This window comes from Nitrosovibrio tenuis, assembly GCF_900109785.1.
GTDB classification, from domain to species: domain Bacteria; phylum Pseudomonadota; class Gammaproteobacteria; order Burkholderiales; family Nitrosomonadaceae; genus Nitrosospira; species Nitrosospira tenuis_A.
On record NZ_FOBH01000004.1, the window covers coordinates 114,766 to 172,436 of the forward strand.

The 57,671-nt window shown below is 55.4% G+C and carries 41 protein-coding genes, 1 pseudogene and 1 riboswitch (1 of these 43 running past the window's edge); of the genes and pseudogenes, 32 read left to right on the forward strand and 10 right to left on the reverse strand.

Annotated features, from left to right (window positions below; genetic code table 11):
* Window positions 1–298: 298 nt before the first annotated feature.
* A pseudogene (locus BMX00_RS14325) lies at window positions 299–470 on the forward strand (IS3 family transposase); the annotation flags it as partial.
* Window positions 471–545: 75 nt separating this feature from the next.
* Window positions 546–881: a hypothetical protein gene (locus BMX00_RS07195; protein WP_090828345.1), complete on the forward strand. Its 336-nt coding sequence runs from the start codon at window positions 546–548 to the stop codon at window positions 879–881.
* Here BMX00_RS07195 and BMX00_RS15095 read toward each other — a convergent pair.
* Window positions 768–1,181 carry an integrase core domain-containing protein gene (locus BMX00_RS15095; protein WP_143053057.1) on the reverse strand — a complete coding sequence of 138 codons (414 nt, stop codon included), beginning with the start codon at window positions 1,179–1,181 and terminating at the stop codon, window positions 768–770. The genes BMX00_RS07195 and BMX00_RS15095 overlap by 114 nt on opposite strands.
* Before the next feature lie 26 nt (window positions 1,182–1,207).
* Here BMX00_RS15095 and BMX00_RS07200 point away from each other — a divergent pair, with 26 nt between their 5' ends.
* Genes BMX00_RS07200 through ubiD form a run of 3 tightly spaced genes read left to right on the forward strand, consistent with a single transcriptional unit; the run spans window position 1,208 to window position 4,107 of the window.
* Window positions 1,208–1,753 carry a chorismate--pyruvate lyase family protein gene (locus BMX00_RS07200; protein ID WP_090828346.1) on the forward strand — a complete coding sequence of 182 codons (546 nt, stop codon included), beginning with the start codon at window positions 1,208–1,210 and terminating at the stop codon, window positions 1,751–1,753.
* 11 nt (window positions 1,754–1,764) lie between these two features.
* The gene (gene ubiA, locus BMX00_RS07205; RefSeq protein ID WP_090828457.1) at window positions 1,765–2,634 is read left to right on the forward strand and encodes a 4-hydroxybenzoate octaprenyltransferase; all 870 of its coding nucleotides are present in this window, start codon (window positions 1,765–1,767) and stop codon (window positions 2,632–2,634) included.
* A 9-nt stretch (window positions 2,635–2,643) separates the two neighbouring features.
* Window positions 2,644–4,107: a 4-hydroxy-3-polyprenylbenzoate decarboxylase gene (gene ubiD / locus BMX00_RS07210; protein WP_090828347.1), complete on the forward strand. Its 1,464-nt coding sequence runs from the start codon at window positions 2,644–2,646 to the stop codon at window positions 4,105–4,107.
* 384 nt (window positions 4,108–4,491) lie between these two features.
* Here the strand turns inward: ubiD and cls are convergent, their stop codons facing one another.
* Window positions 4,492–5,850: a cardiolipin synthase gene (cls, locus tag BMX00_RS07215; protein WP_090828348.1), complete on the reverse strand. Its 1,359-nt coding sequence runs from the start codon at window positions 5,848–5,850 to the stop codon at window positions 4,492–4,494.
* A 561-nt stretch (window positions 5,851–6,411) separates the two neighbouring features.
* On the opposite strand from cls, the gene BMX00_RS07225 reads away from it, so the two are divergent.
* A complete protein-coding gene (locus tag BMX00_RS07225; protein ID WP_090828350.1) occupies window positions 6,412–6,720 on the forward strand; it encodes a hypothetical protein in 309 nt (102 codons plus the stop codon).
* Window positions 6,721–7,378: 658 nt separating this feature from the next.
* Here the strand turns inward: BMX00_RS07225 and BMX00_RS07230 are convergent.
* The 7 genes from BMX00_RS07230 to BMX00_RS07260 all read right to left on the reverse strand — a co-directional run bounded on the left by BMX00_RS07230 (window position 7,379) and on the right by BMX00_RS07260 (window position 18,744).
* Window positions 7,379–10,528, reverse strand: coding sequence for an error-prone DNA polymerase (locus BMX00_RS07230; RefSeq protein ID WP_090828351.1), 3,150 nt, complete (start codon window positions 10,526–10,528; stop codon window positions 7,379–7,381).
* 14 nt (window positions 10,529–10,542) lie between these two features.
* Window positions 10,543–12,129: a Y-family DNA polymerase gene (locus tag BMX00_RS07235; RefSeq protein ID WP_090828352.1), complete on the reverse strand. Its 1,587-nt coding sequence runs from the start codon at window positions 12,127–12,129 to the stop codon at window positions 10,543–10,545.
* Window positions 12,089–12,871, reverse strand: coding sequence for a translesion DNA synthesis-associated protein ImuA (imuA, locus tag BMX00_RS07240; RefSeq protein ID WP_245727890.1), 783 nt, complete (start codon window positions 12,869–12,871; stop codon window positions 12,089–12,091). Before imuA ends, BMX00_RS07235 begins: the two co-directional genes overlap by 41 nt.
* A 16-nt stretch (window positions 12,872–12,887) precedes the next feature.
* A complete protein-coding gene (locus BMX00_RS07245; protein WP_090828353.1) occupies window positions 12,888–13,523 on the reverse strand; it encodes a LexA family protein in 636 nt (211 codons plus the stop codon).
* A gap of 202 nt (window positions 13,524–13,725) precedes the next feature.
* On the reverse strand, window positions 13,726–16,557 hold the full coding sequence (locus tag BMX00_RS07250) for a beta-propeller fold lactonase family protein (RefSeq protein ID WP_090828354.1): 2,832 nt from the start codon (window positions 16,555–16,557) through the stop codon (window positions 13,726–13,728).
* Between the two features lie 42 nt (window positions 16,558–16,599).
* Complete coding sequence (locus BMX00_RS07255) at window positions 16,600–17,619, reverse strand: multicopper oxidase domain-containing protein (RefSeq protein ID WP_245727899.1); 1,020 nt, start codon at window positions 17,617–17,619, stop codon at window positions 16,600–16,602.
* Window positions 17,620–18,006: 387 nt separating this feature from the next.
* Window positions 18,007–18,744, reverse strand: a complete 738-nt coding sequence (locus BMX00_RS07260; protein WP_090828355.1) for a response regulator transcription factor — start codon at window positions 18,742–18,744, stop codon at window positions 18,007–18,009.
* A gap of 484 nt (window positions 18,745–19,228) precedes the next feature.
* Here BMX00_RS07260 and gspG point away from each other — a divergent pair, with 484 nt between their 5' ends.
* The 16 genes from gspG (at window position 19,229) to BMX00_RS07340 (ending at window position 45,420) form a co-directional block, all read left to right on the forward strand.
* Entirely contained in the window at window positions 19,229–19,684 is a 456-nt protein-coding gene (gspG, locus tag BMX00_RS07265; protein ID WP_090828356.1) for a type II secretion system major pseudopilin GspG, read from the forward strand.
* A 6-nt stretch (window positions 19,685–19,690) separates the two neighbouring features.
* Window positions 19,691–20,875 carry a type II secretion system F family protein gene (locus tag BMX00_RS07270; protein ID WP_090828357.1) on the forward strand — a complete coding sequence of 395 codons (1,185 nt, stop codon included), beginning with the start codon at window positions 19,691–19,693 and terminating at the stop codon, window positions 20,873–20,875.
* A gap of 20 nt (window positions 20,876–20,895) precedes the next feature.
* Window positions 20,896–22,740, forward strand: a complete 1,845-nt coding sequence (locus BMX00_RS07275) for a GspE/PulE family protein (protein ID WP_245727901.1) — start codon at window positions 20,896–20,898, stop codon at window positions 22,738–22,740.
* Window positions 22,721–23,563 carry a hypothetical protein gene (locus tag BMX00_RS07280; protein ID WP_143053058.1) on the forward strand — a complete coding sequence of 281 codons (843 nt, stop codon included), beginning with the start codon at window positions 22,721–22,723 and terminating at the stop codon, window positions 23,561–23,563. The genes BMX00_RS07275 and BMX00_RS07280 overlap by 20 nt, the downstream gene beginning before the upstream one ends.
* Window positions 23,545–24,072 (forward strand): fimbrial assembly protein, encoded by a 528-nt coding sequence (locus BMX00_RS07285; RefSeq protein WP_090828359.1) that lies wholly within the window; start codon window positions 23,545–23,547, stop codon window positions 24,070–24,072. The genes BMX00_RS07280 and BMX00_RS07285 overlap by 19 nt, the downstream gene beginning before the upstream one ends.
* On the forward strand, window positions 24,063–24,641 hold the full coding sequence (locus BMX00_RS07290) for a zinc-binding metallopeptidase family protein (protein WP_090828360.1): 579 nt from the start codon (window positions 24,063–24,065) through the stop codon (window positions 24,639–24,641). The genes BMX00_RS07285 and BMX00_RS07290 overlap by 10 nt, the downstream gene beginning before the upstream one ends.
* Window positions 24,638–25,186 carry a secretion system X translation initiation factor gene (locus BMX00_RS07295; protein ID WP_090828361.1) on the forward strand — a complete coding sequence of 183 codons (549 nt, stop codon included), beginning with the start codon at window positions 24,638–24,640 and terminating at the stop codon, window positions 25,184–25,186. The genes BMX00_RS07290 and BMX00_RS07295 overlap by 4 nt, the downstream gene beginning before the upstream one ends.
* Window positions 25,183–27,432, forward strand: a complete 2,250-nt coding sequence (locus tag BMX00_RS07300) for a secretin N-terminal domain-containing protein (RefSeq protein ID WP_090828362.1) — start codon at window positions 25,183–25,185, stop codon at window positions 27,430–27,432. The genes BMX00_RS07295 and BMX00_RS07300 overlap by 4 nt, the downstream gene beginning before the upstream one ends.
* 5 nt (window positions 27,433–27,437) lie before the next feature.
* Complete coding sequence (locus BMX00_RS07305) at window positions 27,438–27,941, forward strand: type II secretion system protein (RefSeq protein WP_090828363.1); 504 nt, start codon at window positions 27,438–27,440, stop codon at window positions 27,939–27,941.
* Window positions 27,928–28,389: a type II secretion system protein gene (locus tag BMX00_RS07310; RefSeq protein ID WP_245727903.1), complete on the forward strand. Its 462-nt coding sequence runs from the start codon at window positions 27,928–27,930 to the stop codon at window positions 28,387–28,389. The genes BMX00_RS07305 and BMX00_RS07310 overlap by 14 nt, the downstream gene beginning before the upstream one ends.
* Window positions 28,390–28,400: 11 nt before the next feature.
* Window positions 28,401–29,120: a type II secretion system protein gene (locus BMX00_RS07315; RefSeq protein ID WP_177171795.1), complete on the forward strand. Its 720-nt coding sequence runs from the start codon at window positions 28,401–28,403 to the stop codon at window positions 29,118–29,120.
* Window positions 29,121–29,551: 431 nt separating this feature from the next.
* A complete protein-coding gene (epsA, locus tag BMX00_RS07320) occupies window positions 29,552–30,319 on the forward strand; it encodes an XrtB/PEP-CTERM-associated transcriptional regulator EpsA (RefSeq protein WP_281245897.1) in 768 nt (255 codons plus the stop codon).
* Window positions 30,320–30,683: 364 nt separating this feature from the next.
* Window positions 30,684–30,772, forward strand: a riboswitch (cyclic di-GMP riboswitch).
* 100 nt (window positions 30,773–30,872) lie between these two features.
* Entirely contained in the window at window positions 30,873–31,760 is an 888-nt protein-coding gene (locus BMX00_RS07325; protein WP_090828364.1) for a PEP-CTERM sorting domain-containing protein, read from the forward strand.
* Between the two features lie 92 nt (window positions 31,761–31,852).
* Window positions 31,853–33,352, forward strand: a complete 1,500-nt coding sequence (locus BMX00_RS07330) for a hypothetical protein (RefSeq protein ID WP_090828365.1) — start codon at window positions 31,853–31,855, stop codon at window positions 33,350–33,352.
* A gap of 134 nt (window positions 33,353–33,486) precedes the next feature.
* Window positions 33,487–35,043, forward strand: coding sequence for a ShlB/FhaC/HecB family hemolysin secretion/activation protein (locus BMX00_RS07335; protein ID WP_090828462.1), 1,557 nt, complete (start codon window positions 33,487–33,489; stop codon window positions 35,041–35,043).
* 171 nt (window positions 35,044–35,214) lie between these two features.
* Complete coding sequence (locus BMX00_RS07340; protein ID WP_090828366.1) at window positions 35,215–45,420, forward strand: filamentous haemagglutinin family protein; 10,206 nt, start codon at window positions 35,215–35,217, stop codon at window positions 45,418–45,420.
* 264 nt (window positions 45,421–45,684) lie between these two features.
* Here the strand turns inward: BMX00_RS07340 and BMX00_RS07345 are convergent, their stop codons facing one another.
* Window positions 45,685–47,004, reverse strand: a complete 1,320-nt coding sequence (locus tag BMX00_RS07345) for a glycerophosphodiester phosphodiesterase family protein (protein WP_090828367.1) — start codon at window positions 47,002–47,004, stop codon at window positions 45,685–45,687.
* Between the two features lie 341 nt (window positions 47,005–47,345).
* On the opposite strand from BMX00_RS07345, the gene BMX00_RS07350 reads away from it, so the two are divergent.
* The 10 genes from BMX00_RS07350 to hpnH all read left to right on the forward strand — a co-directional run.
* Complete coding sequence (locus BMX00_RS07350) at window positions 47,346–48,998, forward strand: DUF2341 domain-containing protein (RefSeq protein ID WP_090828463.1); 1,653 nt, start codon at window positions 47,346–47,348, stop codon at window positions 48,996–48,998.
* 11 nt (window positions 48,999–49,009) lie between these two features.
* Complete coding sequence (locus BMX00_RS07355; RefSeq protein ID WP_090828368.1) at window positions 49,010–49,414, forward strand: ExbD/TolR family protein; 405 nt, start codon at window positions 49,010–49,012, stop codon at window positions 49,412–49,414.
* A gap of 15 nt (window positions 49,415–49,429) precedes the next feature.
* Complete coding sequence (locus tag BMX00_RS07360; RefSeq protein WP_245727905.1) at window positions 49,430–50,095, forward strand: TonB C-terminal domain-containing protein; 666 nt, start codon at window positions 49,430–49,432, stop codon at window positions 50,093–50,095.
* Window positions 50,096–50,126: 31 nt separating this feature from the next.
* Window positions 50,127–51,827 carry a putative porin gene (locus BMX00_RS07365; protein WP_245727907.1) on the forward strand — a complete coding sequence of 567 codons (1,701 nt, stop codon included), beginning with the start codon at window positions 50,127–50,129 and terminating at the stop codon, window positions 51,825–51,827.
* A 71-nt stretch (window positions 51,828–51,898) separates the two neighbouring features.
* Window positions 51,899–52,540 carry a DNA repair protein gene (locus BMX00_RS07370; protein WP_090828371.1) on the forward strand — a complete coding sequence of 214 codons (642 nt, stop codon included), beginning with the start codon at window positions 51,899–51,901 and terminating at the stop codon, window positions 52,538–52,540.
* A 345-nt stretch (window positions 52,541–52,885) separates the two neighbouring features.
* Window positions 52,886–53,485, forward strand: coding sequence for an anthranilate synthase component II (locus BMX00_RS07375; protein WP_090828372.1), 600 nt, complete (start codon window positions 52,886–52,888; stop codon window positions 53,483–53,485).
* A gap of 26 nt (window positions 53,486–53,511) precedes the next feature.
* A complete protein-coding gene (gene trpD / locus BMX00_RS07380) occupies window positions 53,512–54,564 on the forward strand; it encodes an anthranilate phosphoribosyltransferase (RefSeq protein WP_090828464.1) in 1,053 nt (350 codons plus the stop codon).
* Window positions 54,557–55,438 carry an indole-3-glycerol phosphate synthase TrpC gene (trpC, locus tag BMX00_RS07385; RefSeq protein ID WP_090828373.1) on the forward strand — a complete coding sequence of 294 codons (882 nt, stop codon included), beginning with the start codon at window positions 54,557–54,559 and terminating at the stop codon, window positions 55,436–55,438. Before trpD ends, trpC begins: the two co-directional genes overlap by 8 nt.
* 220 nt (window positions 55,439–55,658) lie before the next feature.
* Entirely contained in the window at window positions 55,659–56,972 is a 1,314-nt protein-coding gene (locus tag BMX00_RS07390; RefSeq protein ID WP_090828374.1) for a porin, read from the forward strand.
* Between the two features lie 480 nt (window positions 56,973–57,452).
* Window positions 57,453–57,671 carry the 5' end (the start) of an adenosyl-hopene transferase HpnH gene (gene hpnH / locus BMX00_RS07395; protein WP_090828375.1) on the forward strand. It continues 891 nt past the right edge of the window, so 219 of the gene's 1,110 nt are visible here — the first part of the coding sequence; it begins with the start codon at window positions 57,453–57,455; its stop codon lies beyond the right edge, outside the window.

Below are 57,671 nucleotides of genomic sequence, written 5' to 3' on the forward strand. Positions count from 1 at the left end.
TCTGCGACGCTCGCGAGTACATCGGTAAAGTCGAAATTCCTGAGAGCGTACAGGCGATCAAGCCAATATAACGCTGCCCTGGTGTTTGCTTTTGTGCACTCATTGAAAGCACTCAAGGTGCTCATTGTTCTTGTGCTCATCCCATCTTCGAAAAAAACCCGACCGTGCTTTTGTGACATAACTTTGTACGGGATAGCCTCCATCTTTTGTTTTTAGCCGTGCGATTCGCTTTTGTAGTAGCCCCAATTGAACCGGACACGCATGCACAGATGATAGGAAATGGCATACGCCTGATACTATGCATAGTGCTTCTGGATTTGAACGTATTGAAGCCGTCACCGGAGGTCGAGCGCCGCAGGCGCTGAAGCCTTAATGAGAAATTGAAAGCTGTCGAGGAATCTCGCTTGCCGGGCATGACGGTCTCGTATGTGCGTAAGCGTACGGAAAAAGCCGCCCGTTTAAAATATAAAAAAGCCTCAAAGATATAGCTGGGGCAATAACACCAAGGCTGAGCTCGAACTTCTCATTGATTCGCGGAGCATGAAATGACAATTATGAAAACTGTATTGGCGGCAATCAGCATAGTTGCAATGTTCAGTATGATGCCCCCGGCTTTTGCGCAACACCCAGGATTGGTTAGCGTAGATATTCGAAACGTTGCGGATAATATTGCCAAGAACATCAATGTTGATGTCAGTCAGGTTCCTGCGATGGTTGAGGTCAAGGCTAACGTAGCTGCACATGTATGTGAGGTGGCGGAAAGTGTTTTAGCAGCCCATCAAAAAAGTGCGAGCGCGAGCTGCATAGCTAAAATCACTTCCCCAGCCCTCGACCTGATTGTGGAGCAACAAGTAAAGGGTATTACCAAACCGCGTCCCTAAGGCCGCGTCGAAGCACGACTTTTCATTAACCCTTCCCACCCCTTGTGCGATAGTGGGATACGTGCGGTGATAAAACTGCCGCCATTTCGCGATTAATATTTTAGCGTCGTGCGGCGTTACGAACCGTTCGCGATTGAGGTATTCATCGCGTAACTTACCGTTGAAGCTTCCACAAATCCATTTCGCCAGGGCTGCCCGGCTCGATATGAGTGAGCCCGACGTTCTGATCTCGGAGCTTGTCATCACGGCTGTAGCAGTAAAATCCGCCCCGTTGTTCAGCCGCGGCGGATTATGCGGCATAATTCATCCTTTTCAGTTTCGCTGTGATGAATGTTGCCCGGTCGTCTGGATGGTATCCCGCCCTATCTTCGCTATCCCCCCGCGCTCGCGGCTGGCTGGAGAATCGCGGCTCCCTTACTCAGCTCATCCAGCAGCGTTGCCACGGCGATTTTCGGGTTAAACCGGTGTTCCAGTCCCTTGCCAGGGCGTTTCATGATGAGCTTGCCGTGATGAACCTGCGCCGGGACGAACTGGCGCTGGTGCGCGAAGTGTATTTGTATTGCGGCGATACGCCGGTGGTCTTTGCCCACTCGGTGGTGGCGAGAGAGAATCTCCTCGGCGCATGGCGCGGGTTGAGCGGCCTTGGCAACCGGTCGCTGGGTACCGTTTTGTTTACCAATCCTGTGGTGAAGCGTACGCCGCTTCGGTTCAAAAAATTGACTCCAGCGCATCCGCTTTTCAGCCGAGCCTGCCAAAAACTTCAGGCAAAGCCTTCCAGTCTATGGGCCCGCCGTTCTCGGTTCAGTCTGCACGGTCAATCCATATTGGTTACCGAGGTATTTCTTCCTTCCATTCTTGAGTTGGCCTTATGACGCTGACACCGATGACACTGACTCAGCGCCTCGGCTATTACGAAAAACTGATGCGGCTCGACAAGCCTATCGGTATTCTGTTGCTGCTATGGCCCACACTCTGGGGTTTATGGCTGGCTGCGAATGGATTTCCGAGCATGAACGTCCTGGCAATATTCATACTGGGCACGATCCTGATGCGTTCCGCCGGCTGCGTCGTCAACGATTATGCCGATCGCAATTTCGATGGGCATGTCGAGCGTACCAAAAATCGTCCATTGGCGGTCCGGGCGGTGAGCACAAAGGAAGCGCTGCTGCTCGCGGCTGGGTTGAGCCTGGTGGCGTTTCTGCTGATCCAGCCGCTCAACCGGCTGACCATCGAACTCTCATTCGTCGCCCTGTTCCTTGCGGCCAGCTATCCCTTCACCAAGCGCTTTTTTGCCATGCCGCAAGCGTACCTCGGCATTGCGTTCAGCTTTGGAATTCCCATGGCTTTTGCCGCGCAGACGGGCGAGGTGCCGTTTCTGGCATGGTTCATGATGGCGGCCAACCTGCTGTGGGTGATCGCCTACGATACGGAATATGCCATGGTGGATAAGGTGGATGATCTCAAGATCGGCATCAAGACTTCCGCCATTACCTTCGGCCGTTATGATGTAGCGGGCGTGATGCTGTGTCATGGCGCTTTCCTGAGTGCCATGGTTTTCATCGGGCTGATCCAGAAACTGGGCGTTATTTATTATGCGGGCCTTGCGGTTGCGCTGGGGCTGATACTGTATCAATACCGGCTGATTCACGATCGCGACCGGGGGCACTGCTTCAAAGCCTTTCTGCATAACAACTGGGTAGGCGCAACGATATTTGCCGGCATTGCGCTGGACTACATGATAAAAAACAATTAAGCGTGCCGCATGAAGTATAAGGATCTACGCGATTTTATTGCCCAGCTGGAGAGTCAGGGCGAGCTCAAGCGCATCACCGCCGAGATCGATCCCCATCTGGAAATGACCGAAATCTGCGATCGCGTGTTGAAAGCGGGCGGACCTGCCATCCTGTTCGAGAAACCCAAGGGTCATGCGATTCCCGTGCTGGGCAATCTATTCGGCACACCTCGGCGCGTAGCGATGGGCATGGGGCAGGATTCGGTCGAGGCATTGCGGGAGGTCGGCAAGCTCCTCGCCTATTTGAAAGAACCTGATCCGCCGAAGGGCATGAAGGACGCATGGGAAAAACTGCCCGTGCTGAAACAGGTGCTCAACATGGCGCCGAAGGAGCTTTCGCGGGCGCCTTGCCAGGATATCGTATGGGAAGGGAAAGACGTGGATCTCGGCAGGCTGCCGATCCAGACGTGCTGGCCCGGCGATGTAGGGCCGCTGATCACCTGGGGATTGACCGTCACCAAAGGGCCGCACAAGACGCGGCAGAACCTGGGCATTTATCGCCAGCAGGTGATCGGCCCCAACAAGGTCATCATGCGCTGGCTCGCCCATCGCGGCGGGGCGCTGGATTATCGCGAGTTCTGCCAAGTCAATCCAGGCCAGCCTTATCCCATCGCGGTGGCGCTCGGGGCCGATCCGGCGACGATACTCGGCGCGGTGACGCCGGTGCCGGACAGCTTGAGCGAATATCAATTCGCCGGACTGCTGCGCGGAGCGAAAACCGAGATTGTCAAATGCCTGAGCCACGGCTTGCAGGTTCCCGCCAGCGCGGAGATCGTACTGGAAGGTTACATTTATCCGAATGAAACGGCCGTCGAAGGCCCGTACGGCGACCACACGGGCTACTACAACGAACAGGAGACCTTCCCCGTATTTACAATAGAGCGGATCACCATGCGGCGCGACCCGATCTATCACTCCACCTATACCGGTAAACCGCCGGACGAACCCGCCATACTCGGCGTGGCGCTCAATGAAGTGTTCGTGCCGCTGCTTCAAAAGCAGTTTACCGAGATCGTCGATTTCTACCTGCCGCCTGAGGGCTGCTCCTATCGCATGGCGGTGGTGAGCATGAAAAAGCAGTATGCGGGCCACGCCAAGCGCGTCATGTTCGGCGTATGGAGCTTTCTGCGCCAGTTCATGTACACCAAATTCATTATTGTGACCGATGATGACGTTAATATCCGTGACTGGAAGGAAGTCATCTGGGCCATTACCACGCGCGTCGATCCCGCGCGAGATACGCTGATTGTGGAAAACACTCCGATTGATTACCTTGACTTCGCCAGCCCGGTATCCGGCCTGGGCGGAAAAATGGGGCTGGACGCCACCAACAAGTGGCCGGGCGAGACCAGCCGCGAATGGGGTAAGCCGATTGCGATGGACAAGGCAGTAAAGACGAAAGTGGATGGGATTTGGAACGAGTTGGGGTTGTGAATGGCTTTCAGCCTCTACCTGCTGCTAGCGGTAATATCAGGGCGTACTATTTATTAGGTTCAAACCTAATTTAATAAATTCTGTTCGGTTGAGTATACTTTCTTAACGGTTGAGTGCCTCGCGTCAGGATGATGAGGATCACTCGCCAACACTATTCTTTGCGCATGAACGACGACAGCAAGGTTAGGCTTACGTTTCACGCCCTCCAGCCTGCCGATGCTATGCAAAGTGAGTGCTCTGGCCTACCTGATGCTGTTCGCTCTAATATGCTAAAACTCTAAAGGGGTCTTAGACGTAAGTCCGCATCTGGAGCGCCTGCAACGATAGCCATCGGTAGCTAACCCGTCTGCCTGAGAAGGTTTGATAAACTTTCCGGTGGACCGATCATATCCATCGCGCCCACAATCTCGCTCCAAGCTCTTTCAGGCGCATGCTAATCGAACGCTGGCGCCACTTCTCAAGCGTCACAAGGCTGGAAGATTCGATATCCTTGTCGAACATCGCTTTCATTTGGACACCAAACTCTTGCCCAAGGACCACCGCGTTGATCTCTTGGTTAAGTTCTGCACTGAGCCAGTCGAGATTGGTTGAGCCTACAGTGGACCAGACGCCATCGATAAGCGCGGTCTTCGCGTGCAACACAGCGTCCTCCCGCTCATAAATCTTCACTCCCGCGCTCAGCAGTTCGTCATAATAGGAACGTGAAGCGTAAAAAACCATAACCGAATCGGTCTTGCTGGGCAACAGCAAGCGCACGTCAACATTGCGGCGGGCAGCGTGCTGCAGGGCAGCCAGTATCCGTGGGTCAGGCACGAAGTATGCATTAGTGATATACGCGTAAGTTTCGGCATTATTGATGGCCGACAGCAGCGTAATGTAGATGGGGTTGAAGGGCTCATCAGGCGAACTGCTGAGGGCACGCACTACTTCATTCCCTTTATGGCCAATCGCCGGGAAAAAGGTTTTCGGTGCCAGTGGTTCTCCGTTCTGTTTTTCCCAGGTCGCCAGGAACAATCGTTGAAATTCGCTGACGATGGGCCCTTCCAATCGCAGATGTGTGTCGCGCCAGGGTTGATTATCTTTGGTGGGTGGTTTCGACCTGAATGACCCGCTGGAATACACGCTGCTGATATTCACGCCTCCAACGAAAGCGATCTGGCCATCCACTACCAGCAGCTTGCGATGATCACGCCCCACCTCCCATTTCTTACGAGGCGTCAAGGGGTTAAGAGGGTTGAATTCCAGCACGTTGATGCCGCTGTCTCTCATTGACTCGAAAAATTCCGTGGGCGTATCGCTCGAGCCAATACTGTCGTAAATGAAATTCACCTGTACGCCTGTCTTTTGCTTGGCGATCAACACAGCTGCGAAGCGGCGGCCCACCTCGTCGTCTTCAATGCTGTAGGTTTCCATGTTGATGTGATCTTTTGCGTCCCGTATCGCCGCATACATCGATTTATAGGTAGTAGGGCCATCAATCAGCAGTGTTACATCGTTACCCGTTACCAACGGGCTTCCCGAAATCTCCTCAACCTGCGAAAGATGCCTATCAAAGATATTGGTTTTCGGGCTACCGTTTTTGAGTCTGCCTAGTATTTTTTTGCTTACCTGAACTGAAAGCGTACCGCGCGCGCCATCGATCTGCACGGGGCGGTTTGCATGCGCGGTTTTATCCGGCAATGGCAGCGAACTACAACCGGCCAACAATACTACGCACACTGTCACTGCAAATTTCGGGGCCATCAGCTTCCTTTTATAATTTGATATTGCTGATCAGGTTGATTGGAACAAGCCCTTGATGAAGCTTCTCACAGGGAAGGGTTAATCCCCACATTTATTACGTGGAATTAATGCTTCAGAGATCGTAATGCAAAAATCGTTCCAGCCCTTGCACATCAAATAGTTATGAATATGAATCACTGACAAGTGTGAAAATTTTCGACAGGCCTACTCCTCCTTGCGACCGTTGGGAACCCACCTACAAGAGGCACAAGAGCTGCAAAACGCGGCCATTAGTGCTGCCTGCGCGGGCGGCTTTTGCCGTAGCGTTCCTTCACATTTGCCCGCGTATGTTCCCTCCGTGTCATACATTCTTGTGATGCCACCCGTAACCATGCTCAGGTTTAACGCTGTAATAAACTTGGCAAAAGTCTTACCCTTGTCTAACCTCATAATTCCACCGCTTGCCTTCCTCCATAGCATTCCGCCCGATAAGGGGATGTGAGGGCTATATCAGCATATCGCTTCGGGGACCGGCGTGAAGGGCCGTCTTTGCTAAATAATCCATGAGATGGAAATCAAATCATGAATACAAAGCATCTGAGCCATACTTATATAGCGGGTCTGTTCGTGATTGCATTTGCCCCCGTGACAATTGCTCAGTCAGAACAAACCCGCGAACAGGTTAAACAACAGGTCGAGCGGCAGCAACGGGAGCAGACTCAAGGCAGTGAAGAGGCGACCGACCTTAAAGCTCAACAAAGCGAGCAGACTGAAAACCCTACCATAACGATGGAAGAAGAAAAAAGGTTACGTCGGCAGCAGCAAATTCAACAACAGCGATTACAGCAGCAGGAAATCGAGGACCGTGCTCAGCGAGACATGTTGCAATAGGACGACAAGGAATAGGCTTGCATGGCTGCCGGGTAGGCTAAAGCATGTAAGGATGTGTCGACCGGAGGGGCTGGTAGAAAACTTTTCAGTTGCTGCGATCGGGTCCGGTCATTGACGGATTATTTCAGTTGGCTGATGGGTTGCGCTTCATAACCGCTTTGAAGTGAAGAAGGGCAGATTGATCTGCCCATCTCTCATCAATACATTTGCTGGCGAACCTATAAAAGGTAGATAAATAACAGAACAATTGCGGGCACGCCTAAAAGCCACGCGATAAGATATTTTCCCATGAAACTCTCCTATTCGTTATTGAGGTTAACAACACCGATGAAGGTCTGTATGGAACATGATTGACATGATCAATATACATGAGCGGTTGAACTAACTCCGTACGCAATCCCACTTATGCTGGATTACAACGTGCAGCTGAATTAAGCAGTTCGAATCAGCCTTAACGATTTAAAACATTTCGATTCAAAATATTTCGATTCAAATATTTGATTCGATTTTTTCCCGGCTGACTAATGCGCAGCTCGATATCCGCTTTGCAAGTGGACCGGATGCCGTGAAGTAGCTCCGCCAATCGGCTTGCAGGTGCGGTTGGGAGATAAAGGGAGATAAAGCTGGGCTACCTCTTCCGTGTGATATTGCTTCCAGGTCAAACAAAATCCCGGCTATCCACCGTGAGGCTGCCCAATAGATGACTATGGTCCACCAGCCGCTTGGCGATCACGTGTTTGACGCCGCTTTCGGATTGCCATACGCCGTGCACCGTCAAGAGCCTTGAACCTAGAGCTTCACGGCGCTGCTTCAGGATGATGGGGTTCCATAATATGACATTGATGATCCCGGTCTCGTCCTCAAGCGTGACGAACATGACGCCGTTGGCGCTTCCGGGCCGCTGCCGGCACGTCACGATGCCAGTCGTTCGCACCAGTCGCCCTGCTGGGCAGTTATCCAGCTCCACGGCCGAGCGCAGATTCATCCGGGCCAGTTTGGGACGCAGCAGCACAAGAGGGTGTCTGCGCAGGGTAAGCCCCGTGCTGGCGTAATCGGCCAGGATTTCCTCTCCTTCGGGCGCGGCGGGAATGGTGGGCAGCATCTCTCTCACCGGAGCATTTCGCATCATGTCTGATTGTTTAATATGCGAAGCGACCGCCCATAGCGTCTGGCGCCGGTGGCCTGATAAAGTATTCAGTGCATCGGAGCTGGCAAGGGCACGCATTTCCGCGGCATTGAGTAATGCCCGGTTTGCCAGATCGCCGGCATTTTCAAAAGGCGAAAGCTTTCGCGCCTCGACAATGCGTTGGGCGGCTTCCAGGCCCATCCCTTTTATCCGGTTCAGGCCCAACCGTACAATGGACTGGGCGGGCTGTGCGGATTGCATAGATTGAACAGGCTCGCCCGCTTCTTCCAGCGTGCATTCGTAATTGCTGATGGTTACGTCCACCGGCTTGACTTCAACGCCATGTCGCTTGGCATCCTGGATTAATTGCGACGCATTATAAAAACCCATGGGCAGGCTGTTGAGCATGGCGCACAGGAATGCGGTGGGCTCATGGCATTTAAGCCAGGCCGATACATATACCAGGAGCGCGAAACTGGCGGAATGGGATTCTGGGAATCCATATTCCCCAAAACCCTGGATTTGCCGGAATATTTGCTCGGCAAATTCGGCCTTGTAACCTCGACTGACCATTCCCGCGATGAGCTTCGCATGAAAGGATGCCAATTCCCCCTTTTTTTTCCAGGCGGCCATGGAACGTCGCAGCTGGTCCGCTTCACCCGGGGTAAAACCGGCGGCCTGCACTGCCAGTTGCATCACCTGTTCCTGGAAAATCGGCACACCGAGCGTGCGCTCCAAGGCCTCTCTCACCCCTTCGCCGGGATAACTCACGGGCTCCAGTCCCTGGCGGCGGCGCAAATAAGGGTGCACCATGCCTCCCTGGATGGGCCCCGGACGGACTATGCCGACTTCTATTACCAGATCGTAGAATTCGCGTGGTTTCAAACGCGGCAGCATGGACATCTGCGCGCGCGATTCGATCTGGAAGACGCCGACGGTGTCGGCTGCGCAAATCATGTCGTAGGTCGCTTTATCTTCCGCGGGGATATCCTGCATCCGGAAGGGGACGCCGCGCCGGGCGGAAACCAGATCCAGCGTACGGCGGATCGCCGACAGCATGCCGAGCGCGAGCACGTCGATTTTCATGAGCCCTACCGCCTCGAGATCGTCCTTATCCCATTGGATGATGCGGCGCTCCGGCATGGCGGCGTTTTCAATGGGAACGATACGGCACAGCTTGTCGCGCGTGATGACAAAGCCGCCCACATGCTGCGACAAATGACGTGGAAAACCGTAGAGAAGGGAAGTCAGCGAAATCAGCTTGCGGATGACTGAACTATCGGGGTCGAAGCCGTTCTCCGTCAGGCGCTGATGGATATCGGAGGCACTGTCCCACCAGGCAAACGAGCCGGACAGCTGCCTGACGCGTTCGAGATCCAGACCCAGCGCTTTGCCGATGTCCTGCACCGCCGAGCGCGTGCGATAGGTAATCACAGTCGCCGCGATGGCGGCGCGATCCCGGCCATATTTACCGTAGATATGCTGGATCACTTCTTCCCGACGCTGATGCTCGAAATCGACATCGATATCGGGAACCTCGTTTCGCTCCCTGGAAATAAACCGCTCAAACAGCAAATTGCTGCGCTCCGGATCGATTTCGGTAATGCCCAGGCAATAGCAGACTGCAGAATTGGCCGCCGAGCCGCGTCCCTGACAGAGAATGTCCTGCGAGCGGGCGAACCTTACGATATCGAATACTGTTAAAAAATAAGGCTCATAGTTGAGCTCCGCAATCAGCTTTAATTCATGTTCGATTTGTCCCCTGACCTTGGCTGAAACGCCATTCGGAAAACGCCGGGTGATGCCCTCTTCAACCATGCGCCGGAGATAACCCGCATAGGTCTCGTCTGTTCCGGTTAATTCGTCAGGATATTGGTAGCGCAGCTCATTCAGCGAAAAAGTACAGCGGGCGGCAATGTTTATGGTCTCGCGCAGGAGTTCCGGCGGATAAAGCTGCCCCAGTCGCGGTCTGGCGCGCAAATACTGTTCCGCATTAGGCTCCAGCGCATAGCCGCATTCAGCCAGCGGTTTACCCACGCGAATGGCGGTCATCGTATCCTGCAGAGGCTTGCGGGAAGCATCATGCATGACGACATCCCCCGCAGCCACGAGTGGCATGCCTGTGATATCCGCCGCCAGTTGTATCCGCTCGAACAATTGATCTTCGCCACCGTGAAGCAACAGCTCGACAGCGGTCCAGCAGCGACCAGGAAAGAGCGACAGCGCCCAGCGCATGTCATCCATCAAAGTGCTGTCCGCCTGGGTGAGACCGGGAATCAATAAGACGAGACAGTCTTGTAGCAGCGCGAGATGAGGCGCATCCGGGCAGTTTTCAAAATCCTCACGGCTGATGCGATAAGCGCCTTTCTCGGCGCGTTGCCGTGCCAGTGTGATGAGTTCGCACAGGTTGCCGTAGCCATTCAGGTTCATGGCCAGGCATACCAGCCGCAATCCATCCTCCAGCATGAATTCGCTGCCAATGAGAAGATGCAGGCCGACTTTTTTGGCTTCGGAATGGGCTCTTACAACCCCGGCCATAGAGCATTCATCGGTAATGGCAAGAGCTGAATAGCCCAGGCTTGCGGCACGTTCGACCAGCTCTTCCGGCATGGAAGCGCCTTTCAGGAAGCTGAAACTGGAGCGGCAATGAAGCTCGGCGTATGAGCAAATGGCGGAATACATGAGTAGAAGCTGCCTTATCCAAACAATCCCTGCAAATACCAGCTCGCATCTTTGTTCCCTTTATCCCCGTCCTTTTTATCCTTGCTCTCTTTATCCTCGCCTTCCTTATCCTTTTTTATCGGATCATATTCACGGTAAATCCAGAGCAATTGGCCCAGTGCATTCTCGGCAATGAAATAATCGCGCGCGATCAACGCATCATCCCACCAACCGGCTTCGATCCGCTCCGGCCCCGCGAGCAGTTTCAATGGCGAACCATAAACCGGCTGGTGGCGTTGCAGCTTCAGTTCCAGCGGGGTTTCGATTAGCCAGGCGGGACGAGGTAACTCGGCTGGAATGATTTCATGGCGTGAAATTCTGTCCTTTTCCTTCGTTCTTCTCGTTTTTCCTCTCCCTGCTGCCTCTGTTTCCAAAGGCTCGAATCTCTGGCTGCACTCCGGCCGATGGTCGGGGACAGCTTTCAAGCCTGTGATGGCCTGGGGCCCCAGGCGGGCAGAAAGTTTCTCGATAAATCGGTTCAATGAGGTTGTCTCCGATTGCGCGCTGGGGAACAGTTCCAGATTGGCATTTGCCCCCGCTGCGATTTCATCCGCTATCAGCTCGAGTTCGCAGACCGGGGCAGCCAGTTTTGCGCGCTCCAAGCGCTCGCGCAGCAAAAGCATTAAATGGCGGGAGTCGCCGCTTTGTTCGGAAAGCCGTATGTCGATGGGCGTGGATTTATGCGGCTGCCGGAGAGAAAATTCATGATGCAGGACAAACGAAAATGCCAAAGCTGCTGCATGGCGCGAAGCCAGCCATCCGCACATCTGTTCGATCAGCCGCTGCACGGGAACCCACAACAACTCGACATTTTCAACTTGCGCCAATAGCCTGAATTTTTGCTGGAAGGTTTCGGGCGCTGCAAACCATTTCCGTGGATCGGGGGAGTCGCCATAAGCACAATCCAATTCAGCCAGCAGATCCGGACCAAATCGGCGTGCTAGCCCGCTGCGGGGCAGTCTCCGCAAATCGGCAAGTGCTTTGCAGCCTATGCCGCGAATGACTTCAAGATGAGGCTGGGCTGATTCCAGCAGATTGACAGGCAGGGAATCGAGCAACAAGCGGAACCTGGCGGCTGTCCCATTGACAACGGTTCGAGGTTGAGCTGACCGCGCGAGCAGCCATGCTCCCCTGGCGGTAGGAGCGACACCTGTACAGATTTGCAAACCCTGCGCGGTGACGGCCCGGTTGAGTAATTGGCACAGCTTTTTCAGGCCGCCGAACAGCTTCAGGCTTGCGGAAACTTCGCCCATCAGGCCGCTGTCTTGCAAAATAATATTGGGCGTGAAGCGCAACGCGGCATACACGGCCTCCTGCAATGCTTTCATTTCCTCGTTGGGGTCCTGTTCCACCACCACCAGGCCCGGAAAAAGCGCCATGGCACTGGCAAGGGTCTGATGAGCCGCTATTCCCCGCTCTTGCGCCGGCTTGTTGGCCTGCTGGATATAGCTCTGATTACCTTTGCGGGCAGTCACCGCCATTGCGGGAATGAGCGCAGCGGGAAACCGGCGCTCAATCCAGTCAAGCGACAGTGCCGGGCAATGAAGAGCGATCCACAGCATTGTGAGATGATGAATTGTGGGGCAAGGAAAATACCCCAGCGGAGCTGGAGAAAGGTCTGGTCGGGGGCAAGATAATACGGATCGGCAAAGCAGCTGGAGCGCCCCGGCGCTTGAGCACACGAACGGAAAGAGCGTGCTGTCGCGCTGAACCAAGCACTACTCTGAGGGGCGCTGCGGAGGGTTCAAATTGGGCACTCACCGGCCTGAACAAAAAAACCACACTGGTGGCAGCCCGCGCAATGATTTGCAGTCTGCGCGTCATTTGCTGGCTTACCTGAGAGAGCCAGCCGATCACGATGCCAAAGGCGGCGCTTTTGATGCCTTGCTCAAGTGCCCATAATCGCTCGGCGGGCTTGTAAACCCTGGCCATTACAATGCGCCCGCTATCGATATTCAGATTCTCCCACGCATGCATGTAGGGAATATAAGGGGGGCCTACCAATAAAATATTTCTTCCTTTCCCAGTGATCTGCTCGAGCGATGGACCCAACAAACTGATTTCGCCCAGCCCTTCCGCATTCAACAACAATTCTGTCAGATTCCGGGTAGGCCATCCCCCTCCGGGCAATTCCTTGTCCAGTTTATCGAAACCACTGGAAACAACCGGGTCGGCTGCAGATCCTAATGCATCGCCGCGCCATATTCTGCCCTTGAATCGAGCCTCTATTTGTAATAGCGATAGCGGCGATACTGAAGGTACTGGTACTGGTGACAGGGATGGGGAAGCAGCAGGCATTGGCATGGCGAAAATTCATCACTTACAGGCTGGAACCGGGGCGGGCATGAGGGCGGTGTGGGGCCACATGGGCTTTGCGGATCAGGCCCACATAAAATCCGTAGATTTCCAGCTTCTGCTCGGGCCGGATGGGCGGATAGTCCCTGCCCCGTTTTTCGTTGCGCGCTTCGAGGTAATAGCCTTCCTGATCCCTGGCCAGGACTTTGAGGGTGAATTCATTATCCACAATGGCCAATACGACTTGACCGATCGAGGCTGTATTGCCCCGCTCGATAATCACCATATCGCCCTCGAGTATTCCCAGATCGATCATCGAATCCCCCTTGACGGGAAACAGAATGGTTTGGGATGGCTTTTCGATCAGATAGTCATCGATGCGCAACAGCTCAGGCTGAACGTCGAAAGCCTGTTGCGGCAGTCCTGCCCATACCCTATGCCCGACCGTGCGCTCGAAAAAGCGGAGCGTGGGGCGCAGCCGGCCGCCGGGCGCATTTTCCAGAAAACCTTCTTCCTTTAGCCGTTGAACGATCTGGTGGGTCCAGGAACGCGCTTTTACATTCCACAGCGCGGACAATTGGGTAGTCGATGGAATGATTTTTTCGCGGACATAGTAATCCTGAAGTTTGCCAAGGTAAGTAAAAATGTCGAGTTGCTGCATGATGGAATTAATCAAGAACGTTTGTTCTCATTATAGAGAACAAACGTTCTTGATTCAATTCAAGCGAGCGATCTCCTGCTTGCTAATGGATACAGTAATTGGAATGCGTAGTGAATGCGCCCTGTCTGGCGCACCATGAAACATAAAAAAAACGGCCATCAACTGATGGCCGTCATTTAAGAGCGAGTTTCAGTAATTATTATTAATTACGCGATGCGTTTTGTTGGGCGGGCGTCAATTGGTCCTTCCATTCTCCCGGCAGATTCTTAACCCAGCTATTGTATACATTGGGAATAGCAAGAACCCCCTGGCCACCATAGCCTGCCAGACTGCTGATGCGATCATCGGTTTGCGTATTGCCATCACTTACCAGTGAAACCCGGCCCGCGATCATGGCATCAGATAAATCTCCATCATTGTTGGGATCGGCGTCCACCACGATAAGCTCATTGGAGAACTTGCTGGTTACATAGGCGTAGTACCCTCCTCCTTTCTTTGCTCCAAAATTGGCTCCGTGGCAGCCTGCATCGCAGGGCAGCATCTTGGCCACCTTGTCGGTAGCGGTATCGATGACAATTATCGACTGGCCCATATTCGCAACGACTACGGCACGGCCATCGGGGGAAACGGGTAACTGGATGGGGAGCATGCCGACGGTAGCCTGCCCGTCACTATCGCGGTCGACTATGGTGCCATCAATGGGATTGTAGTCGGCGATAAGGTTGATGGTTTTCTTCAAGGTCCCATCCTTATTGATGACGCTCACACTATGATGCAACAGGTTGGCCGCATAGAATTTGCTTGCGTCCGGCATCATGCCGATAGCGATAGGGTGAGCCCCGGGGGCGGAGTCTCCCGTTGGAGTTCTCTCCAGGATGCCGCCGCTATTGATGTCATAAAAACCCACATCACTCGTAAAAATGTTGGGCGTGACGGCCAGGGCCTGATTCCCGTCCACGCTAATCCAATGTCCGTGAGGATTTGTGGCAGGCTGACCGGCTTTCTGCGTGGGCATCATCCGGGCGACTTCGGTTGTTCCTGCCGGGATCATGGACATGCCGTCCTCGCCATTATTGGTAACCGTGATGTCATCGTTGTCGGGGCGCGTCATGACATGGGCCGGAGCTTCGCCTACCTGTATGTTTTTGATCAACGCCCCCGTTTTCTTGTTGATCATGGTCAATTTGTTATCAAACCATTGGGTCTGATAGACCACCGATTGATCCCTGTTGGTCCACATATTGTGCGGGTTATTCATATTGATCTGCGGCAAGGCGATCTTGCGCGCCGGTTTCCAGGTGCTCGCGTCAACGACAGTGATAGTTCCGGGCTTGGTCTTGCCTGCGGTTTTCTCAAACTGGGTATCGACCCATACCTCACCCACGCCTGGAATTGCGGGGGCAATAGGCGGTGTCAGGGCAATATCGTTGCCGTATCGAGCGATCAAGACATCCGACAGATTGGCGACCGCCCCGCCGGTGATACGGACGGGAACGCTGGGATAGGTCACCTTCCAGGGCGTGGTAGAGGTAAAATCTTGCCAGTTGTTGGGGGCGGTAGCGATAAAGAAGATTCTCAGCAACCGTGTGGCGAGGTCGCTGCTCGTTGGGAGATTCACAATGCCGGTAGCAAGATCGATGCTTTCGCCGAGATCAAGCCCGTCGGTTGCCGGGTCATCCACGATGACTGCGCCAAACATATAAGGATGTACCTTACAGGTAAATACATATAAACCCGGCGTCGTCAGCTTGACAATACCACCACCTTTGTAGGCTCGGCTTTGATCAAAGGGCATCGATGCATGCTCCGATTTGGCCTTGTCGCGCCCTCTGCCTCTACCCTTGTCGTGATTTCCGTGGTTGCCGTGATTGGAGTGCTGCTTGGCGTGGTGACCATTGATAGGGTCGTCCGCTCCACTGGGCCAAAGCAGGCTGGTCATGGTGTGCACGGTGTTGGTCTCCGCCATGATAAAGTTGACGCTGCTGCCTGGCGGAATGACTTCCAGGGAGCGGGTGCCGCCGGTAATTTTGAAAATGGTATCGGCCCGGGCGCTTCTGTACCAGCTTGCCGGTTCATCCGAAATTACGAATGTGACGAGGCCGGGGTCATCGCTTGCATTGCCAAAAATGGCGCCATGAGGGGATGCACCGGCAACGCTGTTACCTGGCCCCTTTTTTGAGCCTTTGTTTGCATCAACTCTAAAACTTCCATGCATGCCCGCTTCCATATGGGAAAACAGGTGGCAGTGGTACTGCCAGTGGCCTGGGCCAACTCCGGTGCCCGCTTTAAGGGTGAAAGTGTGGCCGTCGGAACCATCTGCCATCAGTTTGACGTCAATGATGCTGTTGGTACCCGGTTCAAACCACCGATGAGCGTGCAGGTGGAAGGTATGGCCCGGTCCTGCCGACAGAATATGAAATCTGACGATATCCTCCTCCACCGCTCCCAGAACCGGATTGGTCCACAGTGGTGTCTGTGTTCCGGTTTTAGAAATTTCTGTTCCCCAGAAGGTCGAGCCAACCATGAATAAGACGTACTGTTTATCCAGTTCTGATGCTTTTACCGATTTGATCGCACCATCACCGTCAACGTATCGTTCTACCTTCCCATCCACGCTATCAACGACGATGGCTCCAAACAGGCCGAGAAGCTCCTGTCCATCACCTAAGTAGGGATGAGCGCCTGTTTTGCTGGCATTGAATGAGTAGCTTATCGTCCCTCCGGGTCCTGCTTTCGCAGCGCTGGTGTTCGAAAGCCCGGGTACCTTGAATCCTGCGGGTTTACCTGTATTGTTGATGACTGTGATATTGACAGTGTCGCCCTGTTTCACAAAAAGAGTCGGTCCTGGGATAACCGCAGGCCTGTCTCCCCGTTTGTAACCGAACTGACCGTTGGGTAAAACCTCGGCAGACAGATTGATGTCATGAGTTGCCGCCCTTGCCATGGATGGGGCCAAAACCAAGGCCGCCAGCAGCGCAAAGGTCATCGCGGTTGTAGCGACTTTCTGCTTAAATCCAAGAATATTGTTGCTCATTTTTTATCCTTTATATACCTGTTCGCTAGGTGCATCTTCCCATTAGTGGCCGGCGTTGACGTTGAAGCTCCCCTTCATCCCCATCAATTTGCGTGAGAAATTTGCGTTTAGATATTGCGCGCTGTCCGATGCTTTGATCGTAAATACGTGTTTCTCCAGGGGACCGATATCTTTGGTATTGATCATTTTTGTGGTGCCCGGATCAATCCATTGATAACCCCCGAGCTGGAATCGGTTCAAGTAAGTACCCATGGCGATGAGATGAAACCTGATGTTGTCATCTCTTTTTGCGGTCAGGAGGGGATTGACTCCGAGCCATGTTTGTTTCTTGCTCACGCCGTCAATTTCCATTCCCCAGAACGCATCGTCGCTCATGTAAAGCACGTAATCCTTTTTGATGTGGGATATGGGTAGACTGGTAATACTGCCGCCGTTACTCGCGGCCACCATGCCGGATGCCGGATTGACAATGACGGCGCCGTAAAGACCTTTGTCTTCGGAACCGTTGTGTGTTTCGTAATTGTGGTCGTGGTATGGCCAGGTACCCGCGGTACCCGGTGCAACATCCCAGAGGTAGGTATAGAAGCGTCCCCCGTGGTCCGGATAGGCACCTTCATCTTCAATCTTATTGATAACTTTGAGCGAGCCATCGCTCAAGATCGTGTAATGGACACCGTGTACATGGACGCTGACCTGCTGATCTGGGGTAATCGTAATAGCATTGCGAATCGTGAGCCGAACCTTGTCCCCCTCCGTGAGAACGATTGTCGGTCCCGGAATGGTGGCGTGCGGGCTGTATCGGGAGGTAATATTTACGCCGTTGACGTGGTGCTCGACCATTCGATAGGCGAGCAATCCGTCGGCGGTTTGTTCCCCGATCATTTCAATGCGATGGTCAGCACTGATGCTTTCACCGGAATGCAACAAAAACATCGTCAGAAAAAAGGTAGATGAAATTGTCAACCGAGTAAAAACACGCTTGAATCCGCTTGCAATTGACGAGGTAAACAGGTGATCAGAAGCAAAAAACTCCCCCGCATCACAGCTATGTTGGTACATCATGTCTGAGAGACTCCTCTAGATTTGGAATTTTTAAAAGCGAGCTCGGAGGTCGCGAGGGTTTTCCGTTTAGCCGATAGCTCTGAGTTCTTCCGATGAAACCTGGACCCCTGCAGCTCTATACTGTTGGTGGGCGTATGAGTATTTCCTTTGCTCGGCGTCGAGTTCGATCGCTACAAGATCGAACTCCCCGCACCAGGGCAATTCGCCAATTACTTTGGCCGCGCCAGATTATGAGTTAATAACCCTGTCGGAACCATGGGATGGATGTACTTCTTTGGCTGGGAAGATGTACCTGTGTTTCCTGTTAATATCGGTACACTTGCACCACGACACGAGAATAGAGGAAGGGTAGAGCTGAGCAGGACAACGGGCTGTGCCCAACGATAGCTATTGCAGATTGTTGGTATGAGTTGTTGACTGAGAGGCTGTCGCAATAAAGTGGTGGTGGTGGAGTTTGGCAAACATGAAAAGATCAAAGCGGTTGGTGATTTCCAATTTGCTGAAAATGGACGTTAGATGATTCCGCAAGGTCTGTTCGCCGATATATAGCTTTTTCGCGAGTTTTTTATTCGAAGCGCCCGCTTCGGTTGCGAATGCGTTGATGATCAAGCGCTCTTTTCGGGTAAGACTGGCAATTTTTTTAGTGATGCAGTCTTCAGGCTTTTGGCCTGTGCGTAAAAAGTTGCTGAAGATACGTCCGGTAGTACCCCGGTCGAGCCACAGTTCGCCCGCATGTATCTTTTCGATGGCTTTGAGGATGTTTTGGGTGGACTCTTCTTTATAAATAACGCCGCGCGCCCCATTCAGTACAGCCCCGTCAACAGCGGCCTGATCGTGAATCTCGGTAAAGATGATAATGTGGGAGCGCTCTTCCTCCAGCAGATTCGGGATGAGGTCTATGCCTTTTTCCATTCCGAGATAAAGGTCGAGTAAAACGACATGGGGCTTCTTCTCTCTGGCCAGCCGCGTAGCATCCAAGCCATTGGTTGCCTTGCCAACAACTTCCATGCGCGGTGACTCATTATTTATGAGCTTTTCGAGCCCCCAAAGAACGATCTGATGACTATTAACCAGGAGGACGTGAATGGACATGTCGGAAGTGGAATTATTAAATTTTTCTGCCACCTCGGGGGTGTTGAAAAAAGCATAGTATAATTTTTTTCATTATGCAATTGGGGTCATTATGTAAGGGTATGGTTGTACCGGTACTAATATTTATCATATCTTTCAAAAACTTATTAATGATATGAAATGATGAGTTATGCTCCGGAGTGGAGATACTCTATTTTCGCAACGGCAGTAATTTTGTTTTTTTCAATACCGGGGTGATAAATGAAGCACGGCTATCGAACCTCTGGTGTACGCGGATATCCGAGTGAAAAGAGATATGGCAACCTGAGCGGTGCACGGCTATGCTTAAGCGTGACTTGCGCTAGCCCGGCAAGTTTTATTCCCGGCTATTGCTTGCGTCATCCGTCGTCTGTAACCTAATATGTTTGCTAAATATGATTTCCCTCAAAAAATTTCTCGAGATCGACTTCGCCTGTCTCTTCATTTTTGGTAATCTTTTTGTCATGCATGAGGCTTACACTCTGCACTGTGAAAGTCTATGAGTAAATCCCGAAATACTGTGAGCAAATATTGGCGAGTTTCGCGCCGATATGACGCGGACGGATTCACCCTCCTTGAATTACTGGTTGTAATGGTCATTATCGGATTGCTGGCCGGTTACGTCGCGCCCAAGTATTTTTCGCAGGTCGGTAAGTCTGAAGTTAAAGTGGCTCAAGCGCAGATTGACTCCCTTGAAAAAGCGCTGGATCAATATCGGCTGGATACCGGGCATTATCCCGCTACCGAGCAAGGATTGCCCGCATTGATGGGCCGACCGGCAAACGAGCCGAAATGGCAGGGGCCTTACCTGAAGAAGGCTGCCCCACCCGATCCCTGGGGACGCCCGTACGTCTACAAATATCCGGGGGAACGCGGGGAGTACGATTTGTACTCCTTCGGCAAGGACGGCCAGCCAGGGGGTACGGGGGAAGCAGCGGATATCACGAACTGGTAGGTTGCGATGCGGTACGAAGTGAAAGCTGTGCTAGCCGGGCAGGGTACGGTATTTCTGGAACTCGACGCGGATAACGAGGAGGAGGCTCGTCTCCAGGTCGCGGCGAAGGGTGGAATGGTATTGCATGTCAGGCGGAGATTTTCCGGCTGGATACCGAAGCGCAGAGTGCGGTTTCCGCTCGCACACTTCAGTCAGGAATTGCTTTCGCTGCTGGTAGCGGGGCTCAGCTTGGTGGAGAGCATCGAAACGCTGGCGGATAAAGAGCAGGACGCAGGAACGCGTAAAATTATTCAGGGCCTGCTGGCGCGGCTTTACGAAGGCGTTACTTTTTCCCGGGCACTGGAGTCCTACCCTCAGGCATTTCCGCCCCTTTACGTCGCGAGCGCAAGGGCGAGCGAGCGTACCGGCGACCTTCCCGAAGCCTTGACGCGTTTCATAACTTACCAGACGCAGATGGATCTGGTTCGCAAGAAATTGATCGGCGCGTCTATCTACCCGGTTCTTCTGTTATCGATTGGCCTGCTCGTGGCTATATTTCTCCTGGTTTTCGTGGTGCCGAAGTTCAGTGCAATTTATGAGGACGTTGGAGCGGATTTACCTTGGCTTTCGATGCTTCTGATCAAGTGGGGGCGTCTCGTGCATGACCACGGATGGCAACTGGCGGGCGTTGCAGGTGCTATGCTGGGTTTTATTATTTACGGCGTAAATCAGCCGTTGTTCAAACAATGGGTTAACCAGCAATTATGGCATATTCCTGCTATTGGGGAACGCATGCGCGTGTATCAGCTTGCGCGTTTTTACAAAACGCTGGGTATGTTATTGCGGGGCGGCATCCCGGTGGTAAAAGCGCTCGAGATGGTGGATGGCCTGTTGCAGCCACACTTTCGGCCGCGGGTTCGCGCTGCCGCGGTCCGTATTCGCGAGGGCAAAACTATTTCGGCGGCCATGGAGGCGGAAGGGTTGACCACCGCTGTCGGCAATCGCATGCTGCGGGTCGGCGAAAGGACAGGCCTCATGGGTGAAATGATGGAGCGCATCGGTAATTTTCATGATGAAGAAATTGCGCGCTGGGTTGAATGGATAACCAAGCTGATTGAACCGTTGCTAATGGCGGTCATCGGTGGCGTGATCGGTGGAATAATCATTCTCATGTATATGCCAATATTCCAGTTGGCGGGAAGTGTCGGTTGAGTCAAGTTGTTGAATCCGCCATGCCATCGCCGGCAAGCGCTTCGATAGTGGTTGAATCCGCCGTGCCATCGCCGGCAAGCACTTCGATAGTGGTTGAATCCGCCGTGCCATCGCCGGCAAACGCTTCGATAGTGGTTGAATCCGCCCTGCCATCGCCGGCAAGCGCTTCGATACTGGTTGAATCCGCCGTCCCATCACCGGCGATCGCTTCAATCGATGCACGTCAGCTTTTTGAAGCGCGTGCAGAGGCGGCCAGCCAGGGTATTCCGGTCATCCGGCTGCTGGAGGAACAATACGGCTGGGCGCCGGATGTCTTGATTGCGGAACTCGGCAGGCTGCTGCGGATGCCCGTATTGACAATGGAGAATCTGCGCTCTTTTCATACCGCGTTTGAAAAATTGTCTTTTAATGAAGCGGTCACGCAGGAATGCGCGTTGTTCCGCGATGGAGATGATTACATTCTGGCTGTAGGCAATCCGTTCCTGCCTCATCTGAGAGCCTGGGTGGAGGATCGTATTGACACCCCTGCAGCGTGGCATTTGGTCCACCCAGCCGATCTGGCTGCTTTTTTCTCGCAGCAGGAACAGACGATGCGCGCCATGGACAGCGTGCTCCCGGCGGCCCATCGCCGTGCCGAACAGGCGGGTGAGGAAAACCTTTCGCTCAAGACCATCAACGAAGGCACCAGCCCGGTGGTGCGGCTGGTGCATTCCACGTTATATGACGCGCATAAATCGCAGGCGAGCGATATTCATCTTGAGATGGCAACCGGAGCGCTATCCATCAAGTATCGAATAGATGGTGTACTGACGGCAATTGGGGTTGTGCAAGGCGCCGATCTGGCGGAACAGGTCATTTCCCGCATCAAGGTGATGTCCGATCTGGATATTGCCGAGCGGCGCGTGCCTCAGGATGGTCGGTTCAAGATTTCCATCCAGGGCCGGGAAATTGATTTTCGCGTATCGATCATGCCGAGCATTTTTGGCGAAGATGCGGTGTTACGTATCCTCGACCGCCAGGCGCTGGCAGATCACGTCGAAGGCCTCACGCTTAATCATCTCGGATTCGACAAGCCCACTATGGCGGGCTTGCGGCGCCTGAGTTCGGAGCCGTATGGAATGCTGCTTGTGACCGGTCCTACCGGCAGCGGCAAAACCACAACGCTTTATGCAGCGATTTCCGAAGTCAACACCGGCCACGACAAAATCATCACCATTGAAGATCCGATTGAGTACCAGTTGCCGGGCGTACTCCAGATTCCCGTCAACGAAAAGAAGGGGCTGACGTTCGTGCGGGGCTTGCGCTCCATTCTGCGCCACGACCCCGATAAGATTATGGTTGGCGAGATTCGGGACCCGGAGACCGCGCAAATTGCAATACAAGCCGCGTTGACGGGCCATCTGGTTTTCACAACGGTCCATGCCAATAATGTATTCGACGTCATCGGGCGTTTTTCACATATGGGCGTGGATCCTTACAGTTTTGTGTCAGCCCTCAACGGAATCGCGGCGCAAAGGCTGGTTCGCCTGCTTTGCGCACACTGCGCGATAGAAGAACGCCCGGACGAGCAGCTGATTCGGGAATCCGGAATCGATCCTGAACATGCCCGCACGTTCCGGTTTCGTGCGGGAAAAGGTTGCGGTCAATGCCGGGGAAGCGGTTACCGGGGACGCAACGCGATTGCGGAGATGCTGGTGCTGAATGATGAAATTCGCGAACTCATCGTGGCGCGGGAACCGATCCGACGGATAAAGGAAGCGGCAAAGCGCAATGGCACCCGTTTCTTGCGTGACGCGGCGCTTGATATGGTAAGTACCGGGCAAACCAGCTTACAGGAGGCCAACCGTGTCACTATTGTGGCATGACCGGCTTCAGGTTTTTTTTGCTCCTGCTCGGGTCATACTCGTGCGCTCGTATAAAGGCGTGAAACCAAAACCTGCCACACAACTATCCGTCGAATGTGAGCATAAGCCGGATCAAGCTGCATGGGAATCTCCGCTTGCGCAATTGGAGGAGATAATTGCTAACGCCCAAGGAACCGAAGTAGTCATTACTCTTTCCAATCACTTTATGCGATACGCGGTTCTGGCTTCGCAGAAAAATATTGCGAGCGCTGCTGAATTGCATGCATATGCGGAATTTCACATGCGTGAAGTATTTGGAGAACGTGCGGCGGAATGGATGATTAGTGTAAGCGCCTGGGACCCATGCAGCGGCGGTGTCTGCGCGGCAATGCCGCGCAGCCTGTTCGAACGGCTGGAAGAACTTACCGCGCGCGGCAAGACAAGGCTGAAATATATCGAGCCTTACTTAACCGCGACATTCGATCACTGGCGCAAACACTTCGATGCCCGCCGGGGGTGGTTCGTATTGGTCGAAACCGGCCGTTTTTGCCTTGCTTTGCTGGAGGACGGAGCCTGGCAGCGAATAAGCAATCAGAGAATCGTCCATAATCTGGAAGATGAACTGCTTGTAACGCTCGATCAGGAGGCAATACTCTTTTCCGGACGCAAGGAAGCGATCGAAACAGTTTATTTATTCGCGCCAGAGCATCCGCAACTGATATTGCCTGAGGATTGCGGTTGGCGGGTTACTTCTCTGCATACTGTCAATACGCTTCCTCCACCGCATTACCCGGCCGGCGCTATTGTTCCTGATAAGGCCAACGAATGCGCAGCCTCAGGCTAAGATTCCCGGACAGCGGGGGCGAAGCGCGGCAAGCCGGCTATGCCGTTATGATGCTCGGTATAATCGTTCTGGCCGGAGTGCTCTATCAATTCCAGGTGGCCATGAACGAGGTGGCTTATTGGGATCTGCGCATTGCCAGCATGGACCGGCGGATAGAGCGAAAAACGTCGCCCGAGGTTTTCTCCGGGCCGGAGAGACCGGAGATGAAACGGGAGGTAAGAAAAGCCAATGCAGTGATGAGCGAACTTGATCTGCCTTGGGGAGCTCTGTTTGATTCGATCGAGTATGCCTCAAGCCACGATGTGGCTCTGCTCTCGATTCAGCCCGATGCCTCAAGCCGAAAGATGCGAATTGGCGGCGAAGCCAAAAATATTCCGGCGATGCTCGAGTTCGTGGGCGCCCTTGAGCGCGAGCCCGCGCTAAAGGACGCTCACCTGCTCAAATACGAGATCAAGCGCGATGATCCGCATCGGCCCGTGACCTTCTTCGTATCCGCATCATGGGCTTGAGTCGATTATCCGACATGATCCTGCGGATACGGTGGCAGGCGGAGCAGCTTGGCACGCCGGGAAAAATCGGCCTGGGGCTGTTGGTTTTTTCAATAGTGTTTTTTGTGGCGGCAGTATTGCCTCGCCAGGCGGAGTCGAGCGCCCTGATGGTCGAGGCAGAGACCATGCAGGCGCGCTTAAGAGCAGAACCTGCGCCGGAAGGCGAGAAAGCGACCCGAAAGATACCGCGCACGCAAGGGTTGAAAGTATTTTATGCTTTTTTTCCGAATACTGATTCGACCCCATTCTGGATCGCGGAAGTGGTACAGGCCGCGGCAAAGAACGGTGTGGAAATCAATGGGACAGAATATCGCATGGACCGGGAGAAAGAAGTGAAACTGGCGCGCTATGAGATGATATTGCCAGTTCGGGGGCAATATCCGCACGTGCGCGGTTTTGTTGCCGATACCCTGCGGGCTGTCCCGGCACTCGCGCTTGTCGATGTTGCGATAAAACGCGAGAGCGTACAATCGGAATTGCTTGAAGCAAACCTTAAATTCAATCTCTATCTGAGCGAAGGCAAGAAATGAAACAGGCCGCGGGGCGAGGGCGGGCATTGTGGCTGGGCGGTGCCCTGGCGGCAGCGCTTCTCGCCGCTCAATGGGTGAGCGGAGAAGACGGCGGCGCGGATTCGGGGCGAGCGGTTGAAGACACGATGCCACGAAAGGAAGTGCGCCCTCCGGAAAACCAACCGGCAAAGGAAACAGGACGCGACGCCGCAAATGAAGCCGAGCAGTTACAGCTCGAGCGATTGGAGCGCCGGAAATTCAGTGCGCAGGCAGGTGACATTTTCCGGAACCAATCATGGGCACCGCCGCCTCCGCCTGCCTCTTCGAAACCCCCTCCTCCGGCACCGCCACCCCTGCAATTCAAGTATCTCGGCAGAGTTACCGAAGGAGATGAAACGCGAGTGTTTCTAGCTCTGGCCGAACGTAATTATATTGTCAGGCCGGGGGAGAACATCGATAGCCAGTATCGAATGGATGCGGTGAACGAACACGCCATCACCCTCACCTATCTCCCTCTTAACGCAAAGCAGATGCTTGCTATCGCAGGGCCAGGGAACGTTCAATGACAATGGGGAAGTGCCTGGTAGTTGTCCTGATCCTGGCTGCGTTCACTGGATGCGCGACAAATAAGGCGTTTGTCGAAGGCAAGCGGCTGATTGCGGAGGGCAAGATGGATATGGGCCTTGCCGCCCTGGAGAAGGCGGCGCGCGAGGACCCGGATAACCTAGAGATTCGCGCGGTGCTTGCCCGGCAGCGCGAAGCGGTCGCTGCGCGTATTATGTTCGAAGCTGATAACGCCCGTTCGTCCGGGGATCTTGCCGCCGCCGAGCGGGGGTATCGTCATGTACTTGAGATAAACCCGCGCCATGAGCGCGCGGAGGCTGGCCTGGCTGCGCTCGATATGGATCGCCGGCACATGGCGCTCATGAAACATGCGGAAGAACTATTGGAACGCAACGATTACGCGGCCGCGGAAGCCGAAGTCCGGTCGGTGTTGCAGGATAATCCCATGCTGCGGGATGCCCGGCGGCTTATGCAGCGTATTCTGGAATTGGAACTGCAAGGTGACAAGATGGGGCCGGTATTGAAGACAGCGTTCAAGAAACCGGTTACGCTCGAGTTTCGCGACGCGGGTTTGAAATCCATATTTGAAATCATGGCTCGCACAGGTGGAATCAATGTCGTTTTTGATAAAGATGTCAAGCAGGACACCAAGACCACTATTTTCGTCCGCGACACGCTTATCGAAGACGTATTCAAGCTCTTGCTCGTGACTAACCAGCTCACGCACAAAGTGCTCAATGAAAATTCGGTTCTGATCTATCCTAATACCCCCGCCAAGCAAAAGGAATATCAGGAGCTGATGGTGCGTAGTTTTTATGTTTCCAATACCGATGTTAAGCAGATAGTCGCGATGGTTAAAGGATTGGTTAAAACCAAGGACGTGCATATCGACGAAAAGCTCAATCTTTTTGTCATGAAGGACACCGCGGATGCGATTCGTCTGGTCGAGCGGCTTGTCTCGCTCAATGATCTGGCCGACCCGGAAGTCATGCTGGAAGTCGAGGTTCTGGAAATCGGACGCAACCGCCTGCTCAATCTCGGCTTGCAATATCCCGATAAGATTACGGTGAACATGCTTACCGCTGGCGCTGCCGCTGCCGGCGTTCCAGCGGCTTTCCAGATCAGCAGGTCGGGGGTTAACGGCAACGGAGCAAATCTGGATCAGCTAACCGGATTCATTGCCAACCCGGCATTGCTTATCAATCTCAAGCAGCAGGACGGAATCGTCAACGTTCTGGCCAATCCGCGGATACGGGTAAAAAACCGTGAAAAGGCAAAGATTCTTATTGGCGACAAGGTTCCTGTGGTCACAACGACGGCCACGGCTAATGTCGGCATTGCCTCATCAGTGAGCTATCTCGACGTGGGACTCAAGCTGGACGTGGAATCCACGGTTTCGCTACAGGATGAGGTTTCAATGAAGCTCAGCCTTGAAGTCAGCACTATTGTCAAGGAAGTGCAGATCGCAAATGGGGGGCTCGCCTACCAGGTGGGAACGCGTACCGCGGCCACGACGCTTGCGTTAAGGGACGGTGAGACGCAGGTTCTGGCGGGACTGATCAGCGATGAAGAGCGTACTACCCTCTCCAAGGTGCCCGGGCTGGCCGAACTGCCGTGGCTGGGCAAACTGTTTACGAATTATAATGTCACCCGCAACAAAACGGAAATTGCGCTCCTCATTACGCCGCGCATCGTGCGCAATATTGCCCGACCCACAAAATCGGCCAGTGAACTTCATTTTGGTACCGAAACCACGGTTGGGGTGCCGCCGCTGACAATTGGGAAGGCGGCCCCGCGATCGCTCGCCATATCGTCCGGTTCGGCGGCTGGCGGTGCACCTGGCGGGCCTTCCCAGCCTGCTCGTTTACCGGATGAGCCGCCCGCGCCGCAAGCTGCTAGCGCTGGCTCTCCGACTATAACAATATCGGCACCCGAGCAAGTGCTCGCAGGCAAGGAATTCGCAGTCAACGTCAACCTTTCCGGCGCGGAAGCATTCCCCCCCGGTGAGCTGGAGCTGAATTACGATGCCAGCGCGCTTGAATTACTGGATGGGGGAGACAAGTCGGGGGCTCGCGTGTTGAAGCTCGGCAAGGGCGGAGGAGCGGTGGAATTGCGCTTCCAAGCTGTTGCGCAAAAGCCCGGCTCAGCCCAGATCGCCGTTAAGAACGTCACTTTCCGGGATGAAGCCGGCAATCTCCTTCCTGCCCCGGTTGCGTTACCGCCCGCGGTCAGCGTTGATATTCGTTGAGTCGCATGAAGGGAAGAGTTGGGGGAAAAAATTCCGTAGTTGATGACCGGGGTTTCAGCCTGGTCGAGCTCACCACTGTTGTAGCGATTATGGCAATCCTGGCCTCCTCGGCGGTACCCCTGTACGAACTCACCGTGAAACGCGAAAAAGAGCAGGAACTGCGCGTCGCCTTGAGGCAGATTCGGGAAGCCATTGATGCATACAAACGCGCGGTGAACGATGGCCGGGTCGCGCGCGAAGCGGAAAAATCGGAATACCCCCGCAAACTGGAGGACCTGGTTGAGGGTGTGCCGGATATCAAGGATGCGTCGAAGCGGAAGATCTATTTTTTGCGGCGCTTGCCGCGCGATCCGATGTCTGACGATCCTTCGTTATCTGCAGCCGCGACTTGGGGGAAACGCGCATACGAAAGTCCGCCCGACAATCCGCAGGACGGCGAGGACATTTTCGATGTGTACTCGCGCTCGCCCCTGACGGGTTTGAATGGCATCGCTTATGATAAGTGGTAAGCGCCGGCAGGCAATGCTCATTCCCATGTCTGACAAATGCTGGCGAAACGCCGGAACAAGCGATTCCTTACCGGACGACCGGACTGATCATGGCTTTACTCTGGTTGAGTTATTGGTCGTGATGGCAATCATCGCAACCCTGCTGAGCATTGTTGCGCCTAAATATTTCAACTCGCTGGACCGATCGAAGGAGACCGTGCTGCGGCAGGACCTGAACATCATGCGCGATGCGATCGATAAGTTCAACAGTGATACCGGAAAGTACCCAAGTGAGCTGGCTGAGTTGGTGGAAAAACGGTATTTGCGCTCGATTCCAGTTGATCCCTTGACGGAAAGTTCGGATACGTGGATTGCCGTTCCGCCACCCGACGCAGTCGGCGGGGTCTATGACGTGCGCAGCGGTTCATCGGAACAGGCGAAGGACGGGACCTCTTATGGGGCATGGTAGGAGCGGAGGGCGTGCGGGACATCGTAAGCCGGTGTAACAGCCGGGAAAGAGGTTTCACCTACCTCTGGGTGATGTTTGCCGTTGCAATTACCGGTGTCATGCTGGCCGGTGCGGGACAGCTATGGCGCACCGAGGCTCAACGGGAAAAAGAAAAAGAGCTCATGTTCATAGGTGAACAGTTCAGGCTGGCAATCGGCTCGTACTATGAAAGTTCACCCGGGATGAAGCGCTACCCGCCTTCGTTGGAAAAACTGCTTCTGGACGATCGCTTCCCAACCGTTAAACGGCACTTGCGCAAAATCTTTTTTGATCCCATGACAGGTACCCGCGAGTGGGGGCTGGTCACGCAACCGGGTGTCGGAATCATGGGAGTGCACAGCCTTTCGGCTCAGACGCCGCTTAAGCGTGCCAATTTTCACGAACGCTACGGGTCGTTCGCCGAAGCGAAAAGTTACAGAGACTGGAAGTTTGCGTATTCCCCTGGAGAAGCGGGATCTACGGCCTCCCAGCCTCAAAATCAACCCCAACCTCAAGGTCAACCCCAACCTCAAGGTCAACCCCAACCGCAGGGTCAAACTCAAATACAACCGGGAAGCGGGCCCGACACACGCCAGGCGCCCGCTCAACCACAACCATCGCCTGGGCCGTCCCAGGATACTCTCGGCCCCCCCTCGGAAGCCGAATCCGATTCCCAAAGACTCGGTAACTCCTTGCAGAGCATGCGGTATTAGCGGCATTTCCCAATACCTGTCTGGGGGACAAATTGAAAGACGCTTTTGCTCGCCGTCTTATCTGCCAGCCTACCTGCCTGCATTAGCGTCCGAATTTTAGGCCCATCAGCGACCCTCCTACTGCCCAGTAAAACTTCAAGCGTTAATAACACAGCTTCGGTATGGGCTTCCCCCACTGTTCGAGCCGGAGCAAACAATATTCGGAGATGTTATTCGACGCTGATCTTATCCAAAGGGGGTTCCAGCTTCCGCGAAACATGTTTTCAGCTCTGATGTGATCCGTTTTACCTACGTCATCACCACGATCTTCATAAATTTGACACGTATGGTTAATTATTCTGTCACGCGGCATGCCGAAAATAGACGGGCTTCTGATGCTGGCCGATGGTTAAGCCAATATGCGATAAAAATAAAAATCAAGGATAAAAATTATGGGGGGGCGCATCACTCTGACGGAACGAGAAATGGAATATCTCTTCCGTATCATTGACTCGTCGACCTCCATTCTTCTGCGCCATCAGTTTTTTCTGTGGGCCCAGGGCGAAGTTCAAAGCCTCTTACCACATGGGCTGCTCATATGTACATGCGACGAGGGATCCGGCCAACCGATCAGCATTGAAAAATTTAGCCGTACCAATATAGGCGAAGCCACGTTTTCAGAACTTTGCCGGCCGGACGGCGGCATCGTGTTTCGCGTCATATCTGCATGGAACATGGGAAAGAACCGGCCGGTTCTGCTTTGCCCGCATTATGCAGATTGCATTTCCTACAGCCAATTTGCAAATGATCTCAAGCATGACGATCTGGAACGGATTGCAGCGCATGGAATGTTCGACGCCAATGGCCGGACAAGAAGTTTATTCACTTTCACGCAGATTCCAGTTGCGCTGACCGAGCGCCATGCATATTTCCTCGAACTGCTGATGCCCCACATGCATATGGCGCTGGTGCGCATGTTGTTTCATGAACGGCATCAACATGGCATAGTGGCGGGAAAGACGAAGAAAATGATTACCGATCGTCAAACGGAAATTTTGCGTCATGTTCAGATGGGCAAAAGTAACGATGAAATCGCGCATTTGCTCAGCATCAGTCCCCTCACGGTCAAAAACCACATTCAAAAGATCCTGCATAAGCTGGGTGTCAACAATCGGGCTCACGCGGTCGCCAAGGCAATGGCGCTAAAGATCACGCTCTAGTCCCGAAGTGCTCGCTTGATCGCGATAACGGCACAGCTGTTGTCAATAACCCGCGTTCCACCCCAGGCCCATAGCGGAAGTTATCCATTTCAAGCTCGGCAGTAACTTCATCTTTCCTGCGTTCTCGACTTATCGCGCACTTTCACCGCGTAGTCCGAACGCCTCATTAAATGCCCTCGCAGTTATACATTTACTGTCATGTAACCCCTTTATTCTTCGGAAGCGAAGTGGAGCCCGCGCGACAGGGAACGAAATAATGATGGAGAGGAAGTACTACAAAAACCACGGCCCGGCTTCACCAGCGCTTAAAGATGGAAAGATAAAGTGGCAGGGTCCGGCAAAGGGTATCAAATGCTCACGCCGGTCGGAACAAAGCCAAACCCGTTGCGAGGCGGGGACGGAAAGCCGCGGACCTCCTTATAAAGTAAAGGCGGAGGTAGCCGGGTTGCTCCAAAATCGACTGATCAGATGAGACAAAGGTGACTTGATTCTCAAAATCAGCCGGTTGTTAGATATCAGGTGCAACTCATTAACTTTATAGGGAGTATCAGTTATGAAGATTAATTGTAAATTCAAAGTGCTCGCAGTTACCGCTGTAATGGCAGCCTCGGCTCCGGCGCTGGCTGCCATAGAAGGCGGTCCCACGGGCAACGGCGAACTGCTGCTCAACGTACGTTATTACGGCGGCGACTCCGCCACCTCCGGCGGGGATGACATCTCTGGCTTGTTCGACCTTGGCTTTAAAATGAACGACATGATCGCCCTGAACGGTCAAACCGGCGTCAGCAAGAGCTGGGACATGACCAGCGGCGCCTATGGCGCTTCCTGGAATCAGTTGATGAGCTTTGTCACCAGCCATGGTGGCGACGTGAGTAAAATCGGCTTCAACGTTATCGCGTTGGATAGCAGCAGCCCGAATACTACCGGCGGGGTGCATTATCTGACCACGGCGAATGTAGATTCCTATCCGCTCATAGGAAACGCTAACGTGAAGGCGATGTCCGGTATGCAACAGTATGTGGATGCCAACAACAGCCGCGGCACCCATGCCACCGACGCCAATGGCGCTAGCACTGCTACGCCGACGGACGCACCCAATTCTTTTTTCGGCGCGATCAACGGTTTTGGACAGGGCGACACCTGGATTACCAAGGCTGGTGTCGATACAACCCAGCCGCTGAACACCGACCAGAATTTCTGGCTTCTGACGACCTCCTCTACATCAAGCCTGGCCAAGGGCATCACGACCCCTTTTGGGGTTGACCTGGATCAGGACGGCAAAATCACCGGTAACGAGTTCAGCAAATTCAATATGAATGCCAACGGTACCCTCAGCTTCACAAGTCCCGTAAGTGCGATACCCGAGGCGGATACCTGGGCCATGCTGCTCGCTGGTCTGGGCATGCTTGGCGCGATGGTGCGTCGCCGGACCAGTATCTGAATTTTCTCGCGAATCTGCTCCCGCCTTCCTCCACGAGATGGAAGGGGTGAGTGCGAGTCGCATTACCAATTCTTTTAAAAAAGGATATCAACATGACAATGAAGCTGAGTAAGATTGCTCTGGCTGTAGCGTCGATTTGCGCAACCCCGGCCGCTTTTGCGTTGACGCCTGCCCAGATCGCCGCCGGTCCCACCACCTACGTATGGCTGTCAGGCAATTCCGCCCCCGCCAATGCCGTGTTTCGCAGCGTATTGTCGCTGTGTAACGGGCTTGCCGGCAATACGGGCACCAACGATGCGCACATGTACCTGGAAAGCACCGGTACCGAACCTGGCAAGAGCAGCGGCGACAGGGTTGCCTACGCCTGCACTATGAATTCCATCGCCGGTTCGCTGGCAGGCAAGAAGGTGGTGGTATATCACACGGTTGAAGGCGGTTCTTTCAATGCCTACGCCCCTCACCTCAGCATGGCGGGCGAGCCGAACTCCCACGGCTATCTGCCGGGTAACCTCCAGCGCGTCAATGACTTGGCGTTGCAGGGCGGTGGCGGTAAATGCGCCGCCGGCGCCGCCAGCGCCACCAGCGTTACGCTTAATGGCGTGACTTCCAATATCGGCCGCTACAATAGCTGCGACCTGGTTACCAAAACCTTCACGACCGCCCTCAAGGGCGACGCAGCGGGTGTGGCGGGACAGAGCTACCCTGATGGCGGTTTTTCCGATACCGAGTACCCGATCAATAAACAAAATCTGCAAATCGGTACGGGCTTGGCCTCAATCGGCAGCGAAGTGGCAACCAACATCGGCCAGGTTTTTGGCGTGGGAGTGAGCTATCCGCTTTATTTCCAGTTGCAGAAGAATGACGTCGCTGCCGGCATACTGTCCGCCGCCACATGCACCACCGGCTTTACCGCGGCTGCCCCCAATCTCGCCCTGGCTTGCCAGCCTAATCTTCCGGCCCAGCGCTACAGCGCGATTGCCAACGTGGCTACAATTGGCGGGGTGGACGGAAGCCTGTTTGGCGGCCCTGCGGGTTCCGTCGTCAATCTGGCGCGGCGCGTCCCCACTTCCGGCACTCAATCTGCTTCCAATATACGCTTCCTCGCCAAGCCCTGTGCCACTGGGATTTCGCAAGGTGCGCTGGAGCCGGCCCGTGCCACCGACAGCACCGCGACCGCGGTGGTCACCGAGCAGTCCAGTACCGGCGGCGTGAAAACCGCGTTGAATGCCGCGAGCTTAGCGGGTCAATTTGGCTTGGGCGTTATATCTGGAGATAACACACCGGCGCCCACAGCCACGACTGACCGTTGGGCCTTCGTCAAGCTGAACCGCGTCTCTCCCAACTCCGACGCGCAACAGCGGGCCGAAGCGATGGATGGTTCTTACGACTTCTGGTACGAGATGGCAGCGTTCACCGCCGGCGGCACAATCAGCCCGGCCAGCTCGGCGGGTGCCGCGCTGATCGCGGCAGCTACAGCCACCTTGGGTTCAAGCGATCTGAAGGGTATCTTCGCCACACCGTTGGCCGGTTCCAGCGGCCCCACCTCCACCGGTGCGCGCCTCGGCAACTCCTGCCAGCCTGCGATCCAGTAGGCATTGCACCTCGCGGGCGGTGCAATGCCGCCCATCAGGTTATACAGGGACAGCCCATACATGGGCTGTCCCATTTGTACGTATATGAAAACGTAATGTTGGGCAGGTGTGTCAGAGTAGGTTTGATGTTGCGAATGATAAATAAATTGCTCTGGGCGGCGTGTCTGGCTAGCCTGTGGGGAGGGATGCACACGGCGTATGCGCAGAACGCGCGCTTCGATGTATTCGAATACCGGGTAGACGGAACGACATTATTGCCCGTCACAGTTGTTGAACAGGCGGTTTATCCCTATCTGGGCGAAAACAAGACACTTGAGGATGTGGAGCAGGCCCGCGACGCGCTGGAACGCGCCTATCACGGAGCAGGCTACCTCACGGTGCTGGTAAGCATTCCCCAACAAAAGGTGGATAGCGCGGTGGTCATGCTGACAGTGACCGAGGCACCCGTAAAGCGGTTACGCGTAGTCGATTCGCGCTATTTCAGCCCGAACGATATCAAGGCTGGCATCCCCGAGCTGGCCGAAGGGAATGTCCCCAATTTCCCTGAAATGCAAAAACAGTTGGCCAACCTGAGTCGTTCGGCCGATCGCCGGGTTACACCCGTGTTAAGAGCCGGCAAAACACCGGGCACGGTGGAAGTCGACCTGAAAGTGAAGGATCAGTTACCGCTGCATGGCAGCGTGGAACTCAATAGTCGCCAGATTCCCAACACGACGCTGACACGGCTCAGCGCGAACGTAAGCTGGGATAACTTATGGCAAAGGCAGCATAGTCTGGGGGTGACCGGACTGATCACACCGGAGAACCCGGACCAGAGCAAGGTAATTTCCGCAAATTACACGATGCCCCTGGCATCCGGTTTTCTTGCCTTATATACCATCTACTCTGCCTCCTCCGTGGCATCCCTGGGCACGCTTAATGTCCTGGGCAACGGCATGATATTCGGGGGACGTTACATCTTACCCCTGCCGGGAAGTGAAAAATTCTTTCATACGGCGACGTTTGGCGTGGACTACAAGGATTTTATCCAGAACGTTAATCTCATCGAAGGCGGCAATTTCAATACCCCAATCACCTATATGCCTTTTACGGTGGGATGGGATGGCACCTGGATAGGCGAGGGGCGCAATACCAAACTCGGGTTATCCGCGAATTTCCACATGCGCGGACTGGTGGGAACCGAAGCGGCATTCGCCAACAAGCGCTTCAAGGCGCACTCCAATTACATATTCCTGCGAGGTAATCTCTCCCATACGGAAACCATGCGCCAGGGCTGGGGCGTTACAGGCCGGGCAACCTGGCAGCTTGCCGCCCAGCCGCTAATCAACAATGAGCAATCCATCGTCGGCGGAATCAATACGGTACGCGGCTACTATGAGGTCGAGGCACTGGGGGACGACAGCGCCACAGGGCAACTGGAAGCTTTTACGCCCAATTACGCCGGGTACCTGGTCGAGGCGCTGGAGGAATTTCGTCTGCTGGCTTTTATCGACGGGGGAACCGTGCGCGTGCTGGAGCCGTTGCCCGGGCAGAAAGATCGCTTCAATCTGGCGGGCACGGGGATGGGTCTGCGCTTCAGGGGCTGGAAAACCGTTTCAGCCGATTTCAGTTGGGCCGTGGCGCTGGAAGACGCAACCAGAACGAAAGCAGGCGACAAACGCGTTCATTTCACGTTCCGGCACGCATGGTGATGGGTAAACATCCAATGCAGGATCGGCCGCGATAAACCGCGCAAAACATGCAACACATGCAACCTGCTGAAAAACAAAGATTAAACGTCACAGGCGAGCGGAACGGGAATGCGCCAGCATTTTTTGATGTTCGCCAATAGCCTGAGACCAGCTCTCAAGGAATAGCACAGAATGAATCGGAATATCTATCGCCTGATTTTCAACATAACGTCAGGTATGACGGTTCCCGCCGCGGAAACCGCACGCAGCCGCGGCAAGTGGGGACGCCGGGTGCGGGCAACAAGCGGGAGAGTCCTGCTGTCGGCAGGATTACTGCTGGCTACGTCGGCACAGGCGGAACTGCCGGTACCCTGCGCAGGGGGCAGTTGCGGTATAGCGATACCGGATTTCGTCACGACGGGCCAGGCCAACTATCATATCCATGACCATCAGGCCGTGGTCAACCAGGTGGGCGACAAGGCCATTCTCAACTGGGAAAGTTTCAATGTCAGTCCTGGTCATTCGGTACAGTTTCAGCAGGTGGATAGCCTTGCCGCGCAGAACCTGGTACAGGGCGCCAATTTTATCACGCTCAACCGCATCTGGGACAACGACCCCAGCGTAATCGCCGGCATTCTCACCCAGGCAGCAGGCCAGAACGCGAACGTCATTCTGGTCAATACCAATGGCATCGCCTTCACGGGATCATCGCAGGTGAACCTCGGCAGCTTCACAGCCAGCAGCCTGGATATCAAGGACAGCTTCATCCTCAACGCGTTCCTGACCACCCAGAAGACGAGCCCGCAGTTCGAAGGCTCGGGCGGCTTCATCAAGGTGCTGGAGGGCGCGCGCATCACGGCCGGCAGCCAGGGCCGCGTGATGCTGATTGCACCCACGGTGATTAATAAAGGCAGCGTGCAGGCGCCCGACGGTCAGGTGATCACTGCGGCGGGAACCAAGGTATTTTTGCGTTCCGCTTCGAACCAGCCCGTGGACGCCAATGTGCGCGGCCTGCTGGTGGAAGTAGACAGTCCCGCGGGCCTCAGCGATTTTCAAACGGATAACCCGGGCATCAAGGACGGTAAACTCGATGGGCAGACCGTGGCGCTGAAAGATGGCGCGCTGGATAAACTCGGTCATGTCACCAACCTGGGCGAACTGAGCACTCCCCGCGGCAATGTCACCATGGTGGGGTATGCGGTCAATCAGCAGGGCATCGCCCGGGCAACGACCTCAGTAATCGCCAACGGCTCGGTGTATCTGCTGGCAAAGGATTCTGCCTTTGCGCAGGATAATTCCACGCGCGGCGGCCGCGTGGTTCTCGCCGATGGCAGCCGGACGGAAGTGCTGCCGGAAGTGTCGGATAACACGGGTTTGGTGGATGGTTTGACGGGGACGGGTCTCGCGCTCCGATCTCAGGTGAGAGTGCTGGGACAGGATATACGGATGGAAAACGGCGCGATCATCAATGCGCCGGCAGGGGAAGTGAATTTCTTCGCCATGGACGATCCCAGCCTCCTTTTCACGGGTAGTGATCCGTTCCAGGCAGTAAACGCGCCTATTTCCAATACCGCCCGCGTTCACATCGCCGGTGGAGCGCGCATAAGCGTGAGCGGACTGGAAAACGTGGCGGTTTCCACGGCGCGCAACGGGGTGGAAGTCGAATTGCGGGGGGATGAGCTGAAAGATTCTCCGGCCAACCGCGATGGTCCGCTGCGTAGCCAGAAGGTGTTTGTCGACATCAACCGCGCCTTGAACAATGCCAACGCGGGCAATCCCACCCTCATCGCCAGGGACAGCCTTCTATCCTACCAGGCGCGGCTGGAACGCGGGGTTGCCGAGCGGTCGACCGAGGGCGGCACGGTTCGGGTAAGCTCCCTGGGGGAGGCCATAATTGAATCCGGCGCGGTGATCGACCTGTCGGGCGGCAGCCTGAGCTACACCCCGGCCAATGTGCCAACCACGCTGGTCATGTCCCGCGGAATATTGACCGATATCGCCGATGCGCGGGCCGATGTGCGCTATGATGGCATCGCCACCCGCTACACGCAGGATTTCGGACGCTGGAATATAAAAGAAGTAATCGACCTGGGGCGGAGCTTCAATTATGACCCCGGCTATATCGAAGGCAAAAATGCCGGCGCTCTGGAGGTAACCGGGCTGCGCGCAACAGTGATGCAGGGCGATATCCAGGGCCGCACCATCGTTGGCGAGGTGCAGCGCGACCTCGGCATCGTGCCTGCCGGCGCCCGTTTTACCCTGGGCGTCGATCCGGTCGCCAAAAGTTTTCCTTCTATCGACTATAAGATGAACCAGGTGGTCGAGCTGAGCAGCAGCGCCGCCTTGCCCGCAGGGTTCAAGTTCGGCGATGCGCTCTCGCCCGATCTCGTCAGGACGGTCAGCCTTAATCCCGGGCTGCTCGGCAAGGATAAAGTCGCCAATCTGGAAATTTTCAGCAATCAGGCGGCAGCCGTGCGCGAGGCTTTGCGTGCCCCGCAGGGCGGCAGCGTGCACATCACGGCACAGGGCATCACGATCGACGGCGATATCGAAGCGCCCTCCGGCTCGATCGTGCTGAACGCGAGCAGAAACGACTTCAATACCCTCTCTGAGCCGTTGAATTTGATCGTGGCCAATGGGGTTACGTTGTCGGCCCGGGGGGCCTGGGTAAACGAATTGCGGGGAGTGCCGGCGGGATCGGACGAAGTTGCGCTGGTGCATGGCGGCAATATCGCGCTATCGGCGCAGGATAATCTTGCTCTCGGACACAATACCCTGCTGGATGTGACCGGCGGGGGGCGGCTCAGGGTCGATGGTCAGGGAAGGGTCATTGCCGGAAGCGGCGGCGAAATCAGCCTGGCGGGCCTCGCGGTTTCACGCCTCGACCAGAATGTGCGGGGCTATGGCATCGGCGGCGGCGGCACGCTTACTGTTTCCAGCAACCGGATTCAAATCGGCGGAGTGCCTGACAACTCGCTCGGCACGGTCAACCTGGACACTGGATTTTTCGAGCGGGCCGGTTTCGCCAATATCAATCTTGCCGGGATTGAGCGCCTGGCACTATCCGAGGGGGTTCGGATCAAGCCCACTGTTCTCAGCCTGGAATTGCAGCCCGACTATACCTTGCGGCCAAGCGGAAGCAGGATAGAAAATTTCACCCACCAGGTAAAACTGGATGATTTAGTGCGCCAACCGGTGAATCTGAGCCTTGCCGCCAGAAATTCCGCGGATGGGACAGGCGATCTCCTGATCGAGAAGGGCGCGCATATCGAGGCCGATCCCAGGGCAAGCGTCACCCTCGAGGCCGGGCGTCTGCTGGATATAAGAGGGCGCATCACAGCGCCGGGCGGTAATATCACGGCTACGTTGAATCATAGCCAAGAGAGGGACTTCAATCCCACCAACGCCCTGTGGCTGGGCAAGCAGGCGGTACTCGATGTATCGGGCGTCGCGCTCACCTACCTCGACAAGCAGCGCCTTACCCAGGGCACGGTGTTGAATGGCGGTAACATAACGCTGAATGCGCAGTTTGGCTATGTCGTGGCCGAAACGGGTTCGAGCATCCGGATGGCGGGCGTGGCGCCGGTGCGGCTGGATATCCTGAACCAGGCCGGCGGCGTGGGACAATGGGTCGGCAGCGACGCGGGTTCTCTCAGCATCAAGGCGCGCGAGGGCGTATTGCTAGATGGCGGAATGGCTGCCCAGGGAGGGAGCACATTAAATCGTGGTGGAACATTCAGTCTGGTTTTTGGATTCCTGGATATTCCAGAGAAAGGCTTTCCCACTGGCGAGCGCATATTGAGCCTGGCACAAACGGTGACGCCGCAGACGAGCGGCCTGACCCCGGGCGCGGCCCTTCCTGCCGGGCTGAACGGGAAGGCTCGGCTGGGCGCCGCGGCGCTCAAGGGAGCGGGTTTCGATCGCATCACGCTCAAAAGCCGCGATGCGATCCGGCTGGAAAACGGCTTGAATCTGGGCGCCAACCGCGCGTTGGCATTGAAAGAAGTGGCGCTCGACGCGCCGCGTATCGAAACAGCCGGGGGCGACGCCGCGCTGAAGGCCGAAACGCTGCGGCTGGGCAATTATGACGTAAACCGTGTGGATGCCGTCAATACCCCGGTTACAGGTAGCGGCGCACTCAAGGCGGACGCACAACTGCTGGAACTAGCCGGCAACCTGACCTTGACCGGCATGGCGCGCGCCGAACTGAACGGAGCCGAGGAAGTTCGCCTGGCGGGGGTTAGCAGCGGGAGCTCCGCACGCCCGGCAGGCGCCTTTTCGAGCGCAGCCGACCTTTTTTTTCGCGGCGCAGTGATAGCCCCGACAACCTATAGCCAGATCAGCATTAACGCGCCGGGACGGACGGTTGCGTTCAGTAGCGACACCATGCAGCAGTCCCAGCCGCTGTCCGCACTCGGCAGCCTTGCGGTAACCGCTGCGAACGTCGTTCAGGCCGGCAATCTGTGGGCGCCGTTCGGCCAACTGAATTTCATTGTTTCGGATACGCTCACGTTCAAAAGCGGCAGCCTGACTTCGATTGCCGGGGCGCCTGGCAGCCTGATTCCGTTTGGCATAACAGTGAATGGCCGGAGCTGGATATACAGGCCCGACTCGTTCGAGATCCCGCAACTTGCGTTGCCTGAAAAATCCATCCGCATCATCCAGGCAGCCAACGTCGACATGCAGGCGGGCGCAGCGGTCCGGCTCGCCGGCGGAGGAGATTTGCAAGCCTACGAGTTCAGCGTGGGACCCGGCGGAGCGCGCGATATCCTGGATGACCCCGGCACCTATGCGATCTTGCCCGGCTATGCTAACGGATTTGCGCCGGGAGACAGACAGGAGAACGCCGGCTTCGACCGCGCAGCGGGGGATGCCGTCTATCTCTCCGGCATCCCGGGACTCTCTGCGGGTGTGTATACGTTGCTGCCCGCGCATTATGCCCTGCTGCCAGGCGCCTATGCCGTGAGACTCAATGCGCATGTGCAGAACCTGCTGCCGGGTCAGGCTTACAGCAGGCAGGACGGCATCCAGGTCGTACCGGGCTACATCACGGATAGCCGCGCGGCATCGGGCGGCCCGCGCGACGCGCTGTGGAGCGGGTTTGAAGTGTTGACCCGCGAGCAGGTTTTGCAGCGTTCGGAAATCAATCTTAGCCGCGCCTCGGACTTTTTTACCATAAGCCAAAGCCGTCCGCAGGATGCGGGCCTGCTCTCGATTGCCACCACCGGCGGGCTGAAGCTGGATGCCATTTTCCAGCTGAGTGCAGCCGAAGGCGGCCGGGGTGCAGCGGTGGACATCAGTGCGCTTAAAATTGCCATTACCGACGGCTCGCCATCCGGAGTCGATCCGTTGGCCACGCGTATCGATGCCACTACACTCGACGCTATGGGTGCGGCCAGCCTGTTCCTGGGTGGCACGCGCACCCCCGGCAGCACCCGTAGCGATGCGACCATTCTCACGGTCGGGGCGGATGAAGTGACCTTGGCCAATGACATCTCCCATCCCCTGAAGAGTCAGGAAATCATCCTGGCGGCAAGGAACACCCTCACGCTAAAATCCGGTAGTGCCATCGATGCACAAGGCAGCATGGATAACGTGGGCGGAGCAGGAAGCTATCGCACGGCCGGCAATGGCGCGCTGGTACGGGCTGCCTCGACGTATGCCGCATTTTCGCGCACGGACAGTCCGGATCGCACGCTGGGCATACTGACCGGCGAAGCCGGCAGCACGATCCGCGCGTCGAATTCGATTACGCTGGATGCCACCCTGCAGAATACGTTTGCGGGCACGACTATTTTCGCTGATGACAAGGGGAATCCGGTCGCTGGAAATTTATCCGTCGGCGCTACACGCGTGAATTTGGGCAACGCACCCACAGGCTCCGAAGGCCTGGTCCTGAACCAGAGCGAGCTCGATAGGCTGAACAGCCTGAATTCGCTGACCCTGACAAGTTATTCCACTTTTGACCTCTATGGCGATGTCGGCGTCGGCGGGATAAATGCCGACGGCAAGCCGACGCTGCAGGCTTTAAATCTGTTGGGCGCGGGGCTGGCGGGTCTGAACAATAGCGATAAAACCGCGCATCTGCGCGCAGCCAGCATATCGATTTCGAACCCTGCGGCGGCGACATTCACTTCGGGCGGCACACCGGGCAACGGCGCCCTGGCAATCCAGGCGGACAGGCTGGTGCTGGGTGAAGGCTCCAAAGCCATCCAGGGGTTCTCCCAAATCGACGCCACAGCGAATGAACTGGTCGGGCGCGGCGCCGGCAGCACCGACACGGCCGGGAAAATCAATTTGAATATTGCACGGGTCAGCGCCGAGCCAGGGTCTAACCAGACCCTGGCCGCAACCGGTCAATTGAATGCTGCCAAGGTTGTGGCGGATCGTACCCTTGCTGCTGTCGATACGCTGGGAGCGAAGTGGACGCTGTCGGGCACGAGGGTAACCTTTGATACCCAGGCTGATCTGCCTTCGGGCGCGCTTAAACTTGTGGCGACTACGGGTAATCTCGAGCTGGGGACAAATGCGGAATTGAATGTGGCGGGAAAGCCGGTGGCTTTCTTCGACGTGGTTCGCCCATCGCCGGGCGGCACCGTCGAACTGGCGAGCGATAACGGGAACGTGCTCGTTCAAACAGGAGGGCGGATAGATGTATCGGCGGCCGCGGGCGGCAACGCAGGCAGCGTGATCATACGCGCGCCCAATGGCACGGCCACCGTGAATTCCGCAAACCTGCAGGGCTCGGCCGCACTGGGCGCCGATGGCGCGAGGGGCGAAGGCGGCCGTTTCCAACTGGATGTTGCCTCTCTGAATGACTTTTCCACACTGAACACGATACTCAACCAGGGAGTGTTCGATGGCGCAAGAACGCTGCGCGTGCGCACGGGCGATGTCAGCCTGGCCGCTGCCGATACGGTTAAGGCCAGAGAAGTACGCATTGCGGCGGATGGCGGCAAACTCGATGTGGCCGCCCATATCGACGCCTCGGGTAAAGATGGAGGCAATATCAATCTTTACGCCAGGAACGATGTGGCTGTGCAGTCGAGCGCGAAGCTCGACGCCTACGCAACAGGCGACGGTCAAAATGGTGGCGAGGTGGAAATCGGTACCACGGAAGGTAGGCTGAGCCTGGCCGACGGCGGCACGCTGGATGTGCACGGGGGCGGCAGCGGCGGCCAGGCTGGGCAGGGCGGAAGCGTGCTGTTGCGCGCGCCCCGTACCGGCAGTGGCGCGGGAAATGACGCGGCCGTGGGCAGCGTCGCCAGCAGCATCGACGGAGCCAGATCCATCGTGGTGGAAGCGGTCAAGGTATACAACAACATCACCACGCTTACCGGCACCGGCGCAAGCAGCGGCGCGACGTTGAGTCTGGCTACGGTCAATTCCGACAATGCGAGCTTCGCGTCCAGCGCAGGCGCGATTGCCGCGCGCCTGGGCAAGGCCGGCGATACCGCCTTTCATGTGCGGGCCGGGGTGGAAGTGCGCTCAGCGGGCGATCTTGCACTCAGCCAGGACTGGAATCTCGGTACCAGCCGCACAGGCGGCGAACCGGGCATGCTGACCTTGCGCGCGGCTGGCAATCTCAATCTCAATAGCAACCTGTCCGATGGATTCAATGCCGCGACGGCATTCAGCAGTGGCACCACGCCAGCGACGTTGCTGGCAGGAGATTCATGGGGTTATCGGCTCGTTGCCGGGGCCGATACCGGCGCGGTTGACCCGCTGACGGTCAAGGCGGGCAGCGGCGACGTAACGCTGGCGGCCGGAAAATTGGTACGTACAGGCACGGGGGACATCCACATCGCCTCCGGGCACAACATTAAACTTGCCGATAATAAGTCCGCCATCTACACCGCGGGACGCATTGCCGACGTAGCCAACGGTTTTGTTGTTCCCGCCAATGCCCAGTTCAGCCAGGGCGGCGGCAACGTCAGCCTGTCGGCACAGGGAGATATCAGCGGCGCGCCCTCGGCGCAACTCTATTCCAACTGGCTATTCCGCCAGGGGCAGTTGAATCAGTCTACGGGGGCATACACTCTCCAGCCTGCCTGGTGGGTGCGCTTCGATCAGTTCCAGCAAGGCATCGGCGCGCTGGGCGGAGGCGACGTTACGCTGATCGCCGGGGGCAATGTCAAAAACGTCTCCGCGAGCACACCGACTCAGGCACGCATGGCCGCCACCGCGCCGGATGTGACCAAACTGGTTACAACCGGCGGCGGGGATGTGCGGGTTGAAACCGGGGGTGATTTGCTGGGCGGGCAATATTATGCCGATCGTGGCGACCTGGTGCTGAAGGTGGGCGGCAAAGTCGACAGCGGGCAGAATGTGAAGGGCAGCGCGCTCTATACCATCCTGGCGCTGGGCGATGCGCAGGCGCGGGTTCAGACGCAAGAGGATCTCAATATTCAGGCGATATTGAATCCACACCTGGTGGTGCAGTCATCCGGCACAGGCACGGCATTCAATATTGGTAGCAGCGGGGTCAGGGACCCTCGCTGGAGCCTGTTTTCAACTTATGGCCCGAATAGCGGCGTGCAAGTACAGAGCCTGGACGGCGATGTAACGCTACACACGGGTGTGGGGGGACTCCCGCTATCGAATGCCTATGGGTCTCCGCTCAACTTCAATATCAGTCCTGCCAAATACAGCGCCGCCCTGCTTTCAATTCTGCCCCCCAGCCTGTCGGCCACGGCGTTTCACGGCAATACATCCATCCAGGGCAGTGAAAATATAACATTAAGCCCCGCAGCGCGTGCCGATCTGGCCCTGCTGGCATCAAATTCGGTCAGCATCGCCAACCTCGTGGCCATGAGCGATCGCGATCCAGCGCTGATCCCGAGTGCGGTCAGGCCGGATACGGGCTTCAATCTGTTTCCAAATCCGGCTGTGAATCCGGCTGACATCAACCTCATCCACGCCGCCGTGCCCGTCCATACCGGTGATACCCAACCCGCGCGTATATATGCTGTCGCCGGCGATGTTCAGGGCGACTTCAATACGCTTACCCTGGATCTGTCAAAGGCAGTTCAGATTCGTGCCGGGCAGGACGTGCGCGACCTGGGCATCGTGGCGCAGCATGTGAATGCCGGGGATGTCAGCCGGGTAGTGGCAGGCAGGGATGTCGCCTTCACTTCCGGAAACGACCGTACCAACAACGCCAAAATCTGGATAGGGGGCCTAGGGCGACTGGAAGTGACGGCAGGGCGCAATATCGACCTGGGGACGTCGGCGGGCATCGTCAGCCGCGGCGACCTCGACAATGCGCAACTGCCCAAGGGCGGGGTCGATATCCATGTCGCGGCGGGTGTAGGCGCGCAGGGAATCGATTATACCGGCGCCATTGACCGGCTGATCGCCGAACTGTCCGCCGCGGGCAGCACAGCAAATGATGCGCTTCTGTGGCAGGCCCGCTGGCTGACGGGCAACAATACCCTGAAGGGTTCCGATGCACTCGAGGCAGTCCAGGCGGTGCGCGCGCTGGACGCGGATACCCAGCGCATCATGGTGCGCGAAATGGTCTATACGGCTTTGCTCGTCACCGGACGCGACTTCAACAACCGCGACAGCCCCTATGCCCGAAATTACGAGCGCGGCTATGCGGCGCTGGAGTTGCTGTTCCCGGGGTTGCGTGAGAAAAACGCGGATGGCAGCTTCAAGAACTATCAAGGGGAAATCAACCTCTTTGCCAGTCGCATCAAGACGGAGCGCGGGGGCAATATAGAATTCATGGTGCCGGGCGGAGACTTGATAGTTGGCCTCAGTAATACGCCGGCGGTGCTGGTGAATACCGGCAATGACGTCCTGGGCATGCTGACGGTAGCGGATGGCAACATTCGCGGATTTTCGCGCGGCAATATCCTGGTCAATCAGTCGCGCATTCTGACCGTTGGCGGCGGTAATGTCCTGTTGTGGTCGAGCGAAGGCGATATCGATGCCGGCAAGGGCAAAAAGAGCGCAACCGCGGTGCCGCCTCCGCTCATCAAGGTGGACGCGAGCGGCAAGGTAACGCAGGAATTGCAAGGGGCTGCCTCAGGCAGCGGGATTGGTGCGCTTTCCACGGGCGCCACAATCGCAGGCGACATCGATCTGATCGCCCCCAAGGGCACGGTGAACGCGGGCGATGCCGGTATCCGCGCTGGCAATCTGAACATTGCCGCCCAGGTTGTGCTGGGGGCGGATAATATCGCCGTGGCAGGTACCTCCACCGGTACTCCTGTCGCGGACGCAAGCGCGGTCAGCGCTACCACCTCGGGCGCCACGTCGCAAGGGGACGATGTAGCCAAAGCAACGGCCGCCTTATCCCAGAATCTTTCGGATGCGGCGCAGGCAGCGGATCAGATGAGGAAACTTAAGCCGACATTTATTTCGGCTGAAGTGATCGGCCACGGCGAATAAAATTGTTGTTCCCCAGGCTGGATTTCAGCCTGAAATTCGGCCTCGAATTTTTTGGAAGCCGGCCATACTGCCAGAACCATTAGCGGAATAGTGCGACTTGGTGGAGTATGGCCGTGCCGGCGGCGGACCACTGATGGTGTGGCGGTCCGCCCTTGCACATTGCTTTCTTTCTTCTGTTCTTCTGATAAGTTTCGATATTTCTGGACTTCATATTCGATAGATCATAGACGCTTCGGAGTAGCTAACCAGCATTAAATGGGGAGATTATTTAAGATTCATGCAGCTGGCGTAGTAACTCACTGTGGCGGGCCAGTCGCTGAATATGCCGAGGATGCCGACATCCCGGTTTAAAACGTCGAGAACCTTCATCATGTCGCCTTCGCGCTTGATTGCGGAATCGATGGTCTGATAATAAAATCCATTGTCACCATCAGCCAGTATGCCGGACCGCTCAAGCGTCCAGGTGATGATATCGAGACCGGCCGATTTGGCTTGCCTGGCATACCGGGAAGCCACGATATTGCCGCTGCCATCGACGTCCAGCAGCGCGAATATCGGGGGCGCAACGATATTGATTCCCTCGGCTTTATAGGCGGCCAGTTGCGCGGCAGTGGGCAACTCAGCAACCGTATTTGCATCGTCAAGGAACACTGCCTGTTTCCCGAAGTGAGGTTCTTTGGCGATCCAGTAACGGATGTCGCCAATATCGAAGGACTGGGCGTAGACGTTCTGGGGTTTGACGCTCTCAGCCTTGTATTCATCAATCATCTGCTGGGCGTAAGCTTGCTGCGTATAGTCGCCAACGCCGTCGCCATCGCTGTCATATGGCATTTTTACGCTGGCGCTTTTGAGCTCGGGTGTCATTTTTACGCCGAGCCTCTTGAATAGCTGGATACTCTCTTTATGGGTAAGCAGGGTGCCGCTGGTGGGGCCGGAATACAGGTCTGTGCGCCAGCTCGGGGTGCCGTGTAAATAGTCCTTGGCGCTCGTTGCGGCCGGATTAAAACCATCCATTTTGCCTCTCAGACTTTTAAATTCATCCACTGTCAAGTCGCTTGTACAACACAGTGCCGTAGCCTCCTGAACGAGTTTTCCCGCGGCATCGAACTGAGCGGGGGTAAAGGGTTTGCTGCATTTCCCAGCCAATGGCGTATCGAGGATATTGGTGGTCGTGTGCAGATCGCACTGCGAATGGCGGCAAACGAGTTCCTTGTCCCTGGTAAACGTCACGTCGCATTCCACGATGCCGGCTCCCATACGCGCGGCGGCCTCGTAGGATTCCTTGGTATGTTCGGGAAACTGAAGGCCAGCCCCACGGTGACCAATGGAAAAAGCCGATTTGCGGAATGGGCCGCTCTCGCAATGCTTGAGCCTGCTCTTCAGAGCGCTGGGCTCCATGTCATTGATGAGAAAAAATGGACGCGGCCCGAGCTGGACAGCGCCGGCTCCCGATTCATCATGGTGGCGATCGGCTTCCCCATCGTCGTGATGTTGGTTTGCGAACGACGTGCTCGTAAACGCGCAGAGGACAACCATGAGAACGAAGGTTACTAAAGTGGTTAAAATAGAATTTCGCGGTAACATGCCGGACCTCCCCAGTGAGTAAAAGAATGTTTCACATTACATCCACGGTCGATGTAAGTCTGACGTTACCTCCACTCTTTTTCATTTTAACGAGGATGTTGTTAATCCAAACAGATCACCCAGAGAATAAATAAAAAGCCAGCTGTTTAGTCTCAAATATAGTCGCCCAGCCCCCACCAGCCGTCAGACCCCTGCCACCGTCGGCACAAGGCGGCGCTACCTCTTCGTTGATCCCTTTCGTTAAGTAATGATCCATTCGGATCATGGTTCTCACTCAGGGCTGTAATCTGGCGCGCGGATAATTCCGGGGGTAATTTTTCAGGTTGATGGTTGACATATCCATGCGTGTCCTTGTACTTCTGCTTGCTTCTGTACTGTGCACATTTTCCCTTTCCAGCCATGCCTGGTGGAACGATGAATGGACGAACCGCAAGAAGGCCACGCTGACCAGTCCATCAGGCGAAGTCGCGGATGCGCCAGTGCTGATCCGTTTGCATTCCGGTAACTTCGATTTTCTTTCCGCGAATGACGATGGCAGCGACCTGCGTCTGGTGTGGGGAGACGACAAGACCCAACTCAAATTCCATATCGAGAAGTGGGACAGCGCGAATCAGCTTGCGCTGGTCTGGCTGAAGGTGCCCAAACTCTCGCCTCAGACGGAAGTGTTTCTTTATTACGGCAATGAAAGTGCCACGTCTGCGGCTGACCCCCGGGGCACATACGATGCCAGCAGTGCCGTATATCACTTTGCAGAGCCGGAAGGACATCCACAGGACAGCGGACCAAACGGCCTGCATGCCCAGTCCTCCGCCCAACGTATCCCCGCTTCATTCGCCAATGGGGGCGCGGGATTCAACGGTGCCCAAAGCGTGATGCTCCCTGCCGTGGAAGCGCGCGGTGGATACAGCTTCGCTGTCTGGATCAAGCCTGCATCGCTGGATGGCGTCTTGTTCCAGTCGGACGGCATGACCGCGTCGCTTGAAGCGGGGAAACTCAAGGTGAAATCGGGCGGGGCGAGCGTGGTTTCTGGGGTATCGCTTACAGCAAGCCAATGGCAACACCTGGGGTTCACGGTTTCCGATGCGCTGCGCATATACATAAATGGCAAACCGACAGGTGAAGCACCCGGCGCCGTATTGCCAACCGGCAGCGCGGCATTGGGCCTCGGCTTCAAGGGTGAAATGGACGAGGTGCAGGTCTCGGGCCTGGTGCGCAGCGCAGACTGGTTAGCCGCACAGGCTGCGCAGGGGCCGGATGGCAGGCTGGTTACACTAGGCGAAGAGGAAACAGTCGAGGGCGAGGCGGAAGCTTCGCATATGGGCATTATTCTTCGGTCGTTGACGGTAGACGGCTGGGTCGCGATTGGCTTGCTGTCGATCATGTTGGTGATAGCAATTTGGGTGATGTCCACCAAAGCCGCTTATATCAATCGAGTGGATAAATCCAACAACCGTTTTATGGACAAGTTCCGCGAATTGTCGACCGATCTGGCGATGATCGAGGCAAAGGGACTGGGAAAAGAGTTCGAGCATTCCTCGTTGTACCGCATCTATCACATTGGCGCGGTCGAGTTGGCGCATCGCTTCCAAGACACCGAGTCGACGCATATCACGAAGTCCCTATCGCCGCAATCGCTGGACGCAATCCGCGCCAGCCTGGATGCCGGGCTGGTGGAAGAAATTCAGCGCATGAACAAGTTCATGGTGCTGCTCACCATCGCCATCTCGGGCGGGCCATTCATCGGGCTGCTGGGCACGGTGATGGGGGTAATGATCACGTTTGCCGCAATCGCCGCGGCCGGTGACGTCAACGTCAATGCGATCGCGCCCGGCATCGCGGCCGCCTTGGCAGCGACGGTTGCGGGAATGGGGGTAGCGATCCCATCCCTCTTCGGATACAACTATCTTGCTTCCCGCATCAAGACCATCGTATCTAGAATGCATATTTTCGTCGATGAGTTTGTTACCAAGCTCGCCGAAAATTACAGCCGCTGACAGGGAATGAAATGAAAGTTCAGGAAGAAAACGAGCTTTACGACGAAATCAACGTGGTGCCGATGCTGGATCTCGCCTATGTGCTCCTGGTCATTTTCATAATTATGACCACAGCATCGGTACAAGGTATAAAGGTCAACCTCCCCAAGGCCAGCAATTCACCCAGTCTGGCCAAACCCACGACCAAGGCAATCACGATTAATGAAAACGGCCAGATCTTTCTGGACGCCTATCCGGTGACGCTGGATGAATTACGAACCCGTCTGGGGCAGCTGAAGGCGGCCAATCCTGAACTGCCGGTCGTCGTCAAGGGAGATACGGTCGTGCAATACGGCAAGGTCATGGACGTGCTCGAATTACTTGGGCAACTCGATATAACCCAGTTAGGCCTGGTAACCCAACGCCTGGTGAAGTGATGCCTGGGAACATCGGTGGAAAGTGATAAACCAGGTTGGATGCGCTGGGGGATTGTTGTACTTGTTTTGGGTGCGGCCGTCGCGCTGGGATTGTGGCTGAAAGATTTTCTTGGAAGCGATAAGCCGCCACCAAAAACTTCGTTGCAGCAGATCACCTTGCTCAAACCTCCGCCACCGCCACCTCCTCCACCACCGGAGCAGAAACCGCCGGAACCGGTGGTAAAGGAAGAGGTAAAGCTGCCCGAGCCTGCGCCAGAGCCGATGGATCAGGCTGATGAGCCGCCGCCAGGGCCGGATCTGGGTATCGATGCTGAAGGCACGGGAAGCGGCGACGCGTTCGGGCTCGTGGGAAAAAAAGGCGGGGCCGATCTGATAGGCGGCGGGGCCAAGGGAAATCCCTGGGCCTGGTATGACGCAATAGTGAATGACGCGGTGAATTCCGCCTTTCAGGAAGCTCTGGCGCGCGAGAAGGCGCTTAAAGACAAGACTTACAAGGTGGTGGTCAAAATGTGGATCGATGCCACAGGAAAGGTTACGCGAACTGCGCTGGTTGACAAGACCGGCGACCTAAAGGTTGATGAATTACTCAAAGACGTGCTTCAGAATCTGCGGGCCCTGCGTGATGCCCCCCCCGCCGACATGCCGCAACCAATAAAAATACGCGTGACCTCACGTGCTTGATGGTCTAGAGAAGAAGCGTAACGGAATGAATATGCATTTGACGCTAGCAGCCGCAGCCATAGCACTGGCATGTGCGGGCAATGCTCAGGCAAAAACCGATGAGCGCGAAAAGGTTGAAATCCTGTATGAGACGACGTTGAACCTGATCCATCTTCTGGTTGAGCAAGGCGTCATCAAGCAAGAAATGGCTGACGAAATGATACGAAAAGCGGAGCAAAAAGCAAAGGCCGCGCAGCAACTACAGCCAGCCCCGGAAAAAACCGTCGAGCCTGTGGCCAGCCCGCCTAAGAAAGGCGAAGTACGGGTAACTTACGTCCCCGAGCACATCAAAAGAGAAATTCGCGATCAACTGCGCGAGGAAGTGATCGGCCAGGCCAAACAGGATGGCTGGAAAGAGGTAAGCGTTGCCCCCGAATGGACAAGCCGCTTCAAGCTGGAAGGGGATATACGGCTAAGGGAACAGGCCGACTTCTACCCCAAGGGCAATGCTCCTGCCGCCAATTTTCAGGCCATCGGCCAGCAAATCGACAACACCACCGACGATAGTTTTCACCGGGAACGGGTTCGCATGCGTCTCGGCATCAATGCCAACGTTACTCAAGGGGTGGATCTGGGGCTGCGCTTGACCACAGGCAATGTCAATGATCCGTTAATAACCGGGCGTTTGCTAGGCCCCCCCCCGATATCCATTGGGTCCCCGGTATCCACGCTCCAGACACTGGGAACCTTCGATAGTAAATTCAGCTTTGTGCTGGATCAGGTTTATCTCCGGCTTACCCCATGGAACTGGCTCACCGTCAGTGGCGGCCGTTTCCCCAATCCCTTCTTCATCGGAACTGTGGGGAATATATACACGGGTATTCTCAGACCAGGACACACCATACCCACGGCGGGGGTGCAACATACTGATCTGTTATGGGATGCCGACTTGAATTTCGAAGGCCTGGCTGTCAATCTTCATCCTTGGCAGATGGAAAACAGGACCGTCAAACCATTCATTAACGCTGGGATATTTCCTCTGCAGAAAATCAATCAGAGCGAGACGGTCAAGGCCAAGGATAAATGGTTTTACGGGGTTCAGGCCGGGGTGGAGTGGTCGCCGGAGGAAACCGATACCAAAGTCAGGATGGCAGCTGCCTATTATGACTTCCGTAATATTCACGGCGTCCGCAACCCGAACTTCGGCGACACCTTGTTCAATCAGACCGCCACCCTGTTCCGGCAGAAAGGCAATAGTCTTTTCAATATCGATAACGATGGCGATCCCACCACCAATCTTTGGGCGCTGGCGGCCGATTACAAGCTCGCCAACGTGACCATGGTGGCGGACTACTCGAAATTCAGGCCCATCCATGTTATAGGCACCCTGGACTATGTGCGCAACGTAGGATACGACCAGAATAAAATTCTTGCGCGAACCGGGCAAGACATCAAACCACAGATCGACGCCTACCAAGTCCGCCTTACCGTGGGCTATCCCGTGATTTCGGAACGGCACCAGTGGCAGGTTTTCGCTTTTTACCGCTACTCCGGACGAGACTCGATGCTTGATGCCTTCACTGACTCGAATTATCTCATGGGTGGAACCAACCATAAGGGCTATACGCTCCATGCCCTGTATGGGGTGGCCCATAACACCTGGCTGGGACTGCGCTATAACTCTTACAGTTCAATCAGCGGCTTGCCCTTGGCTATCGATTCGGTGAACCTGGATCTTAACGCCAGGTTTTAATTTTTTCCCCGTACCAGTCGCCCAAATTTTCTGTTAGCAAAGTCAAATCGTATACGAGCAGGAGCAAGAAGATGATTCGGCAGATACTATGTCAAGGTGTAGCCATCATCTTCCTCTTGGGCTCGTTGCAGCCCGCAATAGCTGCCGCCAAGGATTCAAAGGATACGAAGAAAGAGAAGCAGGCGTTGCGCCGCATACAGCAACAGTTGAGTGAAGCCCAACAGCAGAAAGCGGCTGTGGAGCAAGAAAAAACGGTGCTTGAAGAAACACTAAAGAAAACCCATAGCGAAACGGAATCTCAAAAACGCGCGGCGGCGAGCGCGGCGGCCAGCGCGGCATTCAGGATTTCCCGGCTGGAGAAGGACGTGGAACTGGCCAACCATGAAAAAGCCGAATTGCACGCGCGGCTCGACCAAGCGGGCAAACGGAACGAGGAGATATCCGGCCAACGCAACCAATTGGAACAGGATCTGCGAAATATTACCGTGTCGCTTGCGAAGCAGAATGAGCAAAGGAAACTTTGTGAAACCCATAATGGCGAGCTTTATAAAATAGGCCGAGAACTGGTCGATTGGTATTCTGCCAAGGGGGCGCTGAACGCCATTCTGGAAGCAGAGCCCTTCACACGTATGAAAAGTGTTGAAATGGAAAATCTGCTGGAAAGCTACCGTGACAAGCTTGAAGGCCAGCGTCTGGAAAATAAATCCCAATGAATCCGAACAAAATCTCTATCCAATCCCGCCCAAGTTTCCAAGGATGTGAAAATGATACCGTGACTGATTTAAACCGCGCCAGTCACAACTGACCTGCAATCTGCTATTAAGGAACCGATATCACTGGAACGGATATCATTGCTATCCAAGATGTCTTAAGCCGAAAACCAATCTCTTCCTCCTATTTGCTGTGTACTCGCGGCTGCCGAGGCGCACAGACTGATCTTATCGCACATCATTCATTATTTTATTTCTTGCTCCTCCAAAGCTGGTAAGCAATAATATCGGGTTCTCTACCGCCTTCTCTGCAAGGTGAATCCTCACGTATTTCGGATAAGTCCCAGTATGCTGTTGATGATCGATAATTACGATTCCTTCACTTACAACCTGGTGCAATATTTTGGCGAGCTGGGTGAAGAAGTAACGGTATTTCGCAATGACGAAATCAAGCTCGACGAAATCGAGCAGCTGAAGCCTGCGCGAATCGTAATCTCGCCCGGACCGTGCACACCCAGCAAAGCGGGAATATCGATACCGCTGATCGAACGCTACCATAGCCGGATTCCCATATTGGGCGTATGCCTCGGCCACCAAAGCATAGGGCAGGCTTTTGGCGGCACAATCGTTCATGCACGGCAGGTCATGCATGGCAAGACTTCTCCTATTTTCCACAACGACTTGGGCTTGTTTCACGGTCTGCCAAATCCTTTCCATGCAACGCGCTATCATTCGCTTGTGATCGAGCGCGAGGGCCTTCCCGATTGCCTGGAGGTCACCGCGTGGACGGAAGATGGGGAAATCATGGGTATCCGCCATAAAACTCTGGCAATCGAAGGTCTGCAGTTTCACCCTGAATCTATCCTGACCGAGCACGGGCACAGGTTGCTGGCAAATTTCCTGGATCAACATACAGCGGCGGGAAAAGCGGTGCCAAGTGCCATGTGAGTGAGATATCCAAAAAGGACATCGTTATGAAACCGCAGGAAGCGCTGACCCGCATCATCGAACATCGTGAAATTTTTCACGATGAGATGCTCTCGCTCATGCGCCAAATCATGCGTGGGGAGCTGTCGCAAGCGCTGATTGCAGCGATCATCACCGGGTTGCGGGTAAAAAAGGAAACGATTGGGGAAATTGCCGCCGCGGCGCAAGTAATGCGGGAATTTGCGACCCGGGTAGAAGTGCCGGATCAGCAACATCTTGTGGACACCTGCGGCACGGGCGGAGACTCCGCCCATACGTTCAATATTTCCACCGCGGCGGCGTTCGTCGCGGCCGCCGCCGGGGCAAGAGTCGCCAAGCATGGAGGGCGCTCCGTTTCCAGCAAATCAGGAAGCGCCGATGTGCTAGAGGCGCTTGGCGTCAACCTCAACCAGACACCTGCGCAAATAGCAGAGGATATAGGAGAAATCGGCCTCGGCTTCATGTTCGCCCCCCATTTTCATAATGCGATGAAACACGCCGCGCCCGTACGGCGCGAACTGGGCATTCGTACCCTATTTAATATTTTGGGTCCGCTGACCAATCCTGCAGGGGCGAAGAACCAGTTGCTAGGTGTGTTTCACCCGGATCTCGTCGGCATACTGACGCGAGTGCTGCAGCGCCTGGGTAGCCATCACGTAATGGTGGTCCACGGCAGTGGTGACCAAGGCGGATTGGATGAGATCACCATAGCCGGCGAAACCTGGATAGGCGAGCTCAGGCATGACGAGGTAATTGAATACCTCGTCAGACCGGAGGATTTCGGCATGAAAACCGCCCCCATCGAAACGATACAAGCACAGGACCCTGCCCATTCCAGAATGATTCTGACATCAGTGCTGGATAATCAGCCCGGCCCGGCTCTGGATATCGTGCTACTTAACGCAGGTGCGGCGATTTATTTGGCAGGGGTGGCAGAGTCGCTGGAACGAGGTGTAGCAAAAGCACGCGCAGCAATCGAAAGCGGTGCTGCGAAAGCAAAGTTATGCGAACTTGTCGCGTTCTCGAATCGGGACAACACTTCGGGTTCGGCCCATGGCTGACATTCTGCAACAAATTCTTGCCGTCAAGCTTGAAGAAATCGCCGCGGCAAAAACCCTAAAACCATTGCTTGCGATGCGCCGGGAGGCAGAAGCTGCACCACCACCGCGGGACTTTACCGGTGCCCTTCGCGCCAGGATTGCCGCCGGGCGGCCCGCCGTTATTGCGGAAATCAAGAAGGCCAGCCCCAGCAAAGGTGTAATAAGAGAGCACTTCGATTCCGCCGCTATCGCCATGAGCTATGCGCTACATGGTGCGGCCTGCCTGTCGGTGCTTACCGATGAGCGTTTTTTTTGCGGTAGTGTGAAATATTTGAAGCAGGCCAGGGCCGCCTGTAATCTTCCGGTTCTGCGCAAGGATTTCTTATTGGAAGAATATCAGGTGTTCCAGACCCGGGCGATGGGTGGCGACTGTATTTTGATAATTGTCGCTGCCTTTCGAATGTCGCCCGTTCCGGGCGAAGAGGGGAAGCATCCGGAGAAAATGGTGGCGGAGATGCTCAAACTCGAATCGCTCGCGCATGCGCTGGGCATGGCAGCGCTGGTGGAGGTGCATGATGACGAGGATCTGGAACTCGCGCTGCAATTGAATTCTCCGCTGATCGGTATCAATAACCGTAATTTACGTACTTTCGAAACAAGCCTGGACACCACGTTACAATTATTGAATCGCATCCCTCCGTCACGTATGGTGATTACCGAAAGCGGCGTGCGCGCGCCGGCTGATGTCGCGCTGATGCGCGACCATGGGGTAAATGCGTTTTTGATCGGCGAAGCGTTTATGCGCGTCGCCGATCCGGGTGTGGAGCTGGCGCGGCTGTTCGAAGAGAACCAGACAGCATATGTCTCGGGAAAGAGCTCTTATGAAGTCGGCTAATTCCATCTATTCGGTTACAGCTGGAAACAGTCTGTTGCAAAAAAGCAACAAATAAATCCCCCCCCAACGCAAACTCTCTTTATTTCCTTGCTAGGTGTTGCCGCGTTAGGCACAATCTCTCAACCCTCTCACTCTGAGAGGTCCAAGCAGCGGGACACACTCCACCGAAATAGGGTCGGTGAGAGGACCCACCGTTTCAACTTTAAAGGAGATTTTCCACATGAAAAAGAAACTGATTGCTCTGGCTGTCGCCGGTGCACTCGCGGCCCCGGTGGTTGCATCCGCTCAGGGGACAAACGTCACGATTTTTGGCCGGGTACAAGCTGAATACAGCCTCGTCGATTTTTCCACCCAGCACAGCCAAGGGGGGCTTCAAGATAACTCCCGCTCCTCACGGTGGGGTTTGCATATCACGGAAGATCTGGGTAACGGGCTGAAAGCCAACGCACGCCTGGAAATGGGGTTGAACACGGGTTCCGGTTCCGCCACGACGCCCCGTGAACAATGGGTTGGGCTTTCCAGCAATCAATGGGGCGATGTCAAATTCGGCCGTGTTCAATCTCCGTTCAAAGACTTTGCCGGTGGGATGACAATCGATCCGTTCGCTTATACCACCCTGCAAGCCAACGGCGCGGGCGGTACCATGTCCGGCGGCGCCAACGGCCTGGGTTCGGGTGCAAACGGCTTCGTCAATAGTGCGATCCGTTTCGATTCCGCGAATATGGCAGGTTTTTCGTTCGCCGCTCTATTCATGCCCGGCGATGCCAACACGCTCAATCCTCTTAATTCCGGCAGCATCACATCCAGCTTCCTTCCCGGTGGCTTGGGTAGCCAAGGCAATACCGGCGGCCGGAACGGTGACTTCGACGGTCAGGCTGCTGCCAAATACCATGCTGACTTCATGGGCATGGGATTTGATGTATTCGGTGGCTACTCCCGCGACAACGCCAATAGCTTCCAGAGAGCCATCGGTCTGAAAACTGAAGAAGTATGGCGTGTGGGCGCTGCCTGGAGCTGGGAAAATCTGAAATTCGCCGGCCAATATGAACAAATCAACAACGCGATTGGTTCGGCGACCTGTACCACCGCTGCTTCCCTGACTGCTAATCCTCTTGACGCGGCTAGCACCTTAAACCCCGGCCATGGCCTTGTGACTGGGCAATGCAATTCCGCAATGAACTGGGGCGGTGACGGTAACATCTGGCACGCGATGGGTAGCTACAGATGGGGCAACACCACCCTGGTGGCCCAAGGTGGTATGACTCACGCGAACTCAACGGGCGGTAACGGGTTTGTTCCTGCCGCACAAAAACGTGCTGCCGATAGCTTCACGGTGGGCGTCATTCACAACCTGAGCAAACGCACCAGTATCTTCGGCGGCTATCAACATGTTTATGTAAGAAACGGTAATACTGCTGCTGCGAATGACCTGCCCGGTGTTGCTACCGACTCCGGTGGTGCAACCTTCACCGCACCTGCGTACGCAACAGGTAACCGCGCTACTTATACGATTGGCCTTCGTCATAACTTCTAATAGAAGCAAGGTAGTTAAGAATGGGGCGCCTAGCGCCCCATTTTTTTGTTTTCCAATGAAAAGATTTTGAGAGGTCGTATCAGGAAGGTGGATCAGGCGAACTATTGAGTCAGGCTAAAGGCCCGTTTCGCCCCTCTCGGTTCTGTCGAGTCCCGGCATTTATAGTGCCTTGATTAAAAGCAATTAACCCTGAAAAGGGTATGTGTTTAGTTTATGAAATATACGTGCTACCATACTGACGCGATAAAAATGCCATTACAAAAAATGGGCAGACTGGCGCAAACCCGTACTCGTCAATATCTGTGAGCAAATTGAAACAAGCGAAGTGACATCTACCAAGTCTGGCAGCGCCGGGAATGAGGTTGCATACCTAAGAGACCAGCGTGATCGAGTCACATTCAGCCTGAAAATAACGGGAAAATCAAGGCGGTTTCGCCTGCGGCTATCAATCAGTTTATTGAGTTTTTTGGAGGGTTCGTCATGGGAGTGCCGTTACGTCAACAGCTAACTGTCGCCGGTTATCTGCTGAAGCAGAAGTTGAAAGGGGTCAAGAAATACCCTATGGTTCTGATGCTGGAACCTCTATTTCGTTGTAATTTAGCCTGTGCAGGGTGTGGCAAGATCGACTATCCCGACGAGATTCTGGACAAACGGCTTTCATTTGAGGAATGCATGCAGGCTGTTGATGAGTGCGGTGCG

Excerpts from the sequence above, each read along its gene's own strand:
- BMX00_RS07195 (WP_090828345.1), top strand. The coding sequence starts at position 546 with ATGACAATTATGAAAACTGTATTGGCGGCAATCAGCATAGTTGCAATG.
- BMX00_RS15095 (WP_143053057.1), bottom strand. The coding sequence starts at position 1,181 with ATGCCGCATAATCCGCCGCGGCTGAACAACGGGGCGGATTTTACTGCT.
- BMX00_RS07200 (WP_090828346.1), top strand. The coding sequence starts at position 1,208 with ATGAATGTTGCCCGGTCGTCTGGATGGTATCCCGCCCTATCTTCGCTA.
- ubiA (WP_090828457.1), top strand. The coding sequence starts at position 1,765 with ATGACACTGACTCAGCGCCTCGGCTATTACGAAAAACTGATGCGGCTC.
- ubiD (WP_090828347.1), top strand. The coding sequence starts at position 2,644 with ATGAAGTATAAGGATCTACGCGATTTTATTGCCCAGCTGGAGAGTCAG.
- cls (WP_090828348.1), bottom strand. The coding sequence starts at position 5,850 with ATGGCCCCGAAATTTGCAGTGACAGTGTGCGTAGTATTGTTGGCCGGT.
- BMX00_RS07225 (WP_090828350.1), top strand. The coding sequence starts at position 6,412 with ATGAATACAAAGCATCTGAGCCATACTTATATAGCGGGTCTGTTCGTG.
- BMX00_RS07230 (WP_090828351.1), bottom strand. The coding sequence starts at position 10,528 with ATGTATTCCGCCATTTGCTCATACGCCGAGCTTCATTGCCGCTCCAGT.
- BMX00_RS07235 (WP_090828352.1), bottom strand. The coding sequence starts at position 12,129 with ATGCTGTGGATCGCTCTTCATTGCCCGGCACTGTCGCTTGACTGGATT.
- imuA (WP_245727890.1), bottom strand. The coding sequence starts at position 12,871 with ATGCCAATGCCTGCTGCTTCCCCATCCCTGTCACCAGTACCAGTACCT.
- BMX00_RS07245 (WP_090828353.1), bottom strand. The coding sequence starts at position 13,523 with ATGCAGCAACTCGACATTTTTACTTACCTTGGCAAACTTCAGGATTAC.
- BMX00_RS07250 (WP_090828354.1), bottom strand. The coding sequence starts at position 16,557 with ATGAGCAACAATATTCTTGGATTTAAGCAGAAAGTCGCTACAACCGCG.
- BMX00_RS07255 (WP_245727899.1), bottom strand. The coding sequence starts at position 17,619 with ATGATGTACCAACATAGCTGTGATGCGGGGGAGTTTTTTGCTTCTGAT.
- gspG (WP_090828356.1), top strand. The coding sequence starts at position 19,229 with ATGAGTAAATCCCGAAATACTGTGAGCAAATATTGGCGAGTTTCGCGC.
- BMX00_RS07270 (WP_090828357.1), top strand. The coding sequence starts at position 19,691 with ATGCGGTACGAAGTGAAAGCTGTGCTAGCCGGGCAGGGTACGGTATTT.
- BMX00_RS07275 (WP_245727901.1), top strand. The coding sequence starts at position 20,896 with ATGCCATCGCCGGCAAGCGCTTCGATAGTGGTTGAATCCGCCGTGCCA.
- BMX00_RS07285 (WP_090828359.1), top strand. The coding sequence starts at position 23,545 with ATGCGCAGCCTCAGGCTAAGATTCCCGGACAGCGGGGGCGAAGCGCGG.
- BMX00_RS07290 (WP_090828360.1), top strand. The coding sequence starts at position 24,063 with ATGGGCTTGAGTCGATTATCCGACATGATCCTGCGGATACGGTGGCAG.
- BMX00_RS07295 (WP_090828361.1), top strand. The coding sequence starts at position 24,638 with ATGAAACAGGCCGCGGGGCGAGGGCGGGCATTGTGGCTGGGCGGTGCC.
- BMX00_RS07300 (WP_090828362.1), top strand. The coding sequence starts at position 25,183 with ATGACAATGGGGAAGTGCCTGGTAGTTGTCCTGATCCTGGCTGCGTTC.
- BMX00_RS07305 (WP_090828363.1), top strand. The coding sequence starts at position 27,438 with ATGAAGGGAAGAGTTGGGGGAAAAAATTCCGTAGTTGATGACCGGGGT.
- BMX00_RS07310 (WP_245727903.1), top strand. The coding sequence starts at position 27,928 with ATGATAAGTGGTAAGCGCCGGCAGGCAATGCTCATTCCCATGTCTGAC.
- epsA (WP_281245897.1), top strand. The coding sequence starts at position 29,552 with ATGGGGGGGCGCATCACTCTGACGGAACGAGAAATGGAATATCTCTTC.
- BMX00_RS07325 (WP_090828364.1), top strand. The coding sequence starts at position 30,873 with ATGAAGATTAATTGTAAATTCAAAGTGCTCGCAGTTACCGCTGTAATG.
- BMX00_RS07330 (WP_090828365.1), top strand. The coding sequence starts at position 31,853 with ATGACAATGAAGCTGAGTAAGATTGCTCTGGCTGTAGCGTCGATTTGC.
- BMX00_RS07335 (WP_090828462.1), top strand. The coding sequence starts at position 33,487 with ATGATAAATAAATTGCTCTGGGCGGCGTGTCTGGCTAGCCTGTGGGGA.
- BMX00_RS07340 (WP_090828366.1), top strand. The coding sequence starts at position 35,215 with ATGAATCGGAATATCTATCGCCTGATTTTCAACATAACGTCAGGTATG.
- BMX00_RS07345 (WP_090828367.1), bottom strand. The coding sequence starts at position 47,004 with ATGTTACCGCGAAATTCTATTTTAACCACTTTAGTAACCTTCGTTCTC.
- BMX00_RS07350 (WP_090828463.1), top strand. The coding sequence starts at position 47,346 with ATGCGTGTCCTTGTACTTCTGCTTGCTTCTGTACTGTGCACATTTTCC.
- BMX00_RS07355 (WP_090828368.1), top strand. The coding sequence starts at position 49,010 with ATGAAAGTTCAGGAAGAAAACGAGCTTTACGACGAAATCAACGTGGTG.
- BMX00_RS07365 (WP_245727907.1), top strand. The coding sequence starts at position 50,127 with ATGCATTTGACGCTAGCAGCCGCAGCCATAGCACTGGCATGTGCGGGC.
- BMX00_RS07370 (WP_090828371.1), top strand. The coding sequence starts at position 51,899 with ATGATTCGGCAGATACTATGTCAAGGTGTAGCCATCATCTTCCTCTTG.
- BMX00_RS07375 (WP_090828372.1), top strand. The coding sequence starts at position 52,886 with ATGCTGTTGATGATCGATAATTACGATTCCTTCACTTACAACCTGGTG.
- trpD (WP_090828464.1), top strand. The coding sequence starts at position 53,512 with ATGAAACCGCAGGAAGCGCTGACCCGCATCATCGAACATCGTGAAATT.
- trpC (WP_090828373.1), top strand. The coding sequence starts at position 54,557 with ATGGCTGACATTCTGCAACAAATTCTTGCCGTCAAGCTTGAAGAAATC.
- BMX00_RS07390 (WP_090828374.1), top strand. The coding sequence starts at position 55,659 with ATGAAAAAGAAACTGATTGCTCTGGCTGTCGCCGGTGCACTCGCGGCC.